Annotated in this window: 41 protein-coding genes, 1 pseudogene and 2 riboswitches (2 of these 44 cut by a window edge); of the genes and pseudogenes, 18 read left to right on the top strand and 24 right to left on the bottom strand. The window is 60.6% G+C overall.

The window, feature by feature from the left end; genetic code table 11:
• From MHH62_RS04290 to MHH62_RS04310, 5 genes are all read right to left on the bottom strand, one after another.
• Positions 1-1,284 carry the 5' portion of an outer membrane protein transport protein gene (locus MHH62_RS04290; protein WP_014718294.1) on the bottom strand. 162 nt of this gene lie to the left of the window's left edge, so only the first 1,284 of its 1,446 coding nucleotides appear in the window; the start codon lies at positions 1,282-1,284; its stop codon lies off the left edge, out of view.
• 141 nt (positions 1,285-1,425) lie between these two features.
• Entirely contained in the window at positions 1,426-1,911 is a 486-nt protein-coding gene (gene praB / locus MHH62_RS04295) for an alkane oxidation protein activator PraB (protein WP_014718293.1), read from the bottom strand.
• A 134-nt stretch (positions 1,912-2,045) separates the two neighbouring features.
• On the bottom strand, positions 2,046-2,540 hold the full coding sequence (praA, locus tag MHH62_RS04300; RefSeq protein WP_014718292.1) for an alkane oxidation protein activator PraA: 495 nt from the start codon (positions 2,538-2,540) through the stop codon (positions 2,046-2,048).
• 124 nt (positions 2,541-2,664) lie between these two features.
• The gene (locus tag MHH62_RS04305; RefSeq protein ID WP_020301540.1) at positions 2,665-3,945 is read right to left on the bottom strand and encodes an alkane 1-monooxygenase; all 1,281 of its coding nucleotides are present in this window, start codon (positions 3,943-3,945) and stop codon (positions 2,665-2,667) included.
• A 295-nt stretch (positions 3,946-4,240) separates the two neighbouring features.
• Complete coding sequence (locus tag MHH62_RS04310) at positions 4,241-5,239, bottom strand: alpha/beta hydrolase (protein WP_339232561.1); 999 nt, start codon at positions 5,237-5,239, stop codon at positions 4,241-4,243.
• 287 nt (positions 5,240-5,526) lie between these two features.
• Here MHH62_RS04310 and MHH62_RS04315 point away from each other — a divergent pair, with 287 nt between their 5' ends.
• The 3 genes from MHH62_RS04315 to MHH62_RS04325 are packed head-to-tail and all read left to right on the top strand — an operon-like array spanning position 5,527 to position 8,825.
• Complete coding sequence (locus MHH62_RS04315) at positions 5,527-7,065, top strand: NAD(P)/FAD-dependent oxidoreductase (protein ID WP_201915150.1); 1,539 nt, start codon at positions 5,527-5,529, stop codon at positions 7,063-7,065.
• A complete protein-coding gene (locus tag MHH62_RS04320) occupies positions 7,062-7,952 on the top strand; it encodes an SDR family NAD(P)-dependent oxidoreductase (protein WP_032903558.1) in 891 nt (296 codons plus the stop codon). The genes MHH62_RS04315 and MHH62_RS04320 overlap by 4 nt, the downstream gene beginning before the upstream one ends.
• Before the next feature lie 15 nt (positions 7,953-7,967).
• Positions 7,968-8,825, top strand: coding sequence for a metal-dependent hydrolase (locus MHH62_RS04325; protein ID WP_069868428.1), 858 nt, complete (start codon positions 7,968-7,970; stop codon positions 8,823-8,825).
• A gap of 121 nt (positions 8,826-8,946) precedes the next feature.
• Here the strand turns inward: MHH62_RS04325 and pepN are convergent, their stop codons facing one another.
• From pepN to MHH62_RS04355, 6 genes are read right to left on the bottom strand one after another with little or no spacing between them, the layout of a single operon-like run.
• Entirely contained in the window at positions 8,947-11,604 is a 2,658-nt protein-coding gene (pepN, locus tag MHH62_RS04330; protein ID WP_019820227.1) for an aminopeptidase N, read from the bottom strand.
• A gap of 13 nt (positions 11,605-11,617) precedes the next feature.
• The gene (locus MHH62_RS04335; protein ID WP_032903556.1) at positions 11,618-12,448 is read right to left on the bottom strand and encodes a DUF2797 domain-containing protein; all 831 of its coding nucleotides are present in this window, start codon (positions 12,446-12,448) and stop codon (positions 11,618-11,620) included.
• Positions 12,445-12,705 (bottom strand): DUF1315 family protein, encoded by a 261-nt coding sequence (locus MHH62_RS04340; RefSeq protein WP_003190750.1) that lies wholly within the window; start codon positions 12,703-12,705, stop codon positions 12,445-12,447. Before MHH62_RS04340 ends, MHH62_RS04335 begins: the two co-directional genes overlap by 4 nt.
• A gap of 14 nt (positions 12,706-12,719) precedes the next feature.
• A complete protein-coding gene (locus MHH62_RS04345; protein WP_019820232.1) occupies positions 12,720-13,589 on the bottom strand; it encodes a rhomboid family intramembrane serine protease in 870 nt (289 codons plus the stop codon).
• The gene (locus MHH62_RS04350; RefSeq protein ID WP_161793215.1) at positions 13,586-14,560 is read right to left on the bottom strand and encodes a metallophosphoesterase; all 975 of its coding nucleotides are present in this window, start codon (positions 14,558-14,560) and stop codon (positions 13,586-13,588) included. Before MHH62_RS04350 ends, MHH62_RS04345 begins: the two co-directional genes overlap by 4 nt.
• Positions 14,557-15,447, bottom strand: coding sequence for an NAD(+) kinase (locus tag MHH62_RS04355; protein ID WP_003217892.1), 891 nt, complete (start codon positions 15,445-15,447; stop codon positions 14,557-14,559). Before MHH62_RS04355 ends, MHH62_RS04350 begins: the two co-directional genes overlap by 4 nt.
• A gap of 144 nt (positions 15,448-15,591) precedes the next feature.
• On the opposite strand from MHH62_RS04355, the gene MHH62_RS04360 reads away from it, so the two are divergent.
• Entirely contained in the window at positions 15,592-16,539 is a 948-nt protein-coding gene (locus tag MHH62_RS04360) for a DUF1853 family protein (RefSeq protein WP_339232562.1), read from the top strand.
• A gap of 322 nt (positions 16,540-16,861) precedes the next feature.
• On the opposite strand, the gene MHH62_RS04365 is transcribed toward MHH62_RS04360, so the two are convergent.
• The 5 genes from MHH62_RS04365 to MHH62_RS04385 form a co-directional block, all read right to left on the bottom strand.
• Positions 16,862-17,464: a VWA domain-containing protein gene (locus tag MHH62_RS04365; protein WP_019820242.1), complete on the bottom strand. Its 603-nt coding sequence runs from the start codon at positions 17,462-17,464 to the stop codon at positions 16,862-16,864.
• Between the two features lie 53 nt (positions 17,465-17,517).
• Positions 17,518-18,522 carry an AAA family ATPase gene (locus MHH62_RS04370; protein ID WP_339232563.1) on the bottom strand — a complete coding sequence of 335 codons (1,005 nt, stop codon included), beginning with the start codon at positions 18,520-18,522 and terminating at the stop codon, positions 17,518-17,520.
• Positions 18,523-18,647: 125 nt separating this feature from the next.
• Positions 18,648-22,409: a cobaltochelatase subunit CobN gene (gene cobN, locus MHH62_RS04375; RefSeq protein ID WP_339232564.1), complete on the bottom strand. Its 3,762-nt coding sequence runs from the start codon at positions 22,407-22,409 to the stop codon at positions 18,648-18,650.
• Positions 22,410-22,411: 2 nt separating this feature from the next.
• Positions 22,412-23,473 carry a cobalamin biosynthesis protein CobW gene (cobW, locus tag MHH62_RS04380; protein ID WP_014718278.1) on the bottom strand — a complete coding sequence of 354 codons (1,062 nt, stop codon included), beginning with the start codon at positions 23,471-23,473 and terminating at the stop codon, positions 22,412-22,414.
• Between the two features lie 92 nt (positions 23,474-23,565).
• A riboswitch (cobalamin riboswitch) is annotated at positions 23,566-23,766 on the bottom strand.
• Positions 23,767-23,830: 64 nt separating this feature from the next.
• Positions 23,831-25,198: a M10 family metallopeptidase C-terminal domain-containing protein gene (locus MHH62_RS04385; RefSeq protein WP_003190737.1), complete on the bottom strand. Its 1,368-nt coding sequence runs from the start codon at positions 25,196-25,198 to the stop codon at positions 23,831-23,833.
• 191 nt (positions 25,199-25,389) lie between these two features.
• Positions 25,390-25,602, top strand: a riboswitch (cobalamin riboswitch).
• Positions 25,603-25,697: 95 nt separating this feature from the next.
• Here MHH62_RS04385 and MHH62_RS04390 point away from each other — a divergent pair.
• The 4 genes from MHH62_RS04390 (at position 25,698) to cobM (ending at position 27,808) form a co-directional block, all read left to right on the top strand.
• Entirely contained in the window at positions 25,698-25,886 is a 189-nt protein-coding gene (locus MHH62_RS04390) for a CbtB-domain containing protein (RefSeq protein ID WP_003190735.1), read from the top strand.
• A gap of 11 nt (positions 25,887-25,897) precedes the next feature.
• On the top strand, positions 25,898-26,602 hold the full coding sequence (locus MHH62_RS04395; protein WP_020301552.1) for a CbtA family protein: 705 nt from the start codon (positions 25,898-25,900) through the stop codon (positions 26,600-26,602).
• Positions 26,599-26,991 carry a cobalamin biosynthesis protein gene (locus tag MHH62_RS04400; protein WP_019820250.1) on the top strand — a complete coding sequence of 131 codons (393 nt, stop codon included), beginning with the start codon at positions 26,599-26,601 and terminating at the stop codon, positions 26,989-26,991. Before MHH62_RS04395 ends, MHH62_RS04400 begins: the two co-directional genes overlap by 4 nt.
• Positions 26,992-27,061: 70 nt before the next feature.
• The gene (gene cobM / locus MHH62_RS04405; protein ID WP_020301554.1) at positions 27,062-27,808 is read left to right on the top strand and encodes a precorrin-4 C(11)-methyltransferase; all 747 of its coding nucleotides are present in this window, start codon (positions 27,062-27,064) and stop codon (positions 27,806-27,808) included.
• Between the two features lie 115 nt (positions 27,809-27,923).
• On the opposite strand, the gene nfuA is transcribed toward cobM, so the two are convergent.
• The gene (gene nfuA, locus MHH62_RS04410) at positions 27,924-28,508 is read right to left on the bottom strand and encodes a Fe-S biogenesis protein NfuA (protein WP_003190728.1); all 585 of its coding nucleotides are present in this window, start codon (positions 28,506-28,508) and stop codon (positions 27,924-27,926) included.
• 214 nt (positions 28,509-28,722) lie between these two features.
• Between nfuA and MHH62_RS04415 the strand changes: the two genes are divergently transcribed.
• On the top strand, positions 28,723-33,075 hold the full coding sequence (locus tag MHH62_RS04415; protein ID WP_339232565.1) for an SET domain-containing protein: 4,353 nt from the start codon (positions 28,723-28,725) through the stop codon (positions 33,073-33,075).
• A gap of 188 nt (positions 33,076-33,263) precedes the next feature.
• Here MHH62_RS04415 and MHH62_RS04420 read toward each other — a convergent pair whose 3' ends face one another.
• On the bottom strand, positions 33,264-35,555 hold the full coding sequence (locus MHH62_RS04420; RefSeq protein WP_339232566.1) for a fatty acid cis/trans isomerase: 2,292 nt from the start codon (positions 35,553-35,555) through the stop codon (positions 33,264-33,266).
• 167 nt (positions 35,556-35,722) lie between these two features.
• Between MHH62_RS04420 and metH the strand changes: the two genes are divergently transcribed.
• The 3 genes from metH (at position 35,723) to MHH62_RS04435 (ending at position 45,182) form a co-directional block, all read left to right on the top strand.
• Positions 35,723-39,433 carry a methionine synthase gene (gene metH, locus MHH62_RS04425; RefSeq protein ID WP_339232567.1) on the top strand — a complete coding sequence of 1,237 codons (3,711 nt, stop codon included), beginning with the start codon at positions 35,723-35,725 and terminating at the stop codon, positions 39,431-39,433.
• A gap of 633 nt (positions 39,434-40,066) precedes the next feature.
• Entirely contained in the window at positions 40,067-44,911 is a 4,845-nt protein-coding gene (locus MHH62_RS04430) for a DUF6543 domain-containing protein (RefSeq protein WP_339232569.1), read from the top strand.
• A gap of 52 nt (positions 44,912-44,963) precedes the next feature.
• A complete protein-coding gene (locus MHH62_RS04435; protein ID WP_014718269.1) occupies positions 44,964-45,182 on the top strand; it encodes a DUF2970 domain-containing protein in 219 nt (72 codons plus the stop codon).
• On the opposite strand, the gene MHH62_RS04440 is transcribed toward MHH62_RS04435, so the two are convergent.
• The gene (locus MHH62_RS04440) at positions 45,179-46,246 is read right to left on the bottom strand and encodes an ABC transporter substrate-binding protein (RefSeq protein WP_014718268.1); all 1,068 of its coding nucleotides are present in this window, start codon (positions 46,244-46,246) and stop codon (positions 45,179-45,181) included. The genes MHH62_RS04435 and MHH62_RS04440 overlap by 4 nt on opposite strands.
• A gap of 425 nt (positions 46,247-46,671) precedes the next feature.
• Here MHH62_RS04440 and MHH62_RS04445 point away from each other — a divergent pair, with 425 nt between their 5' ends.
• The 4 genes and pseudogenes from MHH62_RS04445 (at position 46,672) to poxB (ending at position 51,977) form a co-directional block, all read left to right on the top strand.
• Positions 46,672-48,330 (top strand): nitrite/sulfite reductase, encoded by a 1,659-nt coding sequence (locus MHH62_RS04445; RefSeq protein WP_003190712.1) that lies wholly within the window; start codon positions 46,672-46,674, stop codon positions 48,328-48,330.
• On the top strand, positions 48,314-48,808 hold the full coding sequence (locus MHH62_RS04450; protein WP_003190711.1) for a DUF934 domain-containing protein: 495 nt from the start codon (positions 48,314-48,316) through the stop codon (positions 48,806-48,808). Before MHH62_RS04445 ends, MHH62_RS04450 begins: the two co-directional genes overlap by 17 nt.
• A 133-nt stretch (positions 48,809-48,941) precedes the next feature.
• Positions 48,942-50,174: pseudogene (locus MHH62_RS04455) on the top strand (NADH:flavin oxidoreductase/NADH oxidase family protein).
• Between the two features lie 78 nt (positions 50,175-50,252).
• The gene (poxB, locus tag MHH62_RS04460; protein ID WP_069868415.1) at positions 50,253-51,977 is read left to right on the top strand and encodes a ubiquinone-dependent pyruvate dehydrogenase; all 1,725 of its coding nucleotides are present in this window, start codon (positions 50,253-50,255) and stop codon (positions 51,975-51,977) included.
• A gap of 37 nt (positions 51,978-52,014) precedes the next feature.
• On the opposite strand, the gene MHH62_RS04465 is transcribed toward poxB, so the two are convergent.
• Both MHH62_RS04465 and MHH62_RS04470 read right to left on the bottom strand, forming a co-directional pair.
• Entirely contained in the window at positions 52,015-52,956 is a 942-nt protein-coding gene (locus tag MHH62_RS04465; RefSeq protein WP_172832683.1) for a transposase, read from the bottom strand.
• A 311-nt stretch (positions 52,957-53,267) separates the two neighbouring features.
• A complete protein-coding gene (locus tag MHH62_RS04470) occupies positions 53,268-53,825 on the bottom strand; it encodes an NAD(P)H-dependent oxidoreductase (RefSeq protein ID WP_020301562.1) in 558 nt (185 codons plus the stop codon).
• A gap of 227 nt (positions 53,826-54,052) precedes the next feature.
• On the opposite strand from MHH62_RS04470, the gene MHH62_RS04475 reads away from it, so the two are divergent.
• Complete coding sequence (locus MHH62_RS04475; protein WP_032874044.1) at positions 54,053-54,289, top strand: hypothetical protein; 237 nt, start codon at positions 54,053-54,055, stop codon at positions 54,287-54,289.
• Positions 54,290-54,338: 49 nt separating this feature from the next.
• On the opposite strand, the gene MHH62_RS04480 is transcribed toward MHH62_RS04475, so the two are convergent.
• Positions 54,339-54,677 (bottom strand): hypothetical protein, encoded by a 339-nt coding sequence (locus tag MHH62_RS04480; protein ID WP_014718262.1) that lies wholly within the window; start codon positions 54,675-54,677, stop codon positions 54,339-54,341.
• Between the two features lie 183 nt (positions 54,678-54,860).
• On the opposite strand from MHH62_RS04480, the gene MHH62_RS04485 reads away from it, so the two are divergent.
• Positions 54,861-55,769, top strand: a complete 909-nt coding sequence (locus tag MHH62_RS04485) for a LysR substrate-binding domain-containing protein (protein WP_014718261.1) — start codon at positions 54,861-54,863, stop codon at positions 55,767-55,769.
• Positions 55,770-55,773: 4 nt separating this feature from the next.
• Here the strand turns inward: MHH62_RS04485 and MHH62_RS04490 are convergent, their stop codons facing one another.
• Positions 55,774-56,343, bottom strand: a complete 570-nt coding sequence (locus MHH62_RS04490; RefSeq protein WP_032903567.1) for a GNAT family N-acetyltransferase — start codon at positions 56,341-56,343, stop codon at positions 55,774-55,776.
• Positions 56,344-56,363: 20 nt separating this feature from the next.
• Positions 56,364-57,671, bottom strand: partial view of an Orn/Lys/Arg decarboxylase N-terminal domain-containing protein gene (locus MHH62_RS04495; protein ID WP_073843189.1) — the 3' portion only. The gene runs 948 nt beyond the window's last position; 1,308 of the gene's 2,256 nt are visible here — the last part of the coding sequence; its start codon lies off the right edge, out of view; the stop codon is at positions 56,364-56,366.

The raw sequence follows: 57,671 nt of genomic DNA on the forward strand, positions 1-57,671 counted from the left end.
CTTGATGTCATAACCGGCACCAAACGCCAAGAAATAGCGGTCGCCGTCAGGGATCCGGGGGTCACGCGTGGAGTTACGGGTAGGTGTCTGGTCGTAAGCTACACCGGCACGCAGGGTAAGTTCGTCAGTGGCTTTATAGTCGCCACCGATCGAGGTCATCCAGGCGTTCTTGTAGTTGTACGGGATGGCAACAATAGTCGAGCCTTGCGACTTGAGTGTCAGGTCTTTGAACGAAGACCATTCAGTCCACTGGGCGCTGACACCTAATGTCCAGCGATCATTGAACTGGTGGACCCAGTCAATCGCCGCAGTAGCCGGAATATCCAACTGAGTGCTGGCATGCGCCCCGTCCGGGAAAAGCTTCAGCCCCGGATACGCCATTTCAACCAATGTTTCGCCGTTCGGTCCAATAGGATTGGTCATCGCGTTGCGACCGATAGCATCCGTATAGACATTGTATTTGCCGGTCATCTTGTTTTTGATTTTGGCGTGATAGTTCAAGCCCAGTGTGTCTTGCGCCGTCGGCTTCCATACCACACCGCCAAACCAACCGACCGAGATATTATCGACTTTCACACGCATCAACGAATGCCCTACACCGGTCGGAAAGCCGGTCCCGCCGAGTCCGGGAGAGACGTCCGCCGCTGCCAGCAAGTCGACGTTCTGGCTGACAAATCCCTGGCTGCGTTGGACGATGGCGCCACCGCCGACCGAAAACTGGTCATTGACCTTGAACGACAGTGAGCCTGTCAGGCCAACGGTCTCAATTTTGGTGTCGACTGCAAAATCCCGCAGCTTGGAGTCTTCGTTCCAAGTTGTTCTCATGCCCTGGGGGACCACCTGGCTCAAGCCAAACGCAAAGCGGTCGCCGATGGGGATCACCAGGAAACCGGTTGGCAGCCACGCGGTAAAGCCACCTTGCCCCCCGTTATTGTTATTGAGCGTCGGATCGCCCATGCTGCCCTGATCATCCAATACCGGCGTATTGGTCACAGGATTACCGTTGTGGTCAAAAGCCTGACCCGAATATTTGATCTTGACCCGGGCATAATCGACAGTCTGCTGCGCGATAGTTGAATCGATGAACGCCATGGCCGCCGGGTTGTTGTACGCAGCACTGGGGTCGTTCTTGAACAATGAACCGCCGCCAAACGCGCGGCCCCAGCCAGGCGCACCGTAGGTTGGCGTGGAGAAGCCGCCCGCCTGCACATGTCCCGTGGTCATCAAACCTCCCAACAGCGCCAACCCCAGTAACGTGTGAGCGTGTTGTTTCTTATTATTCATGCGCTGCTCCTTATTATTATTTCGCCCGGCCCCTGCCGGTGGGTCGTGTGGCCGCAGGCACACCGTAAGTACCCTGCCCAACCGATGCCTCGCATGAGGCATCGGCCTTTCACGGGTGATCAGCCCTCTGGAGTCACATGCTTACGGGTTAACCGTCAGCGTCGGGGCAACAACATTCAGCGATACGACGGTGCAGTTGCCGGTCAGCGACTGATTGGTGGCCGAAAGTGTTTTGGTACCAGGAGTCCACGCCACGGCAATGGTGGTAGGGCCGCAGTTAGTGGCCGGAATCGAGGAGATTTTGTAGCCTACGTTGGTCACGGTGCCGGTGGTGCCCGTCGCTGCGGTAAGAACCCAAGGCAGGTTAGTCAGCGTGGGCAGTGCGCACAGGCCGCCGCCGGTCAAGGACGCACCGTTGATAGAAGCCACGCCACCGCTAACGTTGCCGGTAAAGGTAATGCCGCAAGTCACTGCCGCACCGAAGGATGAGGGCGACTTCACCACGATGGTACCGGCATTAGTCGAGAACGGACCGTCTGGAGAAACGGACGCCGCGCTCGCCATGGAGGCGGCACCAAAGCACAGAGCAAACGAAGTTGCACAAACGAGGGTTTTCAAGCTTTTCATTGTTTTTCCTCACATGTTATGGCGATTCATTTCGCCAGGGGTAATGGCCATGATCGAGAGGTCACGGTGAAACTGCAGAACTTCCCTTTCCAGCCAAATTTCAATGCATTTACCGCTACAACTGTCGGAACGTGTTATTCGACAACTTTGAAGTTGGGCGGCATCTTGATCGACACCGTCTTGATCTTGCAGTCTTCGCCAATCGCAACATCGGCGGCTTCCAACTTGCCGGTGGCGTTATCCCAAGTACCGTCGGCCGTCGACGGCCCACACTTGCCACCCAGGCCAAAGGCATGCACGTCCACGCTGATCTTCGACATGGAGCCGCTTTTTGTATCTTTGGCGATTAACACCCAAGGCAAGTTGATGGCTTCGACACGGCTGCACTTGAGGCCACCGTCGAACTCGACTTTGTCGACATTCACCGATGAACCATCGGCTGCAACCTTGCCGGCTACCTTGATGGTGCAGTCGGCACTGATGAGCTTGCCTTTGGAAAAGCTGATAGGTCCTTGGGCAGTGAAGGCACTGCCAGCAGGTTCGATACGCGCAGCCTGAGCCTGGTGGTAAGCAATCAAACCCATGGCCGCCAACAGGATGTGGGCGGTGAACTTGGCAGAACTTTGCATGGTGTACGTCCTTCCCTTGAAATTATTGTTGTAGGGTCAAACCAGGTTCTTGCACTCAAAACGCCGGGCGACAAGGACCTGCGCGATACACGGATCCCGAGTACACCCTGAAGGCTTACTTCATCTAAAACGGCTTGGCACTACCGCTGTACTTCTCCAGATACTTCAAACGCTTTGACGGCTGAAGATTGGTCAGGTTGATATCGCCGGCATAGTGATTCAGTACACGATGGTCCATGCGACGCCGCCACAAGTACGGCACATAAGCCCAGACAATCATGCTGGCGTAGCCATAGGGAAGTTGCGGTGATTCATCAAAGTGACGCAGCGACTGATAACTGCGCGTGGGGTTGGCATGGTGATCGGAGTGCCGCTGCAACTGGAACAGAAAGATATTGGTGACAATTCGATTACTGTTCCACGAGTGACGCGGCGAGCAGCGTTCATAACGGCCATTGGGCAACTTCTGACGCTTGAGGCCGTAATGCTCGACATAGTTCACCACTTCCAGCAACGAGAACCCGTAGATGCCCTGGATAATCAGGAACGGAATTACCGCCGCCCCCAGCCAGGCAATCATTGCGCCCCACAACACCACGCTGTACATCCAGGCGCTGAGCACCGCGTTCTTCCAGTGCAAGGCCGGCAGGCCGAGTTTGCGCAGGCGTTCGCGCTCCAGGTTCCAGGCCGACACAGCGCTGAACCACACCGAACGCGGCAGGAATGCCCAGAAACTTTCACCCAGTCGCGAGCTGGCCGGGTCTTCCGGCGTGGCGACCCGTACGTGATGGCCACGGTTATGTTCGGTGTAAAAGTGGCCATAGAAGGTCGGCGCCAGGGTGACCTTGGCCAGGAACACTTCCAGAGGCTTGGGTTTGTGCCCCAGCTCATGGGCGGTGTTGATGGCAATGCCGGTGGCGGCCCCGGTGGACATGGCCATGCCCACATACGTCAACCAGCTGACTGCACCGTGAAGTTCAGTGCGTGCGGTGATGAACGCGGCGGTCCTGGCCAGCCAGTTCGAGGGCTCCAGGGTGGCCGTGGCCTGTAACAGGCCGCCGTTGATGATCCAGTCGATACCGCCCGCAGCGAGCCAACCGGTGATCACCACCGAGGCAATCACAAACAGCACGCCGGTGTAGACGATCCAGCGGTAGTAGCGTTGGGATTCAAGGTGGCTGACCGCAGATTCGGGCGGGTTGCTGACGTCTTCGCCGAGCAGGCCGTCAATCAGCGGGATCAAGCCGAAGATCACCAGCACGCCCACCCACCACAGTTGTTGCACGCCTGTGGTGATGGCAAGGGCGCCGGAGAGCAAGGGCGTCGCCAGCGGCATAATGCCCAGCCACCACAGGTGGCGTTTGCCGTCGGCCCACACGGTCGCAGCTGCCAGAGTCTGGTTCATGGCAGCCTCCGCACACATTCGGTAGGCAATGCGGCAGCGGTGCGCTGACTGCTGCGAGAAATCATGCATGCGATAAAAGGCGTTTTTTTCATTATTTTATTCGCTCTTAGGCATTTCAAAAATAATTTCAAATTACACATTGAAATAATTTTTTTAAATAAATAGCGCGGAATCGTTAGGTCGTCAACTAGTTTCTCCAGCCCTTTTTTCCGTGACCGAGCAGTCTCTTTTCAGCCGTTTGGTCAGGTGTTCAGGGGCAGGCGTCAACGCCAGGCGCCGCAGTCAGGTGGCACTGTTACTGGCTCGCCAGGGCGACAGGTGGGTTTAACGGCCGGACGCTCTCGCCGGGTCGAGCCCGCTTGGCCACCTGCTCCACCAGCGCCGCCACGCGCTCGGTGGCGGTGATCGGCAACATATGCCCACGGCCTTCGATCACTTGCATTTTTAGCCCTGGCACCTTGCTGGCCAGGGCCTGGCCGTGTTTCTGGAAGTCGAGCACCTTGTCCTGCGCGCCGTAGATCAGGCCGATGGGCAGGGTCAATCGGGAGTAGCGCTTGACCATCTCCGGCAGGTGGTCGTTGACCCGGTTGATCTCGGTGGACGCGGCGTAGAAATTGTCGGGGCGCATGCCCAGCAAAGCGCCGCCACGGGTGGCAAAGTCCGGCGGCGCAGGATCGGGGGCAAATACGCCCTTCACCACCGAGTCTTTGGTCAGCAGCCCGATGGGCATGGTCAAGGTGTGCGCCACCCAGCGCCGCAGCCAGGCCGGGCGCACGGCCAGAGACAGAAACACCAGCGGCAGCATGCGTTGGGGGTGAGTCAAGGGCGCAACCAGCACCAACCCGGACACCGCATAAGGATGGTCGAGGGCCAGCGCCAGGGCAATCGCGCCGCCCAGGGAGTGCCCCAGTATCAGCGGTTTGCCCAGATCCAGCGCCTTGATGAAGGCCGCGATTTGTCGCGCCTGGGCCGGCAAGTCTGCCGGCGTGCCGCTGTGCCGGGTGGAATAGCCTGAGCCCGGCCGGTCGAGGCTGATGACCCGAAAATGCTCACGCAACTGGCCGGACAAGGCATAGGTCAGGTTGCGACTGCTGCCCATCAGCCCGTGAATCATCACCAGCGGCGGGCCCTTGCCCTCTTCGACATAATGAAAGCGCTCGCCATCCACCTCGACGAAACGCCCGTTGATCGGCACGGTCGCTTCAATGCGCCGCGTCATCCAGGCACTCAAGCCCCATAACGCCGCACTGGCGCCCGCCAGCACACCCGCAGCGACAACCCACTCGACAGCCATAGCTCGGTCCTCTGCTTCCCTGCTGCTGGCGACCCGACCGGAATTGATCTGGCCCCAGCCATCGTCCACACCCTGGACCTAGACTTCATGCATACCACGTTCGTCCGTCGGACAAATCGCTCATGCGCAACAAGGCCCTAGCGTAGGCGAATTTTTCAGGTAGATTATTTAAAATCTTTTTTAAAATAATTAATTCAATTTTCCTTTGCAATGGTGTTCTATCTAAAAGACAAAACAAAAACAGGAGCACATCCGATGCCCAAGCGCTTTATTGACGAGGCAGCCCTATGAATGCCCCCAGTGACTCAATCGACATCGCCATCATTGGCTCCGGGTTCGCGGGCCTGTGCATGGCGATCAAACTCAAGGAAGCCGGGCTCACCGACTTCTTTATCGCCGAACAGGCCCAGACCCTCGGCGGTACATGGCGCGACAACCACTACCCAGGTTGCGCCTGCGACGTGCAGTCCCATGTGTATTCGTTTTCCTTTGCGCCCAACCCGAACTGGACGCGACAGTTCGCGGCGCAACCCGAGATCCGTGCCTATCTGGAAGACTGCGCCAGGCACTTCGAGCTGGCGCCCTACCTGCGCTTTGGCATGGGCCTGCAACGGGCGCTGTTTGATGAACAACAGCAGCGCTGGCAACTGACCTTCACTAACGGCCGCCACGTCAGCGCACGGGTGCTGGTGTCGGGAATGGGGGGCTTGTCGCGCCCGGCAATGCCAGATATCCCAGGGCTGGACAGTTTCAAGGGCAAGCGCTTCCACTCCCAGCAGTGGGATCACGAGTACTCCTTGAAGGGCAAGCGCGTGGCGGTAATCGGCACCGGTGCCAGCGCCATCCAGTTCGTGCCGCAGATCGCCCCGCAGGTGGCGCACCTGGACCTGTTCCAGCGCACACCGCCGTGGATCATGCCCAAGCCTGATCGGCCGATTTCCGCTGCCGAGCGCTGGTTGTTCAAGCATGTACCGCTCACCCAGAAGCTGGTGCGTGCTGCGCTTTACTGGGCACTGGAAGGCCGCGTGGTGGGCTTTGCCCTGCATCCACGCCTGATGAAAATGGTGCAGAAAATCGCCCTGCGTCACCTGCGCAAACAAGTGGCCCGCCCTTCCCTGCGCAAAACACTGACGCCGGACTACACCATCGGCTGCAAGCGCGTGCTGATTTCCAACGATTACTACCCGGCACTCTCGCGCAGCAATGTCGAGGTGGTCACCGACAACGTGCTGCGCATCGAAGCCGACGGCGTGATCACCGCCGACGGTATCAAGCACCCCGCCGATTGCCTGATCTTCGGCACGGGTTTCCAGGCCAGCGACCCGTTGCCCCGTGGCTGCATCATCGGCCGTGACGGCATCGACCTGATGGATGCCTGGCGCGATGGCGCCCATGCCTACAAAGGCACCACCGTGCCGGGCTACCCGAACCTGTTTCTGATCGTGGGCCCCAACACCGGCCTGGGGCATAACTCGATGATCCTGATGATCGAGGCTCAGGTCGCGTACATTCTCGACGCCCTGAAACACATGCAGCGCCAGCGCCTTACCACGGTAGAGGTCAAACACGCCGTGGAGCACGCCTACAACCAGCAGTTGCAGGACAAGCTCAAGCGCACCATCTGGAACACCGGCGGCTGCCAGAGCTGGTACCTCGACCCGCGCACCGGCAAGAACACCACGCTGTGGCCCGGCTCGACCTGGCGCTTCAAGCAGGTCACCCGGCATTTTGCCCTCAAAGACTACAGCGTCAGCCAGGCGCCGGCGCCCGCCCTGCCGCGAGCGGTTGCAACGCCCCACTCCACCACAGAAGGCAGCCTGTCATGAAGTCATTCAACGGCCGCGTCGCGGCGATCACCGGCGCGGCGTCCGGCATGGGCCGCTCATTGGCCCTGGCCCTGGCGCGGGAAGGGTGTCATCTGGCGCTGGCAGACAAAAACAGCCAGGGCCTGGAACAGACCCTGGCGCTGATCCGCACCTCGACCTTGTCGCCCGTCACTGTCACCACCCAAGTGCTGGACGTGTCCGACCGCCAGGCCATGCACGATTGGGCAGCACGCTGCGTGGCCGAGCACGGCAAGGTCAACCTGGTCTTCAATAATGCCGGGGTGGCGCTGTCGAGCACCGTCGAAGGCGTGGATTACGCCGACCTGGAATGGATCGTCGGCATCAACTTCTGGGGAGTGGTGCATGGCACCAAGGCATTCCTGCCGTACCTCAAGGCCAGCGGCGACGGGCATATCATCAATACGTCCAGCGTGTTCGGCCTGTTCGCCCAGCCCGGCATGAGCGGCTACAACGCTACAAAGTTCGCGGTACGCGGCTTCACCGAAGCCTTGCGCCAGGAACTCGACCTGCAACGCTGCGGCGTCTCGGCCACCTGTGTACACCCCGGTGGCATTCGTACCGATATCTGCCGCAGCAGCCGCATCGACGCGAACATGACCGGTTTTCTCATCCACAGCGAGCAACAAGCCCGCACCGATTTCGAAAAACTCTTCATCACCGACGCCGACCAGGCCGCCAAAGTGATCCTGCAAGGCGTACGCAAAAACAAGCGTCGCGTGCTGATTGGCCGCGATGCCTATTTCCTCGACCTGCTCGCCCGTTGCCTGCCTGCGGCCTATCAGGCGCTGGTGGTGTTTGCCAGCAAGCGCATGGCGCCCAAGCCGCGCACGCCGGTGTTTGAAACCAACGACGAGCCTCGACTCTGAACAGGAGCACGCACCATGTTGCCGATCCGTCGCGATATCCGTTTTGCCTTGCCTGCCGAGCGCATCAAGAACTGGCACGAACAAGGGCCTGTGGTCAGCCATTTCTTCAATGCCCTGTCGCTGCTGTTTCCCCAGGGCGAGCTGTTCTTCATGGACAGCGTGCGCCACTACCGTGGGCAGATCGACGATGCCGAACTGAAAAAAGAGATCCAGGGGTTTATCGGCCAGGAGGCCATGCACAGCCGTGAACACGTGGCGTATAACGACTTGCTGCAAGCGGCCGGTCTGCCGGCGCACTCCCTCGACCGACGCCTGAAGTTCTTCCTCGACCTGCAGAAAAAACACCTGCCGGCGTCGTTCAACCTGGCGGTGACCATCGCCCTGGAACACTACACCGCCATGCTCGCGGAAATCCTGCTGAGCGACCCTTCGCGCTTTGGCGACTCACTCAAGGGTTACCAGCAGATGTGGTACTGGCACGCCCTGGAAGAAACCGAACACAAAGCCGTGGCGTTCGATGTGTGGAACAGGGTGATCAAGCCAGGGCCTGCACGTTACCTGCTGCGCACCGGCACCATGCTGACCACCAGCGTGCTGTTCTGGGTGGTGGTGCTGGATTTTCACGTGCGCCTGTTGATTGCCGACCGCACTTCGGGCGGCACGCTGAAGGGCTTGTGGCGCATGGTGAAGTTCTTGTATGGGCCCAAGGGTGTGTTTCCACGGATGTTCCGGCCGTGGCTGCATTACTTCAAGCCGGGCTTTCATCCCTGGGATCATGACAACCGGGCGCGGTTGGCGGGCATTGACCGGTTGGTCGAAGAGATAGAGCGCACGCGCCGCAGTTACGACGCTTATCAAACTGACGCCTCCTGACCTAAATGTGGGAGCGGGCTTGCTCGCGAAAGCGGTGGGTCAGTCATATTGATGTCGACTGACACGCCGCCTTCGCGAGCAAGCCCGCTCCCCCAGGGGGATCGCGTTAAGGCAGTGAGGGTTACGCCAGGCTCTTGCTGACCACCTCAAACACATCGCTGGACAGTTCACCCGCACCCAGGATGCGCTCCAGCTCCGCCTTCATCAGCGCCTGCCGGGCGCTGTCGTATTTACGCCAGCGTGTCAGCGGCGCCAGTTGGCGCGAGGCGATCTGCGGGTTCAAGGTATTGAGCTGGATTACCAGGTCGGCCAGGAAGCGATAGCCCGAGCCATCCGCCGCATGGAAGTTGATCAGGTTCTGCCCGGCAAATGCGCCCACCAGTGCGCGCACCTTGTTGGGGTTCTTGATGGTGAACGCCGGGTGCTCCATCAACGCCTTGACCCGCGCCAGCCCGCCCGGCAAGGTGCTGCCGGCCTGTACGCTGAACCATTGGTCCATGACCAGCGGGTTGTCCTTGAAATTTTCGGCAAACACCGCCAAGGCCTGGGCTTTCTCTGCTTCGAACGGCGAGTTCACCAACACCGCCAACGCCGTCAGGCGTTCGGTCATGTTATCGCTGGTGTCGAACTGATCCAGGGTGGCCGCCAACACTTCTGGCTTGCCGCTGAGCATCAGGTACGACAGCGCGATGTTCTGCAGCGCACGCCGGGCGAAGTGCTCGGCTTCTGCCACGTAAGGCGTTTGCTTGGACAGCTCGCGGTTGGCCTGGTAGCGCAGCCACAAGCCTTCGAACAGGTTGTCGGCCAGTTGCTTGCGGGCAAACTCGCGGGCAGCGTGGATAGCGTCCACATCCGCCACCTCGCTGATTTCCGTGAGGTAGGCTTCGCTCGGCAACGAGAGCATTTCGGCGACCATGGCCTGGTCCAGGCTTTCATCACTCAACACCGTGCGCAGCGCGTCGATCAAGCGTTGATCAAGCTTCAGCGGCTGGCCCGCCTGATGCTGGCCGATCAGCTCCTGCAACACCTGCACGGCCAACTGCTGGCCGGCATCCCAGCGGTTGAAACCGTCGCTGTCGTGCTGCATCAGGAACATCAGTTGATCGCGGCTGTAGGGGAAGCTGAGCTTCACCGGCGCCGAGAAACCACGCAGCAACGAAGGCAAGGGTTTTTCAGCGATGTCGACGAAGGTAAAGGTCTGTTCCGCTTCGGTTACCGAAATTACCCGCGAAGTGTCGCCCGCCGTCGCTTCACCGGCCAGGCGCAAGGCAATGCCGGCGCCCTGCCCGTCCAGCAAGCCCAGCGCCACCGGGATCACGAAGGGCAACTTCTCGACCTTATCCGGAGTGGGTGGGCAGCTCTGGCGGAAGGTCAGGCTGTAGGTCTTGGCCGCCGCATCGTAGGCTTCGCTCACCGCCAGGCGCGGGGTACCGGCCTGGCTGTACCAGCGCTTGAACTGGCTGAGGTCGGCGCCGTTGGCGTCTTCCATGGCCTTGATGAAGTCGTCGCAGGTCACGGCCTGGCCGTCATGGCGGTCGAAATACAGGTCGCTGCCTTTGCGAAAGCCTTCGGCACCGAGCAAGGTGTGGATCATGCCGACCACTTCCGAGCCCTTTTCATACACGGTCAGGGTGTAGAAGTTGGAGATCTCGATAAAGCTGTCCGGGCGCACGGCGTGGGCCATGGGGCCGGCATCTTCAGCGAACTGGTGGGTACGCAGGTACGCCACGTCCTGGATGCGTTTGACCGTGGCCGAGTTCATGTCGGCAGAGAAGCCCGAGTCACGGAACACGGTGAAGCCTTCCTTGAGCGACAGTTGGAACCAGTCGCGGCAGGTCACGCGGTTGCCCGACCAGTTATGGAAGTATTCGTGGGCGACGATGGCTTCGACGCGCTGGTGAGCGGCGTCTGTAGCGGTTTCGGCGCGGGCCAGCACGGCGCTGGAGTTGAAGATGTTAAGGCCCTTGTTCTCCATGGCGCCCATGTTGAAGTCGTTGACCGCGACGATCATGAAGATGTCCAGGTCGTACTCGCGGCCGTAGGTCTCTTCGTCCCAGCGCATGGATTTTTTCAGGCTGGTCATGGCGTGCTGGCACTTGTCGATATTTTCCGGCTCGACGTAGATGCGTAGCGCGACTTCGCGGTTGGTCATGGTGGTGAAGCTGTCTTCAACGCACCACAGGTCACCGGCCACCAGCGCAAACAGGTACGCCGGCTTCTTGAACGGATCTTCCCAGGTCGCCCAGTGCCGGCCGTCTTCACCGGGGCCGCTGGCGATCGGGTTGCCGTTGGACAACAGCACCGGGTAGCTGTGCTGCTCGGCGATCACCGTGGTGGTGAACACGCTCATCACGTCCGGGCGGTCGAGGTAATAGGTGATCTTGCGGAAACCTTCGGCCTCGCACTGGGTGCAGAACATACCGCTGGATTTGTACAAGCCTTCCAGGGCGGTGTTGGTTTCTGGGTGGATCTTGACGGTGGTGTCGAGGGTGAAGGTCTCACTCTTGGGCTGCACGGTCAGGTGGCTGTCGGTCAGCTGGTAGTCAGCGTCCGTCAACGGCTGGTCGGCCAGGTTGACACTCAACAGCTCAAGTTGCTGGCCATCGAGCACCAATGGCGGCAAACCGGCGCCGCGCTCGGGGTTGCGGCGCATCACCAGCTGCGCGTGGACCAGGCTGTGGTCCTCGAACAACTCGAAGGTCAGGTGCGTCTCGTCGATCAGGTAGTCCGGCGCCTGATAGTCCTTAAGGTAAATCATCTTCGGTTGTTCGGTGCGCATGCTGGGGATCCTTCTACTGATGCACGGCGAGCTGATAGGCCGTGTATTTACGAATGTTGATGACGCCGGTGTCGAAGATCAGGTATTGGCCCTTGATCCCCAGCAGCGTGCCTTCGGCAATCGGGTTCTTGTCCAGGTTGAAGCTGACGATCTTGGTCGGATACTGCTCGACCGGGTAGCGGATTTCAATCGGCTCGATGTCGGCAATGGTTTGGATGGCTTGCAGGCCAAAGCGTTCCTGCAAACCCAGCAAGCCCTCGGCGCAAGAGGCGAACAGCCCATCACGCACCTGCTTGAGGTCCACCGCTTGCGCGTCGCCCTTGAGCAAGGCGCGCCAGTTGGTCTTGTCGGCCACCTGACTGCGGAACAGGTCTTCGACGAAGCCCGATTGCTGGCGTGTCGCCACGCGCATGATCGGCAGCGCCTGGCTGGCGCCCTGGTCCAGCCAACGGGTGGGCAACTGCGTAGCACGCGTAATGCCGACCTTGATGCCCGACGAGTTGGCCAGGTACACCACGTGGTCGGTCATGCAGAATGTCTCGCCCCAGCCCGGATCGCGGCAGGTACCGGCGTCGTAATGGCAACGCTCGGGGCTCATGATGCACAGGTCACACTGGGCCAGCTTGGTCATGCAGGGGTAGCAGTAGCCCTGGCTGAAGCTGGTCTTGGTCTTGCGCCCGCAATGGCTGCAATGAATCGCGCCCAGGTATTCCAGGCGGATATGGGTACCGATCAGCGGATTGACCGGCACCTCGGTGCTTCCTAAGCGAAAGGCGTATTGAACGGTCGGCTCACCGAGCTGCGCCGACATTTTGCTGACTGCACCGCGACCAATTTCAATCAATGGATCGCATCCGACTTGAACAGGATATTCGGTACTGGCGCGGATTTGGACGCGCACTCCTGCGGGCCCATATAGCCGGTGCGCTGCTCTTCGGGCAGGTTCTGGATCTCCCAGGCGATCATCGCTTGCAACGACAATTCGCGCTGCTCGGCGGTGAGCTTGCGGCCATCGGACCATTTGCCGATCTCTACCGCGAGCTTGAGGCTCTCGTAGATGTCCGGGGTGATGTTTTCGATCATTTCAGCAAAAGAGGACATAAGGCTCTTCCTTATCAAAGAGACGCTTTGCGACGGTTGTACAAACCGCCGAGCAAACCCGTCAAGCAACCGATGACCAACCCGCCCACATGGGCCGCGTTGGCGATTTCGCCGAAACCGATCATCGAGACCAGCCCCGACAGGCAGAGCAACAACCACACCAGCATCATCACCAGCACCCCACGGGGCAGGCGATAGGCCGGGTTGGGCGACAATAATTGAAAGATCCAGCAGTGCCCGAGCAGGCCGTACAACACGCCAGACAAGCCGCCAAACAAGCCGGGGCCACCGTAGGCGTATTGCACGTAGTTGGAGACCAGGCTGAACAACAGGGTCAGGCCCAGCAGGTTGATGCTGCCCTGGCGCGCTTCAATGCGCCGACCCAGCTCCCAGTACCACATGCCGTTCATCGCCAGATGCAGGATGCCGAAGTGGATCAGCATCGGCGTGACCAGGCGCCACCACTGCCCCGAGGCCAGGGTGTCAGCCAACGGCGTGAACTGGATGTACTCGCCCAGCACCCGGAACGGCAGGAAGGTCAGCCAGGCCATGGTTTGCAGGTTTTCACCCAGCAGGGTCACCGCACCCACAATCAGGCTGGCCAACAGCACCAGCGCGGTGACTGGACTGTGGCGCACCTGCTGGACAAAACCTGGCCGCGCAACCGGCGCCTGCTCGGGAATGTCCAGTTGCTGGTCGGGGTCGCCAGCGGGGAAACGTTGATACAGCACGCGCACGTCGTCGCTGATGGCCTCGGGCACCCACAGCACCTGTTCACCGGCCTCCTCGCTGACGCGGTGCGGCACCTGCATGCGGTGCAGCAACTTGACGAAGCCCCCCAGGTCGACGCTCAGGGGCAAGCGCAATACAGCTACGGTACTCATGGAATGGCCTCTGGTCGCTCAACGTCGACCCATACGAATTTACGCGGATCCAGCTGGGTTTCCTGGTCCAGTCGATACGCCACCAGCTTGCCGTACAGCACCGCGCTGTAGTCCAGGCAGGCCAGGTTCGGGCGGATCGGCGCGGGTTTGCCGCTGCGCCAGTAGTGGCCGACGAACAACAGCGGTTCATCGACGCCATAGCGCAGCAAAGAATTCTTTTGTGTGGACGACAACGGCGTGCGTGCCACCGGCTCCGGCAAGGCGTCGGGCTGGAACACGATGTCGCCGTAGGTCTTGGGGTCGTCTTCCCAGAACTTGGTGCGAAAGAACGAACGCGTCAGGCCATCGCCACCGGTCAGGGTGAGCCCATCGGGCAGGCGCATATCGGTGCCGCGCAACAGGCGATCGAATGCATTGCAGGCGAAACTGCCCGGTACGGCGGCGGCTTGCAGGAAGTGTTGGTCGATGCAGCCGTCCGGGAAGGTCGCGCGCAGCGGCTGGATAAAACTGTCATCCCAGCACGCGTGCACTACGCGAAAACGCCCGGCGTCGACAAACAGCGGCATGTCGTAGAACCAGCCGAGGAAGTCGTGCCAGTCGGCCGGGTGGTGTTCGAACTGGGTCAGGGTCTCTTGGATCAAGCGGGCGTGGCGCGGGTTGTGCTCACGCACAAACTGCTTGCCGCTGCCCGGCGGGGCCGGCGTGGTCCAGCCCAGCGCATTGAACTCGTGGTTGCCCATGATGCACAGCGCCTGGCCGGCCTCGGTCATATCGTGGACGATATGCAGCGCCTCACGGATGCGCGGGCCACGGTCGATGATATCGCCCAGGAACACCGCCATGCGTGACGGATGGCGCCAAGTGCCGCCCTGCTTGTGGTAACCCAATTGGTCGAGCAAGTGCTCAAGGGTATGAGCGCAACCGTGCACGTCACCAATCAGGTCGTAGCTACGCGCGGGATCGAGCATCAGTCGCCTCCACCTCCCAAGCGGCTGCCCCAGCCCAACTTGGTGCGGCACACTTCGTAGTAGTTGTGATCCAGAGGGTGGATCAAGCGCAACTTCTGTGCCTTCTTGCTCACGGTGATGGTGTCACCGGGGGCGCAGGTGAAATGGTTCTGCCCGTCGCAGGAGACTTGCGGGTAGATTTGCATGTCTTTGGACACCACGATTTTCAGCTCACTGTTGCCATCGACCACAATTGGCCGACTGGACAACATATGGGGGTACATCGGCACGATCACAATGGCATCGAGCTTGGGGTGCATGATCGGGCCGCCGGCCGACAGCGCGTAGGCGGTAGAACCGGTGGGTGTGGCGACGATCAGGCCGTCGGCCTTCTGGCTGCAGACGAACTGGCCGTCGATATACAGCTCGAACTCGATCATGCGCGTGGATTTGCCGGGGTGCAGCACCACGTCGTTAAGGGCATCGCCCTGGCCGATCGCCTCGCCATGGCGGCGCACTTCGGCCTGCAGCAGGAAGCGGTTCTCCACCAGGTAATGGCCGTCGAGCACCTTGGCCACTTCGACTTCCAGCTCATCGGGGCGGATGTCGGTGAGGAACCCCAGGCTGCCGCGGTTGATCCCCAGCACCGGCACGTTATGCCGCGCCAGCGCCCGGGCAGCGCCGAGCAGGCTGCCATCGCCACCGACCACGATGACCATGTCGCACACCTCGCCGAGCATCTTGCGCGACGAGGTTTGCAGGCCGTGGCCAGGGAGGATTTCAGCGATGGTGTCTTCGAGGATCACATGCAGGTGGCGCTCGAGCAGAAACTTCTTCAGCCGGCGGACGGTGTCCAACACCTGGGTACTGCCCAGGCGACCGATAATGCCGATATTGCGAAATTGCTCCATGGGGCTCCTGCGGGATCTGGGGTGAGGCAAAAAGAGCGATTATGGGCGAAAGGCCGTCTCAGGCAAAATCCTTTGTCGCCGCCACGCCTTGATGACAATGGTTCTCAGGCACCTTCTGCGCGCTGAAAAGGCTATGCTCGGACCATGACGCCATTCCCCGACTTGCACACCCTGCCACGCCAACTGCGCCACCCCGAGGTGCGCGACCTGGCGTGGGTGATGCTCGCACCACCGATGCTGGCGCAGACGCCTTGGCCGCAGCGCCATCCGCTGGCGGGCAGTGACTGGGTGCAAGCCCCTCACCAACTCGAAGCCTGGCTGCGCCAGCTGGACCAGGACAGCAGCGCGTTGCAGCAGTGGTTGAGCCTGGCACGTACCCGGCGCCTGGGCCTGTACTACGAGCGCTTGTGGCAATTTGCGGTGCAGCAGGCGCCGGGTGTGGAGTTGCTGGCCGCCAACCTGCCGATCCGCCGTGCCGGGCACACGCTGGGCGAGTTGGACATGCTGCTGCGCGACCGCGATGGGGTGCACCACCTGGAACTGGCGATCAAACTCTACCTGGGCCCGCAGGACGGCAACGGCCAGGACGCTACGCAATGGCTGGGGCCTGGCTGCCATGATCGGCTGGACCGCAAGCTGGCACACCTGGCCGAGCATCAATTGCCAATCTCTGCGCGGGCAGAAAGCCGCGAGGCCTTGGCGGCGCTGGATATCCAAGCGTTCGATGCGCATTTGTGGCTCGGCGGCTATCTGCTCTACCCCTGGCCCGGCGCGGCGCTCTCCCCCCTCGGCGCTCACCCGCAGCACCTGCGTGGGCGCTGGTTGCATCAGCGCGACTGGACAGACTTTGTCAGCACCCGCCCAGAGGGCCGTTGGCAACCCCTGCCCCGCCATGCCTGGCTGGCGCCCGCGCATTACCCGGCCGATAAAGTGTGGAGTGAAGTGCAGATGCAAGGTTGGCTGGCAGACCTGGACCCGATGGCCCCGGCGCAGTTGCTGGTGCGCATGGTGCCGAACGGTGAGGAGTGGGAAGAAGCCGAGCGGTTGTTTCTGGTGGCCGATCTTTGGCCGAATGTACCGGGGACAGGCTGATAGGTGTGCGGTGTAATTGAGGGCCTCATCGCAGGCAAGCCAGCTCCCACATGGAACCGGCGGCGCCGCCACAATGTGGGAGCTGGCTTGCCTGCGATGGCGATAGCCCAGGCGCTACAGCTTATCGATGTGCTGATAATCCAACTGAAGCCACACTGTTTGACGCGCCGCCTATCCCTGTGGGAGCTGGCTTGCCTGCGATGGCGATAGCCCAGGCGCTATAGCTTATCGATGTGCTGATACTCCAACTGAAGCCACACTGTTTGACGCGCCGCCTATCCCTGTGGGAGCTGGCTTGCCTGCGATGGCGATAGCCCAGGCGCTACAACTTATCGATGTGCTGATACTCCAACTGCAATCCGACCGCCAATTCCTCAGCACGCCCCAACCTGATAGGCCCACGTTCGATGTCAATCAGCATGCCTGGACACTCCAACCGCGGCAGCGCGCCCGTCGCCTTGAGCCGCCCATCGGTCACCACCAGCAGCTTCTGTTGCTCGGCCCGATAGCGCTTGCGCCGTGCCGCCAACCAATGCCCCGCCTCCGTCAGCGCAGCCAGCAACGGCGTCCCGCCGCCTGCTCCCAACTGCCCCAACCAATCGGCCAAGCCTTTCGCCGCCTTCAAGCCTTGCACCTGCCACTTCGGCGATTGCCCGCTGGCCGTCAATAACGCCATGCGCGCCCGTTGCCGATAAGCATCGTCAAACAGCTGAGCCAACAACCCCTTGGCATCGGTCAACGCCCGATGGCGCCGCGTGGACGCCGAGGCATCGACAATCACCAACCACAGTTCAGGAGCCGACCGGCTACGCAGGTGGAACAGCAGGTCCTCACGGCATTGCGGCCGCCCACCCAGCAACGTGCCCGGCCAATTGATCGCCCCGCGCTGTGCGCTGCGGGCCTTGCCCTGCCGGCCAGTGTTCAATCGCCCCGCCTGGGGCCGGGCATCCGCCCCCGTGTCAGCTCGGGGGCGGATGCCTAGGGCTTTTTTGGCCAGGTGGGTACATCGCGGCGGGTGCCCGTGGGCAAGGCGGGTGCGGGCATATCGCCCCACTGGCCTTGGCCGGGCGAGGGGTCAGAGGGTGACGGTGACGGCCCGTCATCCGGCTGGGGCGGCGCGCCTGCCGGGGTTTGCTGCTGGCGGCGATGGCGCAAGGCGAACTCCGCCACCGCGTCGATATCGTCCTGCTCGATAGCTACGGCGCCACGCCACGCCGCATGGGCACGGGCGCCACGCAACCAGACCAGGTCGGCACGCAGGCCGTCGACCCCTGCGGCAAAGCAGCGCTCGGTGATGTGGGCCAACGCCTGGTCATCCAGGGCGATACTGTCTAGCCGTGCCCGCGCCAGGGTGCAGCGTTCGCGCAAGGCAGCTTGCGCTGGCGCCCACTGCGCGCAGAACGCCGCCGGGTCAGTGTCGAAATCCAGGCGACGCCGAATGATCTGCCCGCGCTCGGCGGGCAAGGTTTGCCCGCTCAAGGCCACGTTGAAGCCGAAGCGGTCGAGCAACTGCGGGCGCAGCTCGCCCTCCTCCGGGTTCATGGTGCCAATCAGTACAAAGCGCGCCGCATGGCGATGGGAAATCCCGTCGCGTTCGATCAGGTTGGTGCCGCTGGCGGCTACGTCCAGCAGCAGGTCCACCAAGTGGTCGGCCAGCAGGTTGACTTCATCCACGTACAACACCCCGCCGTCGGCCTTGGCCAACACGCCGGGGGAGAATTGCGCGCGGCCTTCGCCCAGCGCGGCATCCAGGTCCAGGGTGCCGACCAGGCGCTCTTCGGTTGCGCCCAGGGGCAAAGTGACAAACTGCCCGCTGGCCAGCAGGTCCGCCAACCCACGGGCCAGGGTCGACTTGGCCATGCCCCGTGGCCCTTCGATCAGCACGCCGCCGATCTTCGGGTCGATGGCCGCCAGGCACAGCGCGAGCTTCAAGTCATCGGCGCCGACCACGGCGGACAGCGGGAAATGGGGAGTATCAGTCATAGTCAACTCTTAATAGCTCGTTCCAACGCTCCCGCGTGGGAACGCTTCGCTGGACGCTCGGCGTCCGTTCTTGTGACGCAGAGCGTCACGGGCTGCATTCCCACGCGGAGCGTGGGAACGATCACTCAGCTGTCTTCTTCTATGTCCAGCAACAGGTTTTCCAAGGCTTCGCGGTACGTTCCCGGTGCCTGCCACAAGCCACGTTGCTGGGCTTCGAGCATGCGCTCGGTCATGTCGCGCAGGGCATCTGGGTTGTGCTGTTGCACAAAGGCACGGGTATCAGGGTCCAGCAGGTAGGCATCGGCGAGCAAGGCGTATTGGTGATCGTCAATCAGCGCGGTGGTAGCGTCGAAGGCGAACAGGTTGTCCACGGTCGCGGCCATTTCAAACGCGCCTTTATAGCCATGGCGCTTCACGCCTTCGATCCACTTGGGGTTGGCCGCACGGGAACGGATCACCCGGTTGAGCTCTTCTTTCAAGGTGCGGATTTTCGGCACGTCCGGCTGGCTGTGGTCGCCATGGTAGCTGGCGGCCTTTTCGCCGCTCAGGGTTTCCACGGCGGCCAGCATGCCGCCCTGGAATTGGTAGTAGTCGTTGGAGTCGAGCAAGTCGTGCTCGCGATTGTCCTGGTTCTGCAACACCGCCTGCACCTGGCTCAACCGCTGGGCAAATTGCTCGCGGGCCGCAGTGCCTTCGTCAGCCCCCCCGTAAGCGTAGCCACCCCAGTTCAGGTAGACCTCGGCCAAGTCCTCGCGGCTCTGCCACAAGCGCCCGTCAATCGCGCCCTGCACGCCCGCGCCATAGGCACCCGGTTTGGCGCCGAAAATGCGCCAGCCGGCTTGCTTGGCCGCGGCACCTTCATCCAGGCCCGCCTCAAGCAATGCTTGGCGTTCACTGCGCACTTTGGCGGCCAGCGGGTTCATGTCGTCGGGTTCATCCAGGGCCGCCACCGCCTGCACCGCCGCATCGAACAGGCGGATCAGGTTGGCAAACGCATCGCGGAAGAACCCGGACACGCGCAGGGTCACGTCCACGCGCGGACGGTCCAATAAGCTGATCGGCAGGATCTCGAAATCGTCCACCCGCTGGCTGCCGGTGGCCCATACCGGGCGCACGCCCATCAGCGCCATGGCTTGGGCGATATCGTCCCCGCCAGTGCGCATGGTGGCAGTGCCCCATACCGACAGGCCGAGCTGACGCAGGTGGTCACCGTGGTCTTGCAGGTGCCGCTCAAGAATCAGGTTGGCCGACTGGAATCCGAGACGCCAGGCCGTGGTGGTTGGCAGGTTGCGTACGTCCACGGTAAAGAAGTTACGCCCCGTAGGCAGCACATCCAGCCGACCGCGACTCGGCGCACCGCTGGGCCCCGCCGGGACAAAACGCCCACTCAAGGCATCGAGCAAGCCACGCATCTCTGCGGGGCCGCAGGCATCCAGGCGTGGCGCGACGACGATGCGCAGGCCTTCGATCACCGCCTTCACCTCCTGCCAGCCGGGCTCTTCCAACTGTTCGATGGGGCCTTCCAGTGCCTGCTCGATCAAGCGCGCCGCGTACAACTCCAGACGTTCACGGGTATCCCCGGCCGTACGCCACAGCTGATCGTCAATCTTCTGCAACACCAACGGGCGCCGCCCCGTCCAGGGCTCGGCCAGTGCGCAATCGAGCGGATCAAACCCCAGGTCGAATGCCTTGGCCAACACTCGCAGCAGGCTCGACTGCGGGCCCCGGCCATCGCCACGGGGAATGCGCAACAGCGCCAGCAAGGTGTCGATACGCAAGCGGCCCTCGGGCGACTCGCCAAAGATATGCAGGCCATCGCGGATCTGCGATTCCTTCAAGTCGCACAGGTAGGTATCCAGGCGCGGCAGCCACACCGCCGCGTCCGCCTCACTGCCCAGTTCAAGCTCCTGGTCGATACGGGTTTCGCGCACCAGTTTGAGGATGTCTTTTTGCAGCTCCAGCGCACGGCGCGGGTCGAGCAATTGCGCCTCGTAATATTCGTCGGCCAATAACTCAAGGTCACGCAGCGGGCCGTAGGTTTCGGCGCGGGTCAGCGGTGGCATCAGGTGGTCGATGATCACCGCCTGGGTGCGCCGCTTGGCCTGGGCGCCCTCACCCGGGTCGTTGACGATAAACGGGTAGATATTCGGCAGCGGCCCCAGCAATGCATCCGGCCAGCAGTGCTCCGACAGGCCCACGCCTTTGCCGGGCAGCCACTCCAGGTTGCCGTGCTTGCCCACATGGATCACGCCGTGGGCGCCGTAGGTATGGCGTAGCCAGAAATAGAACGCCAGGTAGCCATGGGGCGGCACCAGGTCCGGGTCGTGGTACACCGCGCTGGCATCTACCTGGTAACCCCGGGCCGGCTGGATGCCGACAAAGGTCAGGCCCAGGCGCAGGCCGGCGACCATCAAGCGGCCATCGCGGCACATCGGATCGTTTTGCGGCGCGCCCCAACGCTCCAGCACGGCCTGGCGATTGGAGGCCGGCAAACGATCAAACATCGCCTGGTATTCCACAAGGCTCAGGCTTTGATGGCAGGGGCGCAGGTCGAGGCTGTCGAGATCGTTGGTGACGCCGCCGAGCAGTTCGTGGATCAGCGCGGTGCCGCTGTCGGGCAGCCGCTCCGCCACCGGGTAGCCCTCGGCTTGCAAGGCGCGCAGGATATTCAGCGCTGCCGCAGGGGTGTCCAGGCCTACGCCGTTGCCGATGCGACCGTCGCGGGTCGGGTAGTTGGCGAGGATCAACGCAATCCGTTTCTCGGCATTGGGCACCCGCGCCAACTCGACCCAACGGCGTGCCAGCTCAGCGACAAAATCCATGCGTTCGGGCGCTGCGCGGTAGCACACCACGTCCGACTGGCTGCGCTCGCTGCGCCAGGCCAGGTCCTTGAAACTGATCGGCCGGCTGATGATGCGCCCGTCCAACTCCGGCAAGGCAATGTGCATCGCCAGGTCGCGGGGCCCCAGGCCTTGTTCGCTGGCCTGCCAGCCGGGCTGGTTGTCCTGGGCGCAGATCGCCTGGATCACCGGGATATTGCGGCGAAACGGGCGCAAATGCGGCGCTTCCGGGCTCGATTGGGCAAAGCCGGTGGTGTTCAGAATTACCGCGGCTTGCACGTCATCCAGCAGGTCCTCGACCACCGTGAGGCAGCCGGGTTCTTTCAAACTGGCCACCGCGACAGGCAAGGGGTTGAGGCCCGCCGCCTGTAAGCGCTGGCAGAACACATCAATAAAACCGGTATTGGCCGCCTGTAAATGGGAGCGGTAGAACAGCACCGCAGCCACCGGCCAATCAGCGTGCCAATCGGCCTGCCAGTCATTGAGGCGGGCATTGGCGTTGTGCGGGTGATAGATCGCCGTGCGCGGCAGCGCTTGCGGCTCGGCCCAGGCATAGTCGCGTCCCAGGTGGGCACTGGCCAGGCAGTGGTAAAAATCCAGGGCATTGCCCAGGCCACCTTGGCGCAGGAAGTGCCACAGGCGCTCGCGGTGTTCGGCCGCAACGGTGCTCAGGCTGCTGAGTTCCGGGTCCGGGCGGTCGTCACCCGGCACCAGAATCAGGGTGACGCCGCGTTCGGCCAACTCCACCAGGCGCTCGATGCCGTAGCGCCAATACCCGATGCCGCCGTGCAATGACAGCAGGATGACCTTGGCGTGGCGCAATACCTCGTCGACGTACAGGTCGACCGAGGCATGGTTCTGCACCTGCATCGGGTTGGCCAGGCGCAGGCTGGGGTAATCCTCGGGCAATTGCTGGGCGGCTTCGGCGAGCAGCGCCAGGCTGGAATCGCCGCTGCACAGGATCACCAGTTCAGCGGGGGTCTGGCCAAGGTCGGCTATATTGTCGTCCGCGACGAAACCACCGGGTTGGGTCCTGAGCAGGTGCATGGTTAAACGCTGAGGGCAGCGCGCAATTGCGCTTCGAGGCCGGCGGCGTCCAGTTCCTGGCCGATCAGCACCAGGCGCGTGGTGCGTGCTTCGTCAGCGCCCCAGGCACGGTCGAAGTGCTTGTCAAAGCGCGTGCCCACGCCCTGGATCAGCAGGCGCATCGGTTTGTTGGGGATCGCGGCAAACCCTTTCACCCGCAGGATGCCGTGCTGCACCACCAATTGGGTCAGGGCGTCGAGCAGCAGCGCCTCATCGGCTTGGGGCAAGTCGATGGAGATGGAGTCAAAGGCATCGTGATCGTGGTCGTCTTCACCTTCGTGGTGATGGTCGTGATGGCTGTGACGCCCGTCGATATGTTCCTCGGAACCGGCGCCCAGGCCGATCAGCACGTCCAGAGGCAGGCGACCGCTGCTGGCTTCGATGATCTTCACCGCGGCCGGCAGTTCTTCGGCGACCTCCAGGCGCACGCGGGCCAGGTCTTCGGCGCTGATCAGGTCGCTTTTGTTGAGGATCACCAGGTCGGCGCTGGCCAGTTGGTCGGCGAACAGCTCATGCAACGGCGACTCGTGGTCCAGGTTCGGGTCAAGTTTGCGCTGGGCGTCGACCTGGTCCGGGAAGGCGGCAAAGGTACCGGCGGCCACGGCCGGGCTGTCGACCACGGTGATCACCGCGTCAACGGTGCAGGCGCTGCGGATTTCCGGCCACTGGAAGGCTTGCACCAACGGCTTGGGCAGGGCCAGGCCCGAGGTTTCGATGAGGATATGGTCCAGGTCACCGCGACGGGCGACCAATTCGCGCATCACCGGAAAGAACTCTTCCTGCACCGTGCAGCACAGGCACCCGTTGGCCAGTTCGTAGACGCGGCCATTGGCTTCTTCTTCGGTGCAACCGATAGAACACTGCTTGAGGATTTCACCGTCGATGCCCAGCTCGCCGAACTCGTTGACGATCACCGCAATGCGACGGCCCTGGGCGTTGTCGAGCATATGGCGCAACAGCGTGGTTTTGCCCGAGCCAAGGAAGCCGGTAACGATGGTGACGGGAAGTTTGGCCAGTGTTTTCATCGAATGCCCTTTGGGGCGGGCATACGGGACGACAGGCCCTGCGGCGGCGCGCAGCAGCGGATTTCGTCACCGGATCACCCCGCCCGGTTGAATTGGAAAATCAGTCGCGAGGCAGGTCTCCTGGCTTGGGGTGTGCAGGTCTTGCGACCAACGCTGACTGCGCCTTCCCGCCCTATCGGCAGTGGCGTGGCAGTCAACTGAACCCTTCACAGTTGCGGGGGCAGCCGCGGCTTGAACCGCGTTCCCTTCTTAGCTTCGGCCTGGGCCGAAGAACCTCGAGGGTGCAAGGCTACGCAGTGCACGGCAGGCGGTCAATGCTCAAGCACCTGCCGGCAAGTCGGTCCAGGCAGCGGCCAACTAGGCGTAGCGCTGCCTGCCAGGATTGGCGGTGATGATGTCGGGCACATTGATCGGGCCGTAAGCCTTGAGGAAAAAATCAAATCGGCCATTCCCTGTGAGGTCGATGGCCAGCCTAGACAGGTTAGTCGTACGGTTGTAATCCAGAATCGCTTCACCTGGTTTGCCCGTCAGCCGCCTGACGAACCTCAGGGCATCAACCCCCGCGTTGCCCAGCAGGTTCGACAGATCGATTCTGTCCACACCCGTGACAAAATCCATAATCTGATCGGGATATTCCGGCGTGGAGTCGCTGGCATTGTCGTAAGCGAAGGTGTCAGCGCCCCCCGCACCTCGGAGTCGATCCGCACCCGCCCCACCTTTAAGCACGTTGTTTGCTTGGTTACCAATGATCGAGTCATGCCCGGAGCCGCCGATTGCATTCTCCAGCGTAACCCCCTTGGCAATGGAAACATTCCCCACCAGGCCGCCAACATCCGAAAAGGACTCCGCCCGCAAATTGATAGTCTGGTTTTGGTGATACTTGGAAAAGTCCAACGTATCGACACCACCACCGTCCCATACACAAAACAAGGCCGTATCGTGACGCGAGTTCAACTCCAGATAGTCTCGTCCCGCATTGGAGTTGAAGCCATAGGTGGTATCTGAATTGCGCGTCGTGTTATTGGCACCATAAACCCGCTGCGCAGCGGCGATATCATCCATCATCGGCGCCGACGGTAACTTTCCATTGAAGTGTTTACCCGCTTCAGGTGCATCGAAGTAGCTCATCACGCTGTAAGCCCGCGTATCCTGAGCATATAAGGCGTGATCGCGGTAATTGGGATTACCAAAATTATAGGTGCCTGGGTGTAACAGGCCCAGGTTGTGCCCAATTTCATGGGTCAGGGTCATTCGCCCATGGTTGTGCAAGGCTGGATTAGTATTGGTGCCAAATCGGGGATTGATCAGCACTTTACCTTCCTGGCCCGGATACTGGCCGAAGGCGACCTCGTAGTCCGTGCTATTGGAGAACGCTAGAAGCCCCTCGGGGCGACGACTGCCTTCCTGGAATGAAACATTCGCGACATCCTCCCACGATTGCATCGAGCGCCGGGCCTGCTCTTTCTGGGTCGCATTGAACGCCGTGTGCCCTCTTGCGTGCTTGTTGAATGAATAGGAGATCTGCGTGATGCCGTCGCGATTGGCGTCAAACCAACGATGGCCGGTTCGAGTGATTTGACGCGCGGCCTGATCAACCGTGAAAGAGGGTTTATCAACGTTCGATTCAGAGGGGTCGTTGGGCCTGAGGGTCGCATCGGCCACCGCTGATTGCTGATCGCCAGCAAGCGGCGCATGAAAACTTTGCAGCGTATTGGAAAGTCGCATAAAGCCCACCGTTAATTTCAATGTTGCGCGGGGAGATAAACCGGGTTTCCTTCTGAGTTATCGAAAAAAGCGCAGGCGTTCCCAAACACTTCATACATCGCGTGTCTGCCTATTGCGTCTGCAAATACTTCATCGCCGTGTACTTCGTAGGTGTCCTCATCCAATTGACGCTGACCTGCACACCATGCTCTCCTACACACCTTGTTTCGGGTGCCCTTCACAGGGTGAAACGGGAAACCGGTGCGTCAAATCCAATGACAAGTCCGGTGCTGCCCCCGCAACGGTAAGCGAGCGAAGCGTCATGGCCACTGTGCTTTTGCATGGGAAGGCGATGCTTTCAGGAGGACTCTTTGATGAGCCGCCCCTCGCAAGCCCGGAGACCGGCCCGAAAAATTCAGATAACAAACCCGCGGTGGGCGGGCGCTGTTCGAACCCTGCGTGCCTGGCGCGTGGGGTTTTCATGCGCTCGTTTCACCCTGACACCTGAAAGGGACGCGCCATGTCGATCATCAGCAGCACTTCGCACACCGCCACTAGCACCGCCACCCTCAGCCAACGCCTGACCGCCGCCATCGGTGCGTCGATCCTTGGCGCGTGCCTGGTGTATTTCGCCGGGTTCTCGCATATCGAGGCAGTGCACAACGCCGCCCACGATACCCGCCACAGCGCCGCGTTCCCGTGCCATTGAGAGCTGCCGACATGATCAAGCGTATTGCGCAAACCGCAGGTTTCACTGGGCTATTGGCTGCCTTGCTGCTGACCCTGCTGCAAAGTTTCTGGGTGGCACCGCTGATTCTGCAGGCGGAAAGCTTTGAAAAAGCCCCGCCAGCCGCCGAAATGGTGCATGAGCACGCCGCTGGCGCTGCAGCCCACAGCCACGATGCCCAAGCCTGGGAGCCGGAAGATGGCTGGCAGCGGGTGTTGTCCACCACTGGAGGCAACCTGGTGGTGGCCGTAGGCTTTGCACTGATGCTCGCCGGCCTCTACACGCTGCGTGCGCCGACCCGCACCGCGCAAGGCCTGCTCTGGGGCCTGGCCGGCTACGCGACCTTTGTACTGGCCCCCACCCTGGGCCTGCCACCGGAACTGCCGGGCACTGCGGCGGCGGACCTGACACTGCGCCAGACCTGGTGGATCGGCACCGCAGCCTCCACCGCCGCCGGCCTGGCGCTGATCGTGTTCGGCCGCAACTGGCTGTTGAAAGGCCTTGGGCTGGCGATTCTTGCCGTGCCCCACGTCATCGGCGCGCCGCAACCTGAGGTACATTCGATGCTGGCCCCGGAGGCGCTCGAAGCGCAGTTCAAGATCGCCTCGCAATTGACCAACGTCGCTTTCTGGCTGGCCTTGGGCCTGATCAGCGCCTGGTTGTTCCGCCGCAACCGCGACGACCAATACTCGGCATGATCCTGGTTGTCGGCTTGGGCTGCCAGCGGGGCTGTGAGGTTCACAGCCTGCTGGCGTTGCTCGACAGCGCCCTGGTCGAGGCCGGCATTGATCGCTCACGCGTGACCGCGCTGGCAAGCATTGACCACAAACGCGAGGAACCTGGGCTGCTGGCACTGGCTCAGCGATCGAACCTGCCCTTGCAGTGCTTCAGCGCCGAGCACCTGGCGGGCTATGAACATCGGCTGAGCCATCGCTCAGCGCTGGCTTTTGCCCACACCGGCTGTTACGGCGTGGCCGAAAGCGCCGCCCTGGCCCTCGCCGAACAGCTGTCCGACAGCCCTGCCCGCCTGCTGATCACCCGTCAAAAAAGCGCGCAGGCCACCTTTGCGTTAGCCTGCGCGGGTTAAAAACCCGATAATTTCCGCTCTTGAGCATGAGCCGTGTTCATGCTCGCCCGTTTTTCAACAGGATTTCTCCATGACCGTCTACTTTATCGGCGCCGGCCCCGGTGACCCGGAATTGATCACCGTCAAGGGCCAGCGGCTGATCCGCAGTTGCCCGGTGATCATCTACGCCGGCTCGCTGGTGCCCGCCGCCGTGCTGGAAGGTCATCAGGCGCTCCAGGTGGTCAACAGCGCCGAACTGCACCTGGAGCAGATCATCGAGCTGATCAAGACGGCCCATGCCCAAGGCCAGGACGTGGCGCGGGTGCACTCCGGTGATCCCAGCCTGTATGGGGCGATTGGTGAACAAATACGCCATTTGCGTGAGCTGGGCATCCCTTTCCAGATCATTCCAGGGGTCACGGCGGTCGCCGCGTGCGCGGCCCTGCTGGAGACCGAACTGACCCTGCCGGACATCGCCCAAAGCGTGATCCTGACCCGTTACGCCGATAAAACCAGCATGCCTCCCGGTGAAGACTTCGACAGCCTGGCGCGACATGGCACCACGATGGCGATTCATCTGGGGGTCAATCATCTGGAGAAAATCGTTGCCGAGCTGCTGCCGCATTACGGTTCGGACTGCCCGATTGCCGTGGTACACCGTGCCACCTGGCCGGATCAGGATTGGGTGGTCGGTACGCTGAGTGACATTGCCGAGAAAGTTGCGGCGAAGGGGTTTCGGCGGACAGCGTTGATTGTGGTGGGGCAGGTGTTGGCCAGTGACAGCTTCAGCGAGTCGTCGCTGTACCGCGCAGGGCATGCGCACCTCTATCGCCCCTGAAGCCAGCTCCCACACTTGATCTGCTTTATCAGATATATTTTGCAACTCTATGAATTTAAATAATAAAAAACGGCGCTCACGGGCGCCGTTTTTTTGTTCGCAGTGAACACCTTACTCAGTAGTAGGCGTTTTCTTTCTGCGTGTGGTCAGTCACGTCACGTACACCCTTGAGTTCAGGAATACGTTCCAGCAGCGTGCGCTCGATGCCCTCACGCAAGGTCACGTCCGCCTGGCCGCAGCCCTGGCAGCCGCCGCCGAATTTCAGCACGGCGATACCGTCATCCACCACGTCGATCAGACTCACCTGGCCGCCGTGGCTGGCCAACCCCGGGTTGATCTCGGTTTGCAGGTAGTAGTTGATACGCTCATTGACCGGGCTGTCGGCGTTGACGTTCGGCACCTTGGCGTTGGGGGCCTTGATGGTCAACTGGCCGCCCATACGGTCGGTGGCGTAGTCGACCACGGCGTCGTCCAGGAAGGCTTCGCTGAAGGCATCGATGTACGCGGTGAAGCTTTTGAGCCCCAGGGCGGTGTCTTCAGGCTTCTCTTCGCCGGGCTTGCAGTAGGCAATGCAAGTCTCGGCATACTGGGTGCCGGGCTGGGTGATAAAGACGCGGATGCCGATACCCGGGGTGTTCTGCTTGGACAGCAGGTCAGCCAGGTAATCGTGGGCGGCGTCGGTAATGGTTATGGCAGTCATGGAAACTCCTCACAGGCTTGCCCGCAGTTTACGCCAAATTATTACGCAGGTACAAAGTCCGAGTATTTTTGTCGGGAAAGACCTGTTCCTGTTGGCCTGACGCATCGTGACACCTGGCCATTTCTGCGAAAACCTGTGCCTACCTATATAGCCCCCCCCGCAAACCCCGGCTCAATAGAGTGAATCCTCTTCGACTACGGATTGTGAGGATTGAATGAATAACGCATTGCAGAGCTTCTATTTCAAGGGCTTGCCGGAGCAGCAAGTGCATTTGGACCATCTGATTGATTTCGTGACGACACAAGGCTCGCTGACGGCATCCGCCGCCGAGGTGTACTACTGCCCCCCGCACAACAGCGAACTGCATCGCGAGTGCAAGGAAGCCTTTCGAGTCTTGGCAAAGCTGGAAGCCGATGAAGACTTTCAGCGCTTCCTGCGGGAAAAGCCCGAACCGGATGATTCCATTATCGGCCGGGACTTCCTTTACGACCTGCTCTCCACCTTGTTCAGCAGCACGCGCTCACCGATACCCGACTCTGCCGAAACGTTCAGCATTGCCGACCATTCGGTCATCCTGCGCCATATGCCCACCTATTGGTACATCGACGCCGACGTGTTGCTGGATATCAACCGGCGTGTGGTTAACGGCCTCAAAAGCGACGGTTCGGTGCGGTTTGATCTGGTGCTCAAGTATTACTCGATCATCCCGGCACAGCCCAAAACCCGCGAGCAGTGGAAAGCGGTTCTCGCTGTCTTGCAGGAACATCACACCCTGAAAAAACTCGGACACGAAGGCAACCTCAGCGATTTGCAGCACTTGCTGGATGCGCCTGCCGACCAGAAAATCAAGGAGATTATCCGCCAGATCGAAACACAAACCCGTCAATCGCTGTTCCGTCATGTATTGCCCGAAACATTCACCGCCTCACAACAGGACATGCTCACCACCACCCCCACCGTGCTGCTCGAGCAATTGCTCAATAGCCCCGATAACCTGGCACTGGGCGAACGGATTGCCAAGGCCTTGGACTGGTATGGCAGCCAGAAGGACGAAATCTGCCCAGACCCGGTACGGGTGAAATTACTGTGGCGCGCGTTGTGGCTGACGATCATTCCCAGCACCGACTCGCTGATCGACAACGAATTGAAACTATTCATCGCGCCTGGCGCGTCTTATTCGTCGGTCCGCCAATCCTTGATCAGCCGCTATGAACATAGCTTGTCGATCAGCGCTGACGCGGCACAATTGGCGGTGTGCGTCCTCAAGGCCAATGTTGCCAGCGAAGTCTGGGTGGCCGATATTCCCGATGACCTGCCCTACGCTGCCACCAGTACCTGGGTCAATTTCAGAAGCGGCTTTCTGCTGGCCGAAACGATTGCACCGGGTTCATCGCGCCACATGAGTTTCGAACAATTGCTCAACCTGGCGGCGGAACACTTTCGCGCCAGCGGCGATGACATTAAACAACAGGCACTGGTCGCAGCGGCCAAGTTGGGCCCCACCGTGCAATGGGCACAGGCCAACGGCCTGATCGCCAGCCGATCGTCGGGCCACTCACGGGATGAGCTCACCCAGGCCGTCACCGCCCTGGAGCAGCATGAATATGAGATGTTCAACGCAATTCAGAACCTCAAACTCAAACTGCCCAGCCGTTGGCGCTTTGTCTCGGACATGGAGTACGACAAAGCCTTTCGCGACGCCCTTGAGATGCCGAGAAACGCCTACATGACCTTAATCCAGTCACTGCTTGCGCACCTGGGCAATGCGACCCTGGATGTGGATCAGGACGAGATCACCGTGTATTCATTAAGAGAAGCCCTGGACAAGGTGCCCATCGAATATGAAACCAAAGCCAAGACCGATGCCGTTCGTTACCGGACAGGTTTTATCCTACGCATCGCCAAGCCCCGCTCGCCCCTCCATGCCATCTACATCGAGGTATTCCCCTTCGCCGGCCTGCTGCGTCGACGCAAAGACCTGCAAAGCCTACCGCTAAACGGCAAAGTGGTAGAGCTACGCGACGCCATGAGCTGGGACAAGTACAGGCTGGCCACCGAAGTACCGTTTGATCGAGAGGCTTACCGCGAGAACAAAGCGCCCAGACCAGGCAAAAAAGCTGAGTTGATCGTTGAACAAGTCGGCGAGACACTGCCTGGCATCGACGCAGGGCCGCGCATCCCATCGTTCGCGCCCAACACGCTGTATGCGCCGCGCAGTGAAACCCTGGCAAGCATGATTGCCCGCGAGCTGTTTTTCTGCGATGAGCAAGCCCTCCTGGAAAAAACCCGCAAAGACACGCGGGAGGTAGACATTCCCGCTGAGGTACTCGAAGACTTGGCGTTCTGGGGCAAGATTTTTATCCCGTTTTGGGGCGGTATCGACGACATCGCCTCCGGTGATCCCCAGCGCATCAAGTCAGGCGTCGCCGGCCTGTTCATTGACATCGTAGCTTTCGCGTTGCCGGTAGGGCGGTATGTGGCCGGCTCCACCCGCCTGCTCATCCACGCAGGCAAGACCGGGCTGCGCCTGGCGCTGCCTAAGCTCGCGAAACTGACCGGGAAGCTGGTAATTGCCACGCTCCACGAACTCAACCCCCTGGCCGCCCTGCCCAGCCTGCTCAGGCTCGCGCGCTTTGGTTTGCTCAAGCTGGGACATAAATTGATGCGCCAGGCAAAACGGGGTATTGCCCAGCTGCGCGATGGGACGATCGCCGCAAGGCACATACGCTCGGTTGACCCTGACAGCTGGAAGCCGCTGCAGGCGGGCGATCAACTGTTTACCGTGGACGGCTTCGCCAATGTCCCGATGCGCAACGTCGGCAGCCTCGAGGCGCCGGATTATCGCTTGATCGATACCGCCTCCAATAAAGCCTTCGGGCCGCGCTTTAGAGAGCCGATCACGGTCATCAGCAACAGCAGCCCGTTGATTCGTCAGTACGCGGTTGACCCGGAGTTGATCAGAGGCCTCAAGCCCGACGCACGCGGTATCTTCTCCCGAGCGGACTACAACCAGAAGTTCATCTGTAATGTTGATGACAAGGGCAAAATCGCGGTGTACCAGGTCCGCGACAATTCCTATGGGTTCATTCAGGAGGCCGCCGCGGGCGCCGACACCAGCTTTTCTATCGTACTGGTCAATCCGAGGAGCAATCGCGATTTGTCGATCACGCTGTCGTCGGTGGAGCCTGGTCATTGGTATTCAGGCCCGATCAAGCTCGCGGGCGGCGCGCCGGATGCGCCAAGCGTGGTAACGCCCTCAGTGCTGTTGAAATGGACCGAGGCCAGTGAAGACGCCCTGAAAAAAACCATGGACAACTTCGTCAGCACTTACAACCTGGACCCCAGCGCCTTTCGGCAGTTCGTCAACAGCCGCAACACCCTGACACCCCGAGGGCGAAAGATGCTGGACCGTGCAGGGACCGCCCGCACCTGCGTCACTTACGAGCATATGGAGCACTGGAGCAAGGCGTCCCAGCGCGAGCGCAACAGCCTCACCCTTGAAGGCTTCGCCGCCGACCATAACCTGGACCCGGTGGCCTTTGCCGAGCATGTAAACATTGATGGCACCTATCGAGCGGCAGGCAAAGTACTCGCCAAATACGCCAGAGGTGAACAATTCGACGACCTGAAACCCGAACACCTGCAAGAGTGGAACAAGCACTACAACGCCACCAACTCAAGGGTGTCCATGCACGCATTTGTCGAGCAGAACAACCTCAACCCGCTTATCTGGAGTGACTACGTCAATGACAATGGCAGCATGACCCGCGCCGGTAGAGAAAGGTGGCTGTTCGGACAACGAAGCCCGGTGGACGAGCCCGTGGCCAGGAAGCGGCCTGCGCCCCCCACGGCAGGTAGCTCAAAACGTCCGCGGCTGGACGATGACGCCACACCCACGCGGCGCCGATCCACTTCAATCACGGCGTCTTTTGATCATAAAATCAACAATAATGCGCCAATTCTGCAAGACCCCAACGACGTCAGGCGCAGCTTGACCCTTGAACTTGAAGGTCCGTTGCAAAAAATAGAGATCACCGACGCCAACCAGTTTTTTGACGAGTTCACCGGCCTGCAATACGTCGAAGTCAAAGAGGCTGCAACCAAGAGTATCCGTGAATGGATCGCCAAGGAAGGCAATCATCATCGCCGGCTTGATCGCCTTTTGGAGGTCAAGAAACTGCAGGAGGGCCCAGAGCGTGGCCTGTCGGTCGTAGCCAGAACCGATATAAAACGCTTCGATGTCCTTGGGCCGTATACCGGCAAGCTGCACTTGGATCAAGCCTCGATCAATACCGAGATACTGGAAAAAGGTGAAGCGGCCGTCGGCACGTATTTATTCCAGACCCACACTCATGGCGCGACTATCAGCGGCCACGGTAACAGCAACACGCTAAGCCTGATCAATGCGGTCAAGGTGCCCAATCTGCCCGACGTTGGCATCGAAAATGTCGGCGCCGTGTATGTAGGCAAATACATGGTGTTCATAGTCGCTTGGCGGGATATCCCTGCCGGGACCGAGTTGCTGATGGACTATGGTAAAGCCTACTGGAAGTACGTGAGGCCCTGAGCCGCCAAACGGCGGTCCTAATGCTTTTGCCTGATGGGTAACGCATCATCAATGCCAAACCAATGTTTGAGCCTGCGATGCGTAGCCTTATACAACACCTGGTAACTGGCCAATACGCCCAGCGCAATGACGGCGATGCACACCGCTATCATTGCCCTGTGCTCGATGGCCCAGCGCAACGCGAGCAGTTATAGGTTCTCATAGCGGTTCATGTCCAATACGCCCTCTTCCACCGGCGTGGTTTCGTGAATGTACCGCGACAAGTCATGGAAGTACTGCCAGAACAGCGGGTGACTGCGGCGCACACCCCAGCGGTCGACGATTCTCTCGAAGCTCTTGGCGTCCTTGGCCTGCTCCATCTGCGCGACAAACTCAGGCACTTGCCGGGCCGGGATATTGAACATGAAGTTCGGGTAGCTGCTGAGCACGCCTGGGTAGATCGTCACCGTGTCCAGCCCCGGCTGATAGCGATATGCCTCACCCAGCAGGAACGCCACGTTACTGTGGGCACGGTTGCGCAGCAGGCTGTAGACCTCGCGCTTGCCGCTGGCGGTTTCGATGCGCAGCATGGTGGCTTCGGGCAATTGCTCGATCACCTTGAGCCCCGCCGCCGGCCGCGAGGTCAGGCGGCTCAGGGCTTGCTCGGCATCCTGCAAGGCCGGGTCAATGCCGTCGCGGGAGCAGAACGCGCCGCTGCAGCGGTTGATCGGGTCGGGGCTGGCGTTCAAATGGCCGTAGCGGGTCAGCAACTGGTTGGCGAAGTCACGCTTGGGGTCCTTCTCGCTCAGGTGCAAACCACTGGCCTTGTCATCGTCAATCGCTTCGTAGTCCAGCCACAGCTTGAGCTTGCCGCTGTTCTGGTACCAATCGTCCATGAAGTCTTCACGGGTGTCGGCGGGCATCAGGCGCAGGAAGTTCTGCTCGGCGCCGTTGCGGATCAGGTCGAAATACAGGCGGGTCTGGGCCTGGTGCGAGACGTTGCCAAACACATCGAAATTCACCGCCAGCTGGTAATAGGTGCGTTCCAGCAGTGGGTAGTCGAACAGCCACATCGTCTGCGGAACCTCGCCAATCAGGCCCTTGGTCACCGAGGCGCTGTCGAAATGGCGGAAAATGCTCAACAAGGCGTTGTCATTGCCCGCCCACAATGTCGACCAGCTCGGCGCCGGCAGGTCTGCATAGTTGTCACGGCGCAAGGCTTCGTATTGGTTGCGCTTGTCACGATAGGCCAGCCACAGGCTCAGCACACTGCCCACGTCGTCATTCTGCCCGGGCATGGCCAGCAACGGCGTGGCCTGGCCGCGATAACGCGCATCGGTGATGTACAGATCGTGGTCGGGGTCCTGGAACAGCGTCCAGAAGTTATCGCGGATCACGTCCGTGGCGATCTGCCCACGGCACACCGGCCCGCGAATGAAGGTACGCACGAAGTACTCAGCGTTATCGAGCATGAATTGGTAGCGCGCTTTAGCCGGGATGGCTTCGAATGTCGCGAACGGATTGGCCCGGCTGCCGGGGCCATAGCCTGGCAAGGCCGTGACCTGCCAGTCGCCGGCGTAGAACAACGCCTTGATCCGCGCCATCTTCGCCGCGCTGAAGGGGTAAGTGATGTGGGTTTTATGCACGATCACGCCCTGCACTGGCCACAGGCGGTAGTACACCTGGGTGCCTGGGTCGTCGTTGGGGCGACGTGTGGCGATCAGGTCAATCGGCTGGCCACTGGGCGTACGCGAACGCACCCACTGGAAGTAATGCCCCGGCTCGCCGTTCTCGAAATAGATATGCGCCAGGAACAAATGCTCGAACAGCCAGCGCGCCACCAGGCTTTCCCGGGCGCCCGGCTGGTTGAACAGGTTTTCCCACTGTTGCACTTGCAACGCTTCCCTGGCACTCGGCGCCAGGCCCTGCTCGTCAATCGGCGCGCCGGAGGCCAGCCAGCGTTGCAAAGTCTGGTATTGCTGATCGGTCAGGCCGGTGACCGCCAGCGGCATACCTTCCTTGGGGTGAGCGCCGGCATAGGCACTGAACTCGCCGGGCGTTGCGCACATATTTTCGCGGTTGAGCCCCAGCACAATGTTGTCGGGCAGCTTGGCATTGGGCGCCAGCGGCGCGTTGTGCCCCAGCTCCAGCATGCGCGCCATCAGCGCAGCCTGGCTGCCCTGGGCGTCCAGCACCGAATAGAAGCCCTTTTGCTGCCACGCCTGCTTCCCGAATGCGTCATAAAACAACCGCGTAGTTGGCGTGGCCTGGCCGCGCTCGCCGTCATACACCGGCATTTTGCTTGCCCCGCGTGCGGCGCCCTCGGCACTGCCCAGGTTGAGCTGGCAGGCGGAGTCGTAGCAGGCGTGGCAGGCCACGCATTTCTCGGTGAAGATCGGTTGGATATCGCGGGTGTAGGAGATCGCCGAAGCGGGACCTTCTGCCTGCGCAGTACTGGCTATCAAGGCCAGGACGGCGCTGACGATCAAACGAAGTGACATGTATCGGGTCCCGATTCAAGGCGTGCGGTCTGTGAAATGGCGGTGATTCTACCGGGCCATGACCGCCAGCAACATGAGCGATATTCATGCACAACCCGGACATGCTCCAAATCGGCACAGGTTTGCTATGATTCACGCCCTCCGTAATGCCTGACCAGAGTAGTCCCATGCCCGATCGTAGCGCTCGCCTGCAAGCCCTTCACCAAGCCCTCAAGGAACGCATCCTGATCCTTGATGGTGGCATGGGCACGATGATCCAGAGCTATAAACTCGAGGAGCAGGACTACCGTGGCAAACGCTTCGCCGATTGGCCAAGCGACGTCAAGGGCAACAACGACCTGCTGGTGCTGACCCGCCCGGACGTGATCGGCGGCATTGAAAAAGCCTACCTGGACGCCGGCGCCGACATCCTTGAAACCAACACCTTCAACGCCACGCGAATCTCCATGGCCGATTACGGCATGGAAGAACTGGCCTATGAACTGAACGTGGAAGGCGCACGCCTGGCGCGCAAGGTGGCCGACGCCAAAACCCACGAGAACCCGGCCAAGCCGCGTTTTGTCGCCGGTGTACTGGGCCCGACCAGCCGCACCTGCTCGCTGTCGCCAGACGTCAACAACCCCGGCTACCGCAACGTGACCTTCGATGAGCTGGTGGAAAACTACACCGAAGCCACCAAGGGCCTGATCGAAGGCGGCGCCGACCTGATCCTGATCGAAACCATCTTCGACACCCTTAACGCCAAGGCCGCGATCTTCGCCGTGCAAGGGGTGTTCGAGGAACTGGGCGTGGAACTGCCGATCATGATCTCCGGCACCATCACCGACGCCTCCGGCCGAACCCTGTCGGGCCAGACCACCGAAGCGTTCTGGAACTCCGTGGCACACGCCAAGCCGATCTCGGTCGGTTTGAACTGCGCCCTCGGCGCCAGCGAGCTGCGCCCCTACCTGGAGGAGTTGTCGAACAAGGCCAACACCCACGTTTCGGCGCACCCTAATGCTGGCCTACCCAACGAATTCGGCGAGTACGACGAACTGCCGTCAGAAACCGCCAAGGTCATCGAAGAATTCGCCCAAAGCGGCTTCCTGAACATCGTCGGCGGTTGCTGCGGCACCACGCCGGGGCATATCGAAGCCATCGCCAAGGCCGTGGCCGGTTACGCGCCGCGCCCGATCCCGGACATTCCCAAGGCCTGCCGCCTATCAGGCCTGGAGCCGTTCACCATTGATCGCCGTTCGCTGTTCGTCAACGTCGGCGAACGTACCAACATCACAGGCTCAGCCAAGTTCGCCCGCCTGATCCGCGAAGACAACTACACCGAAGCCCTGGAAGTCGCCCTGCAGCAGGTGGAAGCCGGCGCCCAGGTGATCGACATTAACATGGACGAGGGCATGCTGGATTCGAAGAAGGCCATGGTGACCTTCCTCAATCTGATCGCCGGTGAGCCAGACATCTCCCGCGTACCGATCATGATCGACTCTTCCAAGTGGGAAGTGATCGAAGCCGGGCTCAAGTGCATCCAGGGCAAGGGCATCGTCAACTCCATCAGCATGAAGGAAGGCGTAGAGCAGTTCATTCACCACGCCAAGCTGTGCAAGCGCTACGGCGCGGCGGTGGTGGTGATGGCGTTCGACGAAGCCGGCCAGGCCGACACCGAAGCGCGCAAGAAAGAAATCTGCAAACGCTCTTACGACATCCTGGTCAATGATGTCGGTTTCCCGCCGGAAGACATCATCTTCGACCCGAACATCTTCGCGGTCGCCACCGGTATCGAAGAGCACAACAACTATGCCGTCGATTTCATCAACGCCTGTGCCTATATCCGTGATGAGTTGCCCTACGCGCTGACCTCCGGTGGCGTGTCCAACGTGTCGTTCTCGTTCCGGGGCAACAACCCGGTTCGCGAAGCGATCCACTCGGTGTTCCTGCTGCATGCGATCCGTGCGGGCCTGACCATGGGTATCGTCAACGCCGGCCAGTTGGAGATCTACGACCAGATCCCCGCCGAGCTGCGTGACGCCGTCGAAGACGTGGTACTCAACCGTACGCCGGACGGCACCGACGCCCTGCTGGCGATTGCCGACAAGTACAAGGGCGACGGCAGCGTCAAGGAAGCCGAGACCGAGGAATGGCGTGGCTGGGAGGTCAACAAACGTCTGGAACACGCGCTGGTCAAGGGCATCACCACGCACATTGTTGAAGACACCGAAGAATCGCGCCTGTCGTTTGCGCGCCCGATCGAAGTGATCGAAGGTCCGCTGATGTCCGGCATGAACATCGTCGGCGACCTGTTCGGCGCCGGTAAGATGTTCCTGCCCCAAGTGGTGAAATCCGCCCGGGTGATGAAGCAGGCGGTGGCCCACTTGATCCCGTTCATCGAGCTGGAAAAAGGCGACAAGCCTGAAGCCAAGGGCAAGATCCTGATGGCCACGGTCAAGGGCGACGTGCATGACATCGGCAAGAACATTGTCGGCGTGGTGCTGGGTTGCAACGGCTATGACATCGTCGACCTGGGGGTGATGGTACCGGCGGAGAAGATCCTGCAGGTGGCCAAGGAGCAGAAGTGCGACATCATCGGTCTATCCGGCCTGATCACCCCGTCTCTGGATGAAATGGTGCATGTGGCCCGCGAGATGCAGCGCCAGGATTTCCACCTGCCGCTGATGATCGGGGGCGCCACCACCTCCAAGGCGCACACGGCGGTGAAGATCGAGCCCAAGTACAGCAACGACGCGGTGATCTACGTCACCGACGCCTCCCGCGCCGTGGGCGTGGCCACCCAGTTGCTGTCCAAGGAGTTGAAGGCCGGCTTCGTCGAAAAGACCCGTCTGGAATACATCGACGTACGTGAGCGCACCTCCAACCGTAGTGCACGCACCGAGCGCCTGAGCTACCCGGCGGCCATCGCCAAGAAGCCGCAGTTCGACTGGAGCAGCTACACCCCGGTCAAACCGACCTTTACCGGCGCCAAGGTGCTGGACAATATCGACCTCAACGTCCTCGCCGAATACATCGACTGGACGCCGTTCTTCATCTCCTGGGACCTGGCCGGCAAGTTCCCGCGCATCCTCACCGATGAAGTGGTGGGTGAAGCGGCAACCGCGCTGTATGCCGATGCCCGGGAAATGCTCAAGAAACTGATCGACGAAAAACTCATCAGCGCCCGTGCGGTGTTCGGTTTCTGGCCGACCAACCAGGTGCAGGACGATGATCTGGAAGTGTACGGTGACGACGGCCAGCCCATCGCCAAACTGCATCACTTGCGCCAGCAAATCATCAAGACCGACGGCAAGCCGAACTTTTCCCTGGCCGACTTCGTCGCGCCCAAGGACAGCGGCGTGACCGACTATATTGGTGGTTTCATCACCACCGCCGGCATCGGTGCCGAAGAAGTGGCCAAGGCTTACCAGGACGCCGGCGATGACTATAACTCGATCATGGTCAAGGCCCTCGCCGACCGTCTCGCCGAAGCCTGCGCCGAATGGCTGCACCAGCAAGTGCGTAAAGAGCACTGGGGTTATGCCAAGGACGAGCAACTGGACAACGAAGCACTGATCAAGGAGCAGTACAGCGGCATACGCCCTGCCCCCGGCTACCCGGCGTGCCCGGACCACACAGAAAAGACCCAGCTGTTTCAACTACTGGACCCAGAGGCGCGTGAAATGCACGCCGGGCGCAGCGGCGTATTCCTGACCGAGCACTACGCGATGTTCCCGGCGGCGGCGGTCAGTGGCTGGTACTTTGCCCACCCACAGGCGCAGTATTTTGCGGTGGGCAAAGTCGACAAGGATCAGGTGACCAGCTACACCGCACGCAAAGGCCAGGATCTGAGCGTGACAGAGCGCTGGCTGGCGCCGAACCTGGGTTACGACAACTGAAGGCCTGCCCGGCTCGTTACCGCCGTGTCGACGGCCCCGGTTGCGGCGATGCCGGACCGGGTCGTGGCGCTACGGTGACAGTTGCCTGTAATGCCTGCACCTCCTTAACAATTGTCGGGACAGCCCCAGCAAACGCTGGCCCTTGATCAGCCGTCGCATACCGGTACGCCTGGGTATCGTGCAGTGGTTCGAGCAGATGGAAAAACCGCTCATGCCCCGGCTCATCGGCCAGTTGTTGCCATAACTGCCGCCTGGGGACGGCCAGGTCCTGCGGTGGTCGCTGTACTTGTCGCCAATGGCAAAATACACACAGCCTGTCAGCCTGATTTTCATCAGGCTCATTCCCGCACATAACCTGAAGTCGCTGCCGGTTGCTTGTCAACGAAGCGCTGGGTGGGTAGATCAGACATTCGGTCATTCCTGTGATTGGGAATGACAGAACATCACCCTCCAGACGCTGCTCGGTGGTGAATATATACGGTGCAGGGTCGTTAGCACCCCAACTGATAGGCTCGCGGTAATCACCTACCGCACCCGCAATGACCAAATGCGATTTCCTGTGCCGGACCGATTCCCGGTCCGCTGGGCCGGCAGCTCAGAACAACCGGTTTTACACAGGAAACGGATTTCGTCATGCCCGAACCCATTACCCCCGCGTCAACCCTGGCCTTTCGCCAATTACCCGCCCAGGCCGTACATGCGCGTTTCGCCACCCGCCCAGCCTTGTATTCAGTGCTGTTGAACGCCCTGCGCGAGCGTATTCTGGAACGCTACCCGTCGTTGAAGCTGGACTGGCAGACGGTCAAACTGGCAAGCCCTCAGCCATCCGGCGGTTACGCCTATCCTGCATTGATGGAAGTGGCTATTGCCCATGTGCTGAACCCGCGGACGCTTGACCTGCACTCCGTGCGCGAGCGTCCCTACTTCCTCACCCAGACGCCACCCGAAGTGATCAAGCCCGAGGGCCTGCCGGGTCTCGACATGCAAGTCATCGCACAGATCATCGACGAGCTGCCAGCCTCGCTTTATCTGTACATGCAGCATGAACTGGCCGACTACTGGAGCCAGGTTGACGAGCATGGCAACAGTCGCTGGCAGTGGCTCAGCGAGTTCCTCAACGGTCGGATGACCGCCGCGGCGGCGGGTCCTTCAACCCTGACCGACACGCAGCGTGACATGTTGGCGGTGGTCGCCGCCTGGCCGGCACAACGTGAGCGCCTGCCCCGCTCTTCACCTGCCACCTATGTGTATTTCATAGAAACCACGCTCGCCGACGCCGGCGAAACCGTGCGCGTACTCACCCCAGATCTGCTGCTGGTACGTGAAAAACAGCTGCTGCTGTACAGCGTGGCCGGCAAGATCGACGCGTTCGACTCACTGGCGGCGTTCAGCCAGGCCTGGGGCGCGAAGATGCAGGAGCAGTTCCGATTCGACAGCCTGACCTGGCGGCGCAACGAGCCGGTCGCCAATGTGTTTGAGCAACAGGCGGGGCTGATCCTCAATACGCACCTGGAAGACCTGGAGACCCTGTCTTTCCAGGGTCAAGACGAAAAAACCCTTGAGCAGCACCTGGAGAAAATCACCGATCCGGCACGCTATTTCATCGACGTCCCGATCGCCGCCGCCGAACGGCTCGATGCCGTGAGCCAGCGACTGCCGGCATGGCTCGCACAAGCCAGCAGCGCTGATCGATTTGCCTACCATCGCCATCTGCAGGACATGGCGCAGGTGCTGCAAAAAAACCAGGGCCGCGCGTTCAACGAAGGCATTGAAAACATCCACACGTTCAGCCGGGCCGCGCTACGCAAGCAGATGCAGGCTGATCACGGCGACGTCGACCCCGATGCCGTGCTGTTGGATTTCACTGTGGCCGCCGGTTATCCAGGGGGAGCCGGAATTGTCGAGCATGTGCGCATGTCGCTGACGGACCTGGCTCTGAAGAACCTCGCTGGCAAGCCCTCTGGCACGCTGAAGCTATCCTCCAGCACGACAACACCGTTGCCAGGCTGGTTGAACGAAGATTACCTGTTGGGCAGCAGCGGCCTGATCCAGCGCGTTGATATTGGCACTACCTACCCTGACGCTCTCAAAGAGCTGTTGTTATCCGACACCGCCGATGCTCGCCGCAGGGAGTCGCTGTTTACTCGTGAACTCAAGGTTCATCTGCCGATGCAGGCACTGGAATACAAGATCCGCCAGCAACACGGCATGACCGTCACCGGTTATCGGTACGTCAAGGCGCTGATGGCGCAAATGCCCGCCGACAGAGTGGTTGATGGCCAGGAAATCGTCTTGCGCCCGCTGGCTCTGTGCCGCAAAGCCGGGGCTTCGCCGGATCCGGCAAACAACATGTTCATCATCGAGCCACGCGATATCAGTGCGGGTCCACATTTGCTGTATCGACCGTTGTATGCCGACGCCCTGCATCAATACCCCAGCCGCCAGGCGCTGTTGCAGGCCATTGCCCAGCCAGGCGAGTTGCAAAACAGCGTGCTGGACTGGTTATCGGAGAAAGCCCGCCCCATCTATGCCCACGGCGGTATCAAGGAACCGCACATCATTCGTTTCCTGCCCGGCGATGAATACAGCCTGGCCGAGAAACCCGCCCCGGCGACCCTGGCGGTTGATGAGGGTGCCGGTGAATGGCTGCAATCGCAGGTCAACGGCCAACTGCTTAATCATCTGTTCGGCAGTACAGCGCGGGCGCTGGTCGATTTGGCGGACCGTGAATCAGTCTCCAACACCGAAAGCCGCTGGGCCGTCTTGATGGAAGGAGCGTGGTTGCTGTTCAACACCTTGTTGCTGCCGCTGGTACGCGGCCCAGCCATGTTGGCGGGCTGGTTCCTGGTGCTGGTCGCCAGCCTGGAGCAGGATCTGGCGGGGTTGGACAGCACGGACCCGATTACGCGTGAATCGGCATTGATCGATCTGCTGCTCAATACCGCCATGGTGTTGCTGCATGGCGCATTCGCGTCTGGCAGGCCGTTACTGGAAGCTGATACAGAGGCCCGTGGTTTGCGACTGGCAGCCTGGCGCCGTGCCCCGGGCATGCCGGAAGCGGAACAACTGCCAGCGATACGCGAGGGCGTGGTGTCGCTGCCCGGTGAGCCGCCGGCGACGGGTGATACGGTGCTGGACTTCAGCCGGTCCCTGGCCAGCCCTCAAGCCAGTGAACGGCTCAGAGCGATGCTCGATATTCAGGTGCCCTGGCCCTCGTCACTGCCGGCCCCGCAAGCGAGCGGTGCACTCAAGGGCCTCTACCGCATTGACGGCGTCTGGCACGCCAGCCTTGGCGGGCTGCTGTTCCAAGTCAGCGTGACACCGGGGTTCGGCGAGGTCTACCTGGTGCACCCCAAACATCCTCAACATCCAGGCTTCAGGCTGATAAGCGACGGCCAAGGACATTGGCGCCTTGACCGCCACGCGAGGCTCAACGGCGGCATGCCCCGTGACCGATTGAGTACCTGGCAAAAGGAACGTGCCGAACGCCTGCGGACTCTGAATTCAGAGCTCACTGCGCTCAACGCCACGATGTTTTCCTTGATGGGTGCCTCTTTTACCTCTGAAAGAGCCCTGACGATCGCCCGTACCAATCTGGTCGAACAGAGTAAGAACCTGCGCAAGGATTGGTTGCTGCTGGCCAGTTCCAAGAGCATTCCGAAACTGCACGCCGAAGTGGTCAAGCGTCATGAGCAACGCCGCATTGCAACCGCACAGGCCAGGATCCAGTGGGATATTGCCCTGGACAACCAGCGCCGACACGGGCTACCCGTTGTCGAACTGATGAAAAAAATCCAGGCCAAGGCCAACGAGCTGATGAGCCTGGACAGGACTGACCCGGCCCACGAGCGCGCGCGGGACAGGGCCATCAAAACCCTTTACAGCTTCTGGGGCGGGCTTTATGAGTCTCTCTCCCAACGAATGTCAGACACCCTTGAAACCGAGCGCGGCGAAAGTTATGACGAACTGAATGCGCGCACCAAACAGGAATTGCCCGATGGCATCACCGACGCCTACGACGACTACATCAACCTGCAGAAACGCCAGGTCCAGGCGCTCGAACACATGATCGAGCCCGCAGAAAAAATCGAGACACTGCTCAAGGAAGCTACCCCGGCAACACGTCAGTTTTTACTGCAAGACAGACCCACCGATCAAAACATCCACTCAGTGATCATCAAGCAACATGCGCTGCTGGTGTTTATCGACTTGGTATTAAACCGTGCGCACGGCTCAAGGGAGCTGGCGGAGTATCCTTTCGTCAGTGAACTGACCGACCCACGCACGGCAACCAGCCTGTCGGCGCATACGGAAATGATGACGACCAGCGGCTACTCGACCCTAGAGCAGATCGATGTACTCAAGAGTGTCCTGGAGCGCTATGAGCAATTGGAAAACGCCGTCAACTCATTGACTGAAATGGGTTCAGGGTTTATTCGCGAAGAATACCGCGAGCCCTTCCTGCAACATCTGGCCCAAGCCCGCACCAGCCTTGAAACCCAACTGGCCCATTCGATTCTGGTCGAGGAGGGTTTCGCCCCTGTCACGCCCCCCGACAGCGCCACGCGACTCAAAGCCTCGAGTCGCAGAGTCATCACCACCCGCGACAGGAGGACCCTGGTAGGAGACTTGCGTGCCGGCCAGCCGGATGCGCCAGGCAATTTCGTCGATATCAAAGACCCGCTGACCGGCAAGACGCTCGCCACCTACCTTGAACACGCCAGTGAGGGGTTCTGGAATGTCGTAGAGCCAGCCCGCGCCGCACCGCCTGCTGAGGTGGCGCTTAAGCGCCCACTGAGGGCAATAGAGGCACAGGCACAAACGGTCAAAGACGAGCGCGCGGGAATTGATCGCAGTATTCATTTTCAACAACGCAAACTCAACGACCCCAGCCGACTGGAAAGCCTGGCCCCCCATGAATGGGATGTCATGCTGACGCAACATGCGCAAAAATTCACAACCCTGGCTGAAGAACTCAAGCGCGACCATGCCACAGACGCCCGTGCCACCGAGCTGATCGACCGTTACCAGGAAGAGGCCGCCGCCGCCACCCGGCAAGCACGCGAGGCATGCAGCCTCGGTTACAAGTTGCAGCGCCCCAGGGCAGCCCATGTGGCCTATTTATGGCGACACGGTTTTGTCGACATCAACCTAGTCCGCAGCCGTGTCCCGTTAAAAGCGGGGGACTACCTGACCGAGTATGCGATACGCGATAAAAGCAAAATCAGGGAAGGCAAACAAGGTGAGGACGCCGTGCTGTGGTACGCCCACTTCCACTACGCGACGGCCGACAAGCCGCCTGCCAGCCCTGACTTCGGGCATCTGAAAACCAAAGCTGAACGGCTGTATACCCGCAAGGACCTGATTGAGCGGGCACGTGCCGACAACCGGGCCGTGGTCAACCTGGAGAAAGCCGAGATCAAGCCGCCGCTGGACCAACAGCTATTCCTGGGTCTGGAGGTGCTCAGCCCAAGATAAGCCGTAACCGATTGTCTATGCTCTGTACGATGACCCCGTTGACGAGGGCTGTATGGACGACCCAATCGATAACAAGCCGCCGACCTTCTGGCAGATGCTGCACAGCGTGATGGCGGCGGCTTTTGGTGTGCAAAGCGGCAAGAACCGCGCCCGCGATTTTACCCACGGCAAGCCTAGCCATTTCGTGATCCTGGGTATTGTGTTCACGGCGGTGTTTGCCTTGACCCTGTTTGGCATCGTCAAGCTGGTGCTGCACCTGGCCGGGGTTTAACGCAGCAACAGTTGCAGGCTGAATGGGTAACGGTAGGATGCGGGCTTGCCCACCGCTGACAATGCGCGAAAATCCACCGATGGCAGGGGGCCCGATAGCCGGCGTGCCTGGGCGGAGTCGATCAACTGGAACAACGCTTGCTGGCGGTTGCGACCGCCACGGGCGCCGATATCGACACCCTTGGCCTCATCATGGATCAACACCATTGCCCAGCCGCCCAGGGTGAAGTGCCCCGCCACCAGCGTACTCAGGCGCCCGTCCAGGCGTGCTGCAAGGATCTGCGGCGAACTGTTGACCGCACTGAACAACACATCCTTGCCCGGTACCCGACCGCTGTCTTGCAGGGCCTGCATGGCGCCCAATGCCATCTCATCATTGGCCGACCACACCAGGGCCGATTGTGGATAGCGCTTGAGCATCTGCGTGGCTTGTTCGTAGGCGCGCTGGCGGTTCCATTCACCGTAGACCAACTGGCGCAGGCGCACTTGCGGATGTTCGGCCAGGGCGCGGCGCAGGCCCTGTTCACGCAACTGCGCCGCCGGTGTGGTCTTGGCACCGGAAAATGCCAGCAGGTCCAGCGTTGCGCCAGAAGCTATCGGCCCGTGTTGGCGCAACAAGTCGGTCAACATCAGGTAGCCGGCCTGCTCGTCGTCCGCGACCATGCTGCCGATCAACCGGGTGTCGTGGTAGGCGTCCAAGAGCTGCGTCTGGTCGGGCGTCAGGGCGTTGTTGACGATCAGTAATTTCACCCCGCTGCCCTGGGCCATGCGCATGATTTGCGGGGCAACGTATTGCTCATTCACCAGCACCAGGTAATCAGGTCGTTCAGTGCCCAGCAATGCCTCTCGCGCATGGGCCAGGGTGACTTGGTTGTCACGCTCGGAATAGCGCACACGCAAATCCAGGCCGAGGTCCTTGGCGCCGGCCTGCATGAATTGCGCATAACTGACCCAGAAGGTTTCCGAAGACCGGCCAGGGTTGAGAAACACCACCGACGCAGCCTGGGCGATTGCCCCGTACGCCGACCCCAGCAACCACACACACGCCATCAGAACCTTCAACATGGTTGTCTGAACCTTGAACATAGAGCGCCATGATAGTGGCAATTAGATATTCAATCGAGGTTCAATCAACCCGCTGCTTTACTGGTGGCTAACCCAGAACACGGCGGTTCCCACCACCAGGATGATCAAAAATAAAATGGCCCAGGCATCCACGGTACTGTCGGGTTTACGGGCTTTGGTGGAATTGCTCATCGCATCGCCTCTTGTCGGTTTTATAGGTGACTGCACTAAGACTCGATCACAGTAAAGACCAGAGTTGTCCCTGTGACAAATGTGGGTATGGCGATAACGGTTCTCATTAGTCAGTTTGGTTATTTACATATACCCAAACATCACTTTTGCGCATATACGCAAACTGGTATCGTGCGCCGGCTCCGTTGGGAGTGCGCGGCCGTGCGCGCAGATTTGCCGAGAACAGGACCTATATGTACGTATACGACGAATACGATCAGCGCATCATCGAGGACCGCGTCAAGCAGTTCCGTGATCAGACCCGACGCTACTTAGCAGGTGAACTGAGCGAAGAAGAGTTCCGCCCTCTGCGCCTGCAAAATGGCCTTTATGTGCAGCGCTTTGCGCCGATGCTGAGGGTGGCCGTGCCCTATGGCCAACTGACGTCGCGCCAGACGCGAATGATGGCCAAGATCGCCCGCGACTTCGACAAAGGCTATGCCCACATCAGCACCCGCCAGAATGTGCAGTTCAACTGGCCGGCCCTGGAAGATGTGCCGGACATCCTGGCTGAACTGGCTACCGTGCAGATGCACGCCATTCAGACCAGCGGTAACTGCCTGCGCAACGTGACCACCGACCAATTTGCCGGCGTCGCTGCCGACGAGTTGATCGACCCGCGGCCGTGGTGTGAAATCGTGCGTCAGTGGACCACCTTCCACCCCGAATTCGCCTACCTGCCGCGCAAGTTCAAGATCGCCATCAATGGCTCGACCTCGGACCGTGCCGCCATCGAAGTGCACGACATCGGCCTGGAGCCGGTGTACAACGCCGCCGGCGAGCTGGGTTTTCGCGTATTGGTCGGCGGTGGCCTGGGCCGTACCCCGGTGGTCGGCGCCTTTATCAACGAGTTCCTGCCGTGGCAGGACCTGCTGAGCTACCTCGACGCCATCCTGCGGGTTTACAACCGCTATGGCCGTCGCGACAACAAGTACAAGGCCCGGATCAAGATCCTGGTCAAGGCGTTGACCCCTGAGGTGTTTGCCCAGAAAGTCGATGCCGAAATGGAACACCTGCGCGGCGGCCAGACCACCCTGACCGAAGCCGAAGTGCACCGCGTCGCCAAGCACTTCGTCGACCCTGAGTACAAGGCCCTGAGCAATCAGGACGCCGAGCTGGCCGCACTCGACCAGCAACACCCAGGTTTCGCCCGCTGGCGCACGCGCAATACCCTGGCGCACAAGAAGCCCGGCTACGTGGCAGTGACCCTGTCGCTCAAGCCCACCGGTGTTGCCCCTGGCGATATCACCGACAAGCAGCTGGATGCCGTCGCCGACCTGGCCGAGCGCTACAGCTTTGGCCAACTGCGCACCTCCCACGAGCAGAACATCATTCTTGCGGACGTTGAACAAAGCCAATTGTTCACCCTGTGGGGCGAACTGCGCGAAGGCGGCTTTGCTACGCCGAACATAGGCCTGCTGACCGATATCATCTGCTGCCCGGGCGGCGACTTCTGCTCCCTGGCCAACGCCAAGTCGATCCCGATTGCCGAGTCGATCCAACGCCGTTTCGACGACCTGGATTACCTGTTCGACATCGGCGAGCTGGACCTGAACATCTCCGGTTGCATGAACGCCTGTGGTCACCACCACGTCGGCCACATCGGCATCCTGGGCGTGGACAAGAAAGGCGAAGAATTCTACCAAGTGTCCCTGGGTGGCAGCGCCAGCCGCGATGCGAGCCTGGGCAAGATCCTCGGCCCATCCTTCGCCCAGGAAGCCATGCCAGAGGTGATCGGCAAGCTGATCGACGTGTATATCGAACAGCGTACCGAAGATGAGCGCTTCATCGACACCTACCAGCGCATCGGCATCGACCTGTTCAAGGAGCGTGTCTATGCAGCGAATCATTAAGAACAACGCAGTCGTCGACGAAACCTGGCACCTGCTGCCCAAGGACGCGAGCTTCGACGGCATCTCCAACTGCGACGACCTGATCGTGCCGCTGGCACTGTGGCGCGAGCACGGCCATGCCCTCAAGGCCCGCGATGGCGGCCTGGGTGTGTGGCTGGACGCCGATGAAGAAGCCGAAGAAATCGGTGATGACGTGCAGCATTTTCAGGTCATCGCCCTTAACTTCCCGGCCTTCACCGACGGGCGCAACTACTCCAATGCCCGCCTGCTGCGTGACCGTTATGGCTACAAGGGTGAACTGCGGGCCATTGGCGACGTGCTGCGTGACCAACTGTTCTACCTGCACCGCTGCGGGTTCGATGCCTTCGCCTTGCGCGCGGACAAAGACCCGTACGAAGCGCTGGAAAGCCTCAAGGATTTCTCGGTGACCTATCAAGCGGCCACCGATGAACCTTTGCCGCTGTTCCGCCGCCGCTGACACTCTGCAGGAGCGAGGGGAACGCCTCGCTCCTGCCGTTCCATCGCCCGTCAATCCTGTGTGATCGACTCCCGCTTGACATTAAAGTTAACTTTAAGCTTAGCCTGAGACCTCCCTGCTCAGGAGTTAACCCATGTCACCGTTCGAATCGCTGCAACTGCCTAACGGCCAAATCATCGCCAACCGCATCGGCAAGGCCGCGATGGAAGAGAACATGGCGGACCTGCATCAGGCACCGTCCAAAGCCTTGAAGCAGCTGTACAAGACCTGGGCCGACGGCGAACCCGGCCTGCTGCTGACCGGTAACGTGATGGTCGACCGCCGCGCCATGACCGGCCCTGGCGGTGTCGCGCTAGAAAACGAGCAACACCTGGCCAGTTTTCGTGAATGGGCCGACGTAGCCCGGGCCAAAGGTGTGCACTTCTGGGTACAGCTCAGCCATCCGGGCCGCCAGACCATGGCCAACCTCGGTCAACAAGCGTTGGCCCCCTCGGCTATTGCGCTGGATGTGGGCAGTTTTTCCAAGATGTTCGCCAAACCCAAGGCCATGACCGAAGACGACATCCAGGACGTCATCAAGCGCTTCGCCACCAGCGCCCGCCTGGCCGAGCAAGCCGGGTTCACCGGCGTACAGATCCACGGCGCCCATGGTTATTAGTTGAGCCAATTTCTCTCGCCCTTGAGCAACCATCGCACCGACCGCTGGGGCGGCCCCTTGGAAAACCGCGCACGCCTGTTGCTGGAGGTCGTCCGTGCCGTACGTGCCAGCGTCAGCCCTTCATTTTGTGTGTCGGTAAAGCTCAATTCCGCAGACTTCCAGCGCGGCGGCTTCGATGAGACCGATGCGCGCGCAGTAGTGGAGATGCTCAATACACTGCCGATCGATTTGCTTGAGTTGTCCGGCGGCAGCTATGAAGCGCCGGCCATGCAAGGTGAGGCGCGGGACGGCCGCACCTTGGCCCGTGAAGCCTACTTTTTGGATTTCGCCACACAAATGGCGAGCATCGCCACCATGCCACTGATGGTGACCGGAGGTATTCGCCGCTTGCCGGTGGTCCAGCAAGTATTGGACAGCGGCATCGCCATGGCCGGCATCGCCACCGCCCTGACCCTGGAGCCGCAACTGATCAAACAGTGGCGTGAAGGTCGCGACCTCAACCCACAACTCAAGCCCATGGAATGGAAGCGCAAACCCCTGGCCGCCCTCGCCACCCTCGCCGTGGTGCGCGACCAGATGCGCCGTCTGAGCCGCGGCCGCCTGCCCAACCCCAACGTTGCGCCCTGGCTGGCATTGGCCTGTGACCAGTGGTTTATCGCGCGGCGTACGCGGCAATACCGCGCAAGCATGACGCAATCTTCACATTAAAGGCGGAGCATTCGCCGTGATTGAACTGTCCCCTACTGATCAGCAGTTTTTCAACCTCACTGACGATTGGAGTTCCTCATGGCGAAAATCAACCTGGCCCAGCAGTTGGCGACCACCCTGGAACAAGCGGGTATCAAGCGTATCTGGGGGCTCACCGGCGACAGCCTCAATGGCCTGACCGACGCCCTGCGCAGCATGGACAGCATCGAGTGGATGCATGTTCGCCACGAGGAGGTCGCCGCCTTCGCTGCCGGTGCCGAAGCGGCGGCCACCGGCGAGTTGACGGTGTGCGCCGGCAGTTGCGGGCCGGGCAACCTGCATTTGATCAATGGTTTATTCGATTGCCATCGCAACCATGTGCCGGTGCTGGCGATTGCCGCGCAGATTCCGTCATCGGAGGTTGGCCTGAATTACTTTCAGGAAACCCATCCCCAGGAACTGTTCAAGGAGTGCAGCCACTTTATCGAGCTGGTGAGCAACCCCGAGCAGATGCCTCAGGTGCTGCACCGTGCCATGCGTTCGGCGATCCTCAACCGAGGCGTGGCGGTGGTGGTGATTCCGGGAGATGTATCGCTGCTGGAGGTGGAAGATAAGCTCAAGCCGTGGCCGGCCTTGCACGCACCGCGCACCCTGCCGGTTGAGCAGGACTTGCAGCGCCTCACCGACATGCTCCAGAGCAGCGAGAAAGTCACTCTGCTGTGTGGCAGCGGCTGTGCCGGTGCCCACGATCAAGTGGTGGCGCTGGCCGACGCCCTCGGCGCGCCGGTGGTGCACGCACTGAGGGGCAAGGAGCATGTGGAGTGGGATAACCCGTTCGACGTCGGCATGACCGGCCTGATCGGTTTCAGCTCCGGCTACCACGCCATGCTCGATTGCGACACCTTGGTCATGCTCGGCACCGACTTCCCTTATCGCCAGTTCTACCCGACCGACGCCAGGATCATCCAGGTGGACCGCAACCCCCAAGCCCTGGGGCGCCGTGCGACCCTGGATCTGGGCATCGCCGCCGACGTCAGTGAAACCATCGCCGCGCTGTTGCCGCGCCTGACCCGCAAGACCGATCGCAGCTTCCTCGAGACCTCCCTGAAGCACTACGAAAAAGCCCGCCAAGGCCTGGATGACCTGGCGCAACCGTCCAAGGCCGGCCGGCCGATCCATCCCCAGTATGTGGCGCGCTTGCTCAGCGAGCTGGCCGATGATGATGCGATCTTTACCGCCGATGTCGGCTCACCCACCGTGTGGGCGGCGCGTTATCTGAAGATGAACGGCAAGCGCCGGCTGATCGGCTCGTTCAACCATGGCTCGATGGCCAACGCCATGCCTCAGGCTATCGGCGCCCAGGCGGCATTCCCTGGACGGCAGGTGATCTCGATGTCTGGGGACGGTGGTTTCACCATGTTGATGGGGGATTTCATTTCCCTGGCGCAACTGCAATTGCCGGTCAAACTTGTGGTGTTCAACAATTCGTCCCTGGGCTTTGTCGCCATGGAGATGAAGGCTGCAGGTTACCTGGACACCGGCACCGAGCTGAAAAACCCGGACTTTGCGGCCATGTCCAATGCCATGGGCATTTTGGGCATACGTGTGGAGCAATCCGAAGACTTGGAGCCGGCACTGCGCCGTGCCCTGGCCCACGATGGCCCGGTGTTGGTGGATGTGGTGACCGCGACTCAGGAACTGGTGATGCCGCCGAGCATCAAGCTGGAACAGGCCAAGGGGTTCAGCCTGTACATGCTCAAGGCGGTGATGAGCGGGCGTGGCGATGAGGTTATCGAACTGGCACGCACCAACTGGTTGCGATAACCCCATTGTGGGAGATTCTATGGTTGAGGGGCAACCCTCAACCAACTTTTGGCTGATATTCGCTTTGCCCTTTCAGCAGAGCGAACACCACCCTAGCAAGCTTGCGGGCCAGTATTACCAGCGCCTGTGTGGTGCTATAGCCTCGCGCCCTCTGTGCTTGATAAAACGCTTTCCATGTCTCTGTTCGGCTAGCCGCCATCGCTGCGTTATGCAGCAGGCGCCGAGCTTCTGAGTCGCCGCGCTTACTTAAACTACGACGACCATCCTTCTGTCCTGACTTGTTGACGCGCAAATCCATACCAAGAAAGGCGATAAACGCGTCCGAATTCCTGAACTCTCCCCGTTGGAAGGTGGCAATCAAACGCGCGCCAGTCAAAAAACCGATACCTTCGACTTTTAAGCAACGCTTCAACTGACCCAGTAAACCTGCTTCTTTCAGGCAGTCACTGATCATTTTTTCGATTAACCCTTCCAGTCTCTGCATCGACTTCACCTGCTCGGCAAACGAGGCCTTAAGAAGCGGCTCGTTCGCCCAGCTTTGCGTCAGGCTGACGCGCGCCTGAACCAAGGCTGCGCGCCGACGAAACAGGCTTAGAAGATGGCGATACAGCGGTGATGGAGGTGTCCAGGGACGCAGTTCGTCTGCCTCCTTTCTCAAATAGCGGACGAGCAGCTTGGCATCCAAAGCATCGGTCTTGGCCCGGATCTTCACGCTTTCGCGGTAATGCTTGAGCTCATAACCTCCAACCATGTAAACCACGCAACCAGCTTCATGAGCTAGATCAGCAAACTCCAAGTGGTAGATATTGGTGGCTTCAATTGCGATGGCCACTTTGCAGGACAAGGCCTTCAGCCATTTTTTGATAGCGGCTTTGGTGTTTGGGATTGTTTCTAACAGATCGACTTCAGCGTGATAAATCACCAGTTCATTCTTAGCGACATCGACGCCTACGATTGGCTTTGAGACAGAAACTGGCATTGCCATGGGGCTTCCTCCGGGCTAAGGTTTTGAGCACTTGAAGGGCTCACCCAGAGGCGCAGGCTTGTTCCTATCGTCGGTCATAGCCAGATGCATTCTTTATCGGCGCTTGGGTGAAAGGAGGAGGGGCGAAATCTCCCACGGTCTGTACTGCGTCAACAGTCAGAATCGGGCTTTGTCCCTTCTCCTCCCTTCAAGTCCTAGCATACAAGCGGGCTTGCTCGCGAAGGCGGTGTATCAGTCGATGATGTCTCTGCTGAACCACCGCCTTCGCGAGCAAGCCCGCTCCCACATTTGAGCGCATTGCCAAATCAATCCTTCTGTTTTTCTACCCACTTACCGTAGGCATCGATGAATGCCTGCAGGAACGGCTTGGTCTTTTCCGACACCTTCCCCGCCTCATCGAACACACTGCCCGCCCCGCCCAGGTAGGCTTCCGGCTGTTGCATGCACCACACATCCAGGAACACCAGGGACTGGCGCAAATGGTGGTTGGCGCCAAAACCGCCAATGGCACCCGGCGACACGCTGATGATCGCCCCGGGCTTGCCACTCCAGGCGCTTTGCCCGTATGGGCGCGAGCCCACGTCAATGGCATTTTTCAAGGCCGCCGGCACGGAGCGGTTGTATTCGGGGGTGACGAACAGCACCGCGTCGGATGAACTCACTTGTTTGCGAAAAGTACTGTAGGCTGCGGGCGGTGTTGCACCGTCGATGTCCTCGTTGTAGAGCGGCAAGTCGCCGATTTCAACAATGTTCAACTTGAGATTGGCGGGGGCCAGTTCGGCCAGGGCCAGGGCGACCTTGCGGTTGATCGACTCTTTTCTCAAGCTGCCCACCAGGACGGCAATCGTGTAGACCTTGCTCATTGAGGTTTCCCGACTTCTGAATAAAGGAGCTTGTAGTTATAGAGGCTTCGCGACGCGTTCACCAGAGGGTTGTGCGGATTCCCTCGACGTTTTCCTTGCAAGCACTTGCGTAGGAAGCGTCTGAAAATATCAGCGAATAGTATTTTTTTCTTATAGGTAAACTACCCCGCTCCCTGACGGTCTACAGAACCGCAAATCGAGTGTTTATCTCCAGAGGTTCTAAACAGATGGCTGCAGTACTTGTTGGACAGTTTCATGCCAGAGACGCGGAAGGCCGCGTGTATTCGGTGCATGAGTTTCAGGAATCCAACCCGGCGCAAGGCGACCTGGCCGGATCGACGCCCACCACGACCTACAAGCTGGCCATTGGCGACCGTGTAGAAAAGCTGGAAGGTGATGAATTCAAACTGATCCAGTCGGGCACCATTCTCGTGCGCGAGTCCGAAACCACTCTGGCATCGTAAGCGCTTGCCTTGTTCACCTGCTCAGTCCTGGCGACTGGGCTGGGGACGTTCATGGGCGGCGGATCTGCGTCACCTCTATGCCCTGCTCGTCTTGCTTGAGCGTCACCAGCACCTGGCCGTGCTCCCCTTGCACGGTAAACATCGAGCGCTTGTAACCTGCCGCATTGTACGCGGGGTAAGCCTCCACCTCCCTGACCAGGGTGATCCCCACGACTGCGCCCACCTGCTCGCCCACCTGTTGCTGGGAGCGAATAAAGGCTTCCAGTGCGAGATTGTCCGGCGTCGGTTCATCCTGATGATTGAAGAAGTAAGCCGCCAGGCCTCCCACGGTCACCAGGACCACGAGTTGCTTGGCCGTTACCCCGAAGAAAGTCGAGGGTAGAGGCATATGAGACCAGACCTGTTTTTTATTTTAAGTACCGGCAAACCGGCATGGGTCGTTGCTGATCAGACCCGCCATTCTAATGGGGTCCTGGCTGAGCGCCATAGGCCGGGACGACCCCGGCAGTCTTTTTTGCGCACGAAGGCCTGCGCCATTGAATCCCCTGCGCACTGCACATAGACTCCGGCCATGCGTTTACGTCATATCGAAGTGATTCAGGCCATCTTGCAGACCGGCCACCTCGGCACCGCCGCCGAGTGGTTGCAACTCCCCGTGGGCGATGTAGACGCCACCCTCAAGGATGCCGAGCAGCAACTGGGCTTCATGCTGTTCGCCAGCGTGCGCGGGCGCTTGCAGGCCACGCGGGAAACCCTGGAGTTGCAGGCACAAATCACAACTCTGTATGAAGCCCTGGAGCCGTTGCAACGCCTTGCCAGCCGCTTGAAACACCATCATGCTCCGCCCCTGCGCGCCCTCTGCACACCGCCGTTGGCCAACCAACTGTTGCCGCAGAGCATTGCCGCGCTGCGTCGACGCTTCCAGGACATGCCGTGCAACCTGTCGAGCCGGCCAGTTGGCCAGATCATCAACAGCCTGCTGTTGCATGAAGCCGATGTGGGCCTGAGCCTGCATGACCCAGAACACCCCCATATCCAGAGCACGGTGCTGGCCCAAGGCAAATTGCAGTTGCTGGCCCCCCATGGCTGGCTCAAGCCCAAGCAAAAGTACATTGCGCTGCAGGAGTTGGCCGGCCAATCGTTGATCGGCCTTGAAGGCCATGATCCGCTCAGCCGTTTGCTGGACGCCAAGCTGCATGCCCTGCGGCCGGTGCCCGTGGTGCAGACGCGCGTACAAACCTACCCGATGATGCGCGGCCTGGTGGAAGCCGGAGAGGGCCTGGCGATTGTCGACCCGTTCACCGCCTTGGGTGCACGCGAGTCCGGGCTTGATGCGTGCCCGGTGTCACCACCGATAGTGGTCAGCCTGTATGCGCTGACCTTGAAAGACGCTGCGGCCTCCCCTGCATTGAATGCGCTGCTGGAGATCGTCATCCAGAAAGCCGAAAGCCTGCTTGGTAACGACACCAAGCCCCTGTAGGAGGTCAGACCGCCTCCACTTGCGCCTTGAACAACCGATACCAGAAAATCGCGACCTCGCGGGTTTGCGGGTCAATCCCGCGATAACGCAGTTGATCGATGCCGCCCATTACATAGCCACAACGCTCATACAGGCGACAGGCGCCGAGGTTGTTGTTCTGGGTCTCAAGCATCATGCCCGGCAGGTTCTTCTTGCGAGCCCAGAACTGCGCCACGTCCAACAACGACTTGGCCACGCCATGTCGACGCGCCGGTAACGCCACAGCCAACTCGTCAACATGGGCGAAACCGTTCCAGTTGGTGCTGACCACGATATGCCCCACTGCGCGGTCATCCAGGTACGCCATGAAGATCGAGCTGTCGGCGGCATCACGAAAACTGGCGAATTCTTCCGGGTCGATGCCATAGCACTTGCGGTACGGCAGCACTTTTTCCACCGGCCATTGGTCGACGCGCTGGCCCATTTGCGGCACCCCATAGGCGCTGACTTCAAAGCTGAAATCGTTGCCCCACACATAGGCGTCAAAACCTTCGTCGGCGACTCGCACACTGAGCCCTGGATACTTCGGGTTCATCACAGCTTGCATAAACTTCCTTAACCCTTGATGCAATCGACGGTGTAACGACGGCCACTGCCGTCATCTTCGTGTTGCAGCCCATGCACATCCGCGACAAAACCGGGGAAACTGCTATCGAACGTGCGGGCAAATGCCAGGTAATCGATGATTGAACGGGTTGACTCGGTGAAGCGTTCGCCGGGCATGATCAGAGGTATGCCCGGCGGGTAAGGCACCAGCATCACGGCGGCGATGCGTCCGGCCAAGGCATCGATGCAGACCGCCTCCACCTCGCCCCTGACCAGTTGGTCGTAGGCATCGGCGGGTTTCATCGCGATTTGCGGTAATACCGTATACATACGTTTGAGGTGCCTGGCCGTGGCATTGCTACGGTAACAGCTGTGCAACTGGTCGCAAAGGTCGCGCAGCCCCAGGCCTTGATAACGCGCCGGGCCTTGGGCATACACCGACGGCAAGCAACTGGCCAGGCTGACATTGGCATCGTAGCTACGCTTGAACTCCAGCAACTCAGTGAGCAAGGTGCTCCATTTGCCTTTGGTAATGCCCATGGAAAACAGCACGAGGAACGAATACAGCCCAGTCTTCTCCACTACCAGACCGCGCTCCCAGAGGAACTTGCTGACCACTGCGGCGGGAATCCCGCAATCGCTCAAGGCCCCTCCGGCGTTGAGGCCAGGCATCACCAGCGTGACTTTGATCGGGTCCAGCAATACGTAGTCTTCGACCACGTCGCCAAAGCCATGCCATTCATCCCCAGGGTGCAACAGCCAATCCGCCGTGGCGACCCGGTCGATGCCCGCGACCGAGGGTGGCTGCCAGATGGAGAACCACCAGTCTTGGGCCGCTATATGCTGGCGCAAGTTGGCCAGGGCACGGCGAAAACTCAAGGCCTCGTCGAACATTTCCTGAAGCAGCGAGCGTCCGGCCGGGCCCTCCATCATTGCCGAGGCCACATCCAGCGACGCGATGATGCTGTATTGCGGCGAGGTGGAGATATGCATCATGAAGGCTTCATTGAAGCGGTCACGGTCCAGTTGCCGTGCGCCGCCGTCCTGCACGTGGATCATCGACGCCTGGCTGAATGCGGCCAGCAATTTATGCGTACTGTGGGTGGTGAACACCAAGGGGCTGTCCGGCGTGCGCGAGGTGCCCATGCCATAGCGCCCGGCGAAGAACTCGTGAAAGGCAGCATAGGCATACCAGGCCTCATCAAAGTGCAGCACCTCGACACTGTTGCCCAGTTGCTGCTTGATCAGTTCGGCGTTGTAACACAGGCCGTCATAGGTGGAGTTGGTCACCACCGCCAATTTCACTTTCGGTGGTCG

The sequence above is a fragment of the Pseudomonas sp. FSL L8-0168 genome, assembly GCF_037976155.1.
In the GTDB taxonomy this organism is placed as follows: domain Bacteria; phylum Pseudomonadota; class Gammaproteobacteria; order Pseudomonadales; family Pseudomonadaceae; genus Aquipseudomonas; species Aquipseudomonas paracarnis.

Coding starts and splice junctions, on each gene's coding strand:
- praB (WP_014718293.1), bottom strand. CDS start 1,911: ATGAAAAGCTTGAAAACCCTCGTTTGTGCAACTTCGTTTGCTCTGTGC.
- praA (WP_014718292.1), bottom strand. CDS start 2,540: ATGCAAAGTTCTGCCAAGTTCACCGCCCACATCCTGTTGGCGGCCATG.
- MHH62_RS04305 (WP_020301540.1), bottom strand. CDS start 3,945: ATGAACCAGACTCTGGCAGCTGCGACCGTGTGGGCCGACGGCAAACGC.
- MHH62_RS04310 (WP_339232561.1), bottom strand. CDS start 5,239: ATGGCTGTCGAGTGGGTTGTCGCTGCGGGTGTGCTGGCGGGCGCCAGT.
- MHH62_RS04315 (WP_201915150.1), top strand. CDS start 5,527: ATGAATGCCCCCAGTGACTCAATCGACATCGCCATCATTGGCTCCGGG.
- MHH62_RS04320 (WP_032903558.1), top strand. CDS start 7,062: ATGAAGTCATTCAACGGCCGCGTCGCGGCGATCACCGGCGCGGCGTCC.
- MHH62_RS04325 (WP_069868428.1), top strand. CDS start 7,968: ATGTTGCCGATCCGTCGCGATATCCGTTTTGCCTTGCCTGCCGAGCGC.
- pepN (WP_019820227.1), bottom strand. CDS start 11,604: ATGCGCACCGAACAACCGAAGATGATTTACCTTAAGGACTATCAGGCG.
- MHH62_RS04340 (WP_003190750.1), bottom strand. CDS start 12,705: ATGTCCTCTTTTGCTGAAATGATCGAAAACATCACCCCGGACATCTAC.
- MHH62_RS04345 (WP_019820232.1), bottom strand. CDS start 13,589: ATGAGTACCGTAGCTGTATTGCGCTTGCCCCTGAGCGTCGACCTGGGG.
- MHH62_RS04355 (WP_003217892.1), bottom strand. CDS start 15,447: ATGGAGCAATTTCGCAATATCGGCATTATCGGTCGCCTGGGCAGTACC.
- MHH62_RS04360 (WP_339232562.1), top strand. CDS start 15,592: ATGACGCCATTCCCCGACTTGCACACCCTGCCACGCCAACTGCGCCAC.
- MHH62_RS04370 (WP_339232563.1), bottom strand. CDS start 18,522: ATGACTGATACTCCCCATTTCCCGCTGTCCGCCGTGGTCGGCGCCGAT.
- cobN (WP_339232564.1), bottom strand. CDS start 22,409: ATGCACCTGCTCAGGACCCAACCCGGTGGTTTCGTCGCGGACGACAAT.
- cobW (WP_014718278.1), bottom strand. CDS start 23,473: ATGAAAACACTGGCCAAACTTCCCGTCACCATCGTTACCGGCTTCCTT.
- MHH62_RS04385 (WP_003190737.1), bottom strand. CDS start 25,198: ATGCGACTTTCCAATACGCTGCAAAGTTTTCATGCGCCGCTTGCTGGC.
- MHH62_RS04390 (WP_003190735.1), top strand. CDS start 25,698: ATGTCGATCATCAGCAGCACTTCGCACACCGCCACTAGCACCGCCACC.
- MHH62_RS04395 (WP_020301552.1), top strand. CDS start 25,898: ATGATCAAGCGTATTGCGCAAACCGCAGGTTTCACTGGGCTATTGGCT.
- MHH62_RS04400 (WP_019820250.1), top strand. CDS start 26,599: ATGATCCTGGTTGTCGGCTTGGGCTGCCAGCGGGGCTGTGAGGTTCAC.
- cobM (WP_020301554.1), top strand. CDS start 27,062: ATGACCGTCTACTTTATCGGCGCCGGCCCCGGTGACCCGGAATTGATC.
- nfuA (WP_003190728.1), bottom strand. CDS start 28,508: ATGACTGCCATAACCATTACCGACGCCGCCCACGATTACCTGGCTGAC.
- MHH62_RS04415 (WP_339232565.1), top strand. CDS start 28,723: ATGAATAACGCATTGCAGAGCTTCTATTTCAAGGGCTTGCCGGAGCAG.
- MHH62_RS04420 (WP_339232566.1), bottom strand. CDS start 35,555: ATGTCACTTCGTTTGATCGTCAGCGCCGTCCTGGCCTTGATAGCCAGT.
- metH (WP_339232567.1), top strand. CDS start 35,723: ATGCCCGATCGTAGCGCTCGCCTGCAAGCCCTTCACCAAGCCCTCAAG.
- MHH62_RS04430 (WP_339232569.1), top strand. CDS start 40,067: ATGCCCGAACCCATTACCCCCGCGTCAACCCTGGCCTTTCGCCAATTA.
- MHH62_RS04435 (WP_014718269.1), top strand. CDS start 44,964: ATGGACGACCCAATCGATAACAAGCCGCCGACCTTCTGGCAGATGCTG.
- MHH62_RS04440 (WP_014718268.1), bottom strand. CDS start 46,246: ATGTTGAAGGTTCTGATGGCGTGTGTGTGGTTGCTGGGGTCGGCGTAC.
- MHH62_RS04445 (WP_003190712.1), top strand. CDS start 46,672: ATGTACGTATACGACGAATACGATCAGCGCATCATCGAGGACCGCGTC.
- MHH62_RS04450 (WP_003190711.1), top strand. CDS start 48,314: ATGCAGCGAATCATTAAGAACAACGCAGTCGTCGACGAAACCTGGCAC.
- poxB (WP_069868415.1), top strand. CDS start 50,253: ATGGCGAAAATCAACCTGGCCCAGCAGTTGGCGACCACCCTGGAACAA.
- MHH62_RS04465 (WP_172832683.1), bottom strand. CDS start 52,956: ATGCCAGTTTCTGTCTCAAAGCCAATCGTAGGCGTCGATGTCGCTAAG.
- MHH62_RS04470 (WP_020301562.1), bottom strand. CDS start 53,825: ATGAGCAAGGTCTACACGATTGCCGTCCTGGTGGGCAGCTTGAGAAAA.
- MHH62_RS04475 (WP_032874044.1), top strand. CDS start 54,053: ATGGCTGCAGTACTTGTTGGACAGTTTCATGCCAGAGACGCGGAAGGC.
- MHH62_RS04480 (WP_014718262.1), bottom strand. CDS start 54,677: ATGCCTCTACCCTCGACTTTCTTCGGGGTAACGGCCAAGCAACTCGTG.
- MHH62_RS04485 (WP_014718261.1), top strand. CDS start 54,861: ATGCGTTTACGTCATATCGAAGTGATTCAGGCCATCTTGCAGACCGGC.
- MHH62_RS04490 (WP_032903567.1), bottom strand. CDS start 56,343: ATGAACCCGAAGTATCCAGGGCTCAGTGTGCGAGTCGCCGACGAAGGT.